This window comes from Burkholderia sp. 9779_493 (genome assembly GCF_015712215.1).
Lineage (GTDB): Bacteria > Pseudomonadota > Gammaproteobacteria > Burkholderiales > Burkholderiaceae > Burkholderia > Burkholderia cenocepacia.
Window position 1 is genome coordinate 1 of sequence record NZ_JACCQA010000015.1, and the last position, 56979, is coordinate 56979.

At 67.2% G+C, this 56979-nt stretch carries 56 protein-coding genes (1 of these 56 only partly in view); 36 read left to right on the forward strand and 20 right to left on the reverse strand.

Annotated features, from left to right (window positions below):
• The first annotated feature begins 238 nt into the window (after positions 1–238).
• From rplU to proB, 4 genes are all read left to right on the forward strand, one after another.
• Positions 239–550, forward strand: a complete 312-nt coding sequence (rplU, locus tag H0X95_RS17025) for a 50S ribosomal protein L21 (RefSeq protein WP_006025184.1) — start codon at positions 239–241, stop codon at positions 548–550.
• Positions 551–574: 24 nt separating this feature from the next.
• On the forward strand, positions 575–838 hold the full coding sequence (gene rpmA, locus H0X95_RS17030; RefSeq protein WP_059721674.1) for a 50S ribosomal protein L27: 264 nt from the start codon (positions 575–577) through the stop codon (positions 836–838).
• 186 nt (positions 839–1024) lie between these two features.
• Complete coding sequence (gene obgE, locus H0X95_RS17035; RefSeq protein WP_006489254.1) at positions 1025–2137, forward strand: GTPase ObgE; 1113 nt, start codon at positions 1025–1027, stop codon at positions 2135–2137.
• Between the two features lie 89 nt (positions 2138–2226).
• Positions 2227–3345, forward strand: coding sequence for a glutamate 5-kinase (gene proB / locus H0X95_RS17040; RefSeq protein ID WP_006476997.1), 1119 nt, complete (start codon positions 2227–2229; stop codon positions 3343–3345).
• 95 nt (positions 3346–3440) lie between these two features.
• Here the strand turns inward: proB and H0X95_RS17045 are convergent, their stop codons facing one another.
• Both H0X95_RS17045 and H0X95_RS17050 read right to left on the reverse strand, forming a co-directional pair.
• A complete protein-coding gene (locus H0X95_RS17045; RefSeq protein WP_006489238.1) occupies positions 3441–3998 on the reverse strand; it encodes a CNP1-like family protein in 558 nt (185 codons plus the stop codon).
• A 63-nt stretch (positions 3999–4061) separates the two neighbouring features.
• Complete coding sequence (locus H0X95_RS17050; protein ID WP_006496762.1) at positions 4062–4706, reverse strand: RNA pyrophosphohydrolase; 645 nt, start codon at positions 4704–4706, stop codon at positions 4062–4064.
• Positions 4707–4934: 228 nt separating this feature from the next.
• Between H0X95_RS17050 and H0X95_RS17055 the strand changes: the two genes are divergently transcribed.
• Together H0X95_RS17055 and H0X95_RS17060 are read left to right on the forward strand one after the other, a co-directional pair.
• Positions 4935–6671, forward strand: a complete 1737-nt coding sequence (locus H0X95_RS17055) for a proline--tRNA ligase (protein WP_006489236.1) — start codon at positions 4935–4937, stop codon at positions 6669–6671.
• A 21-nt stretch (positions 6672–6692) separates the two neighbouring features.
• Positions 6693–7301 carry a MarC family protein gene (locus tag H0X95_RS17060; RefSeq protein WP_006496761.1) on the forward strand — a complete coding sequence of 203 codons (609 nt, stop codon included), beginning with the start codon at positions 6693–6695 and terminating at the stop codon, positions 7299–7301.
• Positions 7302–7385: 84 nt separating this feature from the next.
• Here the strand turns inward: H0X95_RS17060 and H0X95_RS17065 are convergent, their stop codons facing one another.
• Both H0X95_RS17065 and ffh read right to left on the reverse strand, forming a co-directional pair.
• The gene (locus H0X95_RS17065) at positions 7386–7937 is read right to left on the reverse strand and encodes a hypoxanthine-guanine phosphoribosyltransferase (protein ID WP_006489240.1); all 552 of its coding nucleotides are present in this window, start codon (positions 7935–7937) and stop codon (positions 7386–7388) included.
• 94 nt (positions 7938–8031) lie between these two features.
• Positions 8032–9399 carry a signal recognition particle protein gene (ffh, locus tag H0X95_RS17070; RefSeq protein ID WP_006476982.1) on the reverse strand — a complete coding sequence of 456 codons (1368 nt, stop codon included), beginning with the start codon at positions 9397–9399 and terminating at the stop codon, positions 8032–8034.
• Between the two features lie 89 nt (positions 9400–9488).
• Between ffh and H0X95_RS17075 the strand changes: the two genes are divergently transcribed.
• From H0X95_RS17075 to H0X95_RS17105, 7 genes are all read left to right on the forward strand, one after another.
• Complete coding sequence (locus tag H0X95_RS17075) at positions 9489–10382, forward strand: cytochrome C assembly family protein (RefSeq protein WP_006489256.1); 894 nt, start codon at positions 9489–9491, stop codon at positions 10380–10382.
• Between the two features lie 13 nt (positions 10383–10395).
• The gene (locus tag H0X95_RS17080) at positions 10396–10710 is read left to right on the forward strand and encodes a PP0621 family protein (protein WP_006491491.1); all 315 of its coding nucleotides are present in this window, start codon (positions 10396–10398) and stop codon (positions 10708–10710) included.
• Entirely contained in the window at positions 10707–11297 is a 591-nt protein-coding gene (gene ampD / locus H0X95_RS17085; RefSeq protein ID WP_034201046.1) for a 1,6-anhydro-N-acetylmuramyl-L-alanine amidase AmpD, read from the forward strand. The genes H0X95_RS17080 and ampD overlap by 4 nt, the downstream gene beginning before the upstream one ends.
• A 451-nt stretch (positions 11298–11748) precedes the next feature.
• Complete coding sequence (locus H0X95_RS17090; RefSeq protein WP_196446122.1) at positions 11749–14751, forward strand: ribonucleoside-diphosphate reductase subunit alpha; 3003 nt, start codon at positions 11749–11751, stop codon at positions 14749–14751.
• Between the two features lie 365 nt (positions 14752–15116).
• Positions 15117–16328 carry a ribonucleotide-diphosphate reductase subunit beta gene (locus H0X95_RS17095; protein WP_006476978.1) on the forward strand — a complete coding sequence of 404 codons (1212 nt, stop codon included), beginning with the start codon at positions 15117–15119 and terminating at the stop codon, positions 16326–16328.
• A gap of 82 nt (positions 16329–16410) precedes the next feature.
• A complete protein-coding gene (locus tag H0X95_RS17100) occupies positions 16411–16737 on the forward strand; it encodes a hypothetical protein (protein WP_077021886.1) in 327 nt (108 codons plus the stop codon).
• Positions 16738–16765: 28 nt separating this feature from the next.
• On the forward strand, positions 16766–17416 hold the full coding sequence (locus tag H0X95_RS17105) for a histone H1-like DNA-binding protein (protein ID WP_006490719.1): 651 nt from the start codon (positions 16766–16768) through the stop codon (positions 17414–17416).
• A 230-nt stretch (positions 17417–17646) separates the two neighbouring features.
• Here H0X95_RS17105 and H0X95_RS17110 read toward each other — a convergent pair whose 3' ends face one another.
• The 10 genes from H0X95_RS17110 to H0X95_RS17155 all read right to left on the reverse strand — a co-directional run bounded on the left by H0X95_RS17110 (position 17647) and on the right by H0X95_RS17155 (position 25930).
• Positions 17647–18120 (reverse strand): glycine zipper 2TM domain-containing protein, encoded by a 474-nt coding sequence (locus H0X95_RS17110; protein WP_196446123.1) that lies wholly within the window; start codon positions 18118–18120, stop codon positions 17647–17649.
• Positions 18121–18139: 19 nt separating this feature from the next.
• Positions 18140–19078, reverse strand: a complete 939-nt coding sequence (locus H0X95_RS17115) for a carbohydrate kinase family protein (protein WP_006490717.1) — start codon at positions 19076–19078, stop codon at positions 18140–18142.
• Positions 19079–19163: 85 nt separating this feature from the next.
• Entirely contained in the window at positions 19164–19667 is a 504-nt protein-coding gene (gene tpx / locus H0X95_RS17120) for a thiol peroxidase (protein ID WP_006476975.1), read from the reverse strand.
• Positions 19668–19738: 71 nt separating this feature from the next.
• Positions 19739–21136 (reverse strand): DUF3426 domain-containing protein, encoded by a 1398-nt coding sequence (locus tag H0X95_RS17125; protein ID WP_059721671.1) that lies wholly within the window; start codon positions 21134–21136, stop codon positions 19739–19741.
• Between the two features lie 45 nt (positions 21137–21181).
• Positions 21182–22084 (reverse strand): 50S ribosomal protein L11 methyltransferase, encoded by a 903-nt coding sequence (gene prmA / locus H0X95_RS17130; protein ID WP_059721670.1) that lies wholly within the window; start codon positions 22082–22084, stop codon positions 21182–21184.
• Between the two features lie 2 nt (positions 22085–22086).
• Complete coding sequence (accC, locus tag H0X95_RS17135) at positions 22087–23454, reverse strand: acetyl-CoA carboxylase biotin carboxylase subunit (protein WP_006490723.1); 1368 nt, start codon at positions 23452–23454, stop codon at positions 22087–22089.
• A gap of 85 nt (positions 23455–23539) precedes the next feature.
• Complete coding sequence (accB, locus tag H0X95_RS17140) at positions 23540–24013, reverse strand: acetyl-CoA carboxylase biotin carboxyl carrier protein (RefSeq protein ID WP_006496751.1); 474 nt, start codon at positions 24011–24013, stop codon at positions 23540–23542.
• A gap of 66 nt (positions 24014–24079) precedes the next feature.
• The gene (gene aroQ, locus H0X95_RS17145; RefSeq protein WP_011350880.1) at positions 24080–24532 is read right to left on the reverse strand and encodes a type II 3-dehydroquinate dehydratase; all 453 of its coding nucleotides are present in this window, start codon (positions 24530–24532) and stop codon (positions 24080–24082) included.
• Between the two features lie 194 nt (positions 24533–24726).
• A complete protein-coding gene (locus H0X95_RS17150; RefSeq protein WP_006491130.1) occupies positions 24727–25278 on the reverse strand; it encodes a TlpA family protein disulfide reductase in 552 nt (183 codons plus the stop codon).
• Between the two features lie 7 nt (positions 25279–25285).
• A complete protein-coding gene (locus tag H0X95_RS17155; RefSeq protein ID WP_059721669.1) occupies positions 25286–25930 on the reverse strand; it encodes a hypothetical protein in 645 nt (214 codons plus the stop codon).
• 246 nt (positions 25931–26176) lie between these two features.
• On the opposite strand from H0X95_RS17155, the gene mpl reads away from it, so the two are divergent.
• From mpl to H0X95_RS17245, 18 genes are all read left to right on the forward strand, one after another.
• Positions 26177–27562 (forward strand): UDP-N-acetylmuramate:L-alanyl-gamma-D-glutamyl-meso-diaminopimelate ligase, encoded by a 1386-nt coding sequence (mpl, locus tag H0X95_RS17160; RefSeq protein ID WP_006489410.1) that lies wholly within the window; start codon positions 26177–26179, stop codon positions 27560–27562.
• Positions 27559–28128: a YqiA/YcfP family alpha/beta fold hydrolase gene (locus tag H0X95_RS17165; protein ID WP_006489407.1), complete on the forward strand. Its 570-nt coding sequence runs from the start codon at positions 27559–27561 to the stop codon at positions 28126–28128. The genes mpl and H0X95_RS17165 overlap by 4 nt, the downstream gene beginning before the upstream one ends.
• 79 nt (positions 28129–28207) lie before the next feature.
• Positions 28208–30292 carry an RNB domain-containing ribonuclease gene (locus H0X95_RS17170; protein WP_006496746.1) on the forward strand — a complete coding sequence of 695 codons (2085 nt, stop codon included), beginning with the start codon at positions 28208–28210 and terminating at the stop codon, positions 30290–30292.
• A complete protein-coding gene (gene aroE / locus H0X95_RS17175; RefSeq protein WP_059721668.1) occupies positions 30289–31155 on the forward strand; it encodes a shikimate dehydrogenase in 867 nt (288 codons plus the stop codon). Before H0X95_RS17170 ends, aroE begins: the two co-directional genes overlap by 4 nt.
• Before the next feature lie 14 nt (positions 31156–31169).
• Positions 31170–31907 carry a monofunctional biosynthetic peptidoglycan transglycosylase gene (gene mtgA, locus H0X95_RS17180; RefSeq protein ID WP_006484660.1) on the forward strand — a complete coding sequence of 246 codons (738 nt, stop codon included), beginning with the start codon at positions 31170–31172 and terminating at the stop codon, positions 31905–31907.
• 426 nt (positions 31908–32333) lie between these two features.
• Complete coding sequence (locus tag H0X95_RS17185) at positions 32334–33944, forward strand: S10 family peptidase (RefSeq protein WP_006496743.1); 1611 nt, start codon at positions 32334–32336, stop codon at positions 33942–33944.
• A gap of 84 nt (positions 33945–34028) precedes the next feature.
• Complete coding sequence (locus tag H0X95_RS17190; RefSeq protein ID WP_006496742.1) at positions 34029–34430, forward strand: EF-hand domain-containing protein; 402 nt, start codon at positions 34029–34031, stop codon at positions 34428–34430.
• Between the two features lie 350 nt (positions 34431–34780).
• A complete protein-coding gene (locus tag H0X95_RS17195; RefSeq protein ID WP_012492967.1) occupies positions 34781–35680 on the forward strand; it encodes an IclR family transcriptional regulator in 900 nt (299 codons plus the stop codon).
• Entirely contained in the window at positions 35677–36702 is a 1026-nt protein-coding gene (locus tag H0X95_RS17200) for a 2-dehydro-3-deoxygalactonokinase (RefSeq protein WP_059721667.1), read from the forward strand. Before H0X95_RS17195 ends, H0X95_RS17200 begins: the two co-directional genes overlap by 4 nt.
• A 22-nt stretch (positions 36703–36724) precedes the next feature.
• Positions 36725–37402 carry a 2-dehydro-3-deoxy-6-phosphogalactonate aldolase gene (locus H0X95_RS17205; protein ID WP_058901244.1) on the forward strand — a complete coding sequence of 226 codons (678 nt, stop codon included), beginning with the start codon at positions 36725–36727 and terminating at the stop codon, positions 37400–37402.
• On the forward strand, positions 37402–38181 hold the full coding sequence (locus tag H0X95_RS17210; protein WP_059721694.1) for an SDR family oxidoreductase: 780 nt from the start codon (positions 37402–37404) through the stop codon (positions 38179–38181). Before H0X95_RS17205 ends, H0X95_RS17210 begins: the two co-directional genes overlap by 1 nt.
• 111 nt (positions 38182–38292) lie before the next feature.
• A complete protein-coding gene (locus H0X95_RS17215; protein ID WP_006491025.1) occupies positions 38293–39288 on the forward strand; it encodes an arabinose ABC transporter substrate-binding protein in 996 nt (331 codons plus the stop codon).
• Between the two features lie 67 nt (positions 39289–39355).
• A complete protein-coding gene (gene araG, locus H0X95_RS17220; protein WP_196446124.1) occupies positions 39356–40867 on the forward strand; it encodes an L-arabinose ABC transporter ATP-binding protein AraG in 1512 nt (503 codons plus the stop codon).
• Positions 40868–40936: 69 nt separating this feature from the next.
• On the forward strand, positions 40937–41953 hold the full coding sequence (gene araH / locus H0X95_RS17225; protein ID WP_006491027.1) for an L-arabinose ABC transporter permease AraH: 1017 nt from the start codon (positions 40937–40939) through the stop codon (positions 41951–41953).
• A 28-nt stretch (positions 41954–41981) separates the two neighbouring features.
• Positions 41982–42788 (forward strand): SDR family NAD(P)-dependent oxidoreductase, encoded by an 807-nt coding sequence (locus H0X95_RS17230; RefSeq protein ID WP_006491029.1) that lies wholly within the window; start codon positions 41982–41984, stop codon positions 42786–42788.
• A 50-nt stretch (positions 42789–42838) separates the two neighbouring features.
• A complete protein-coding gene (locus H0X95_RS17235) occupies positions 42839–43900 on the forward strand; it encodes an aldose 1-epimerase (protein WP_020979358.1) in 1062 nt (353 codons plus the stop codon).
• Between the two features lie 39 nt (positions 43901–43939).
• Positions 43940–44767 carry an orotidine-5'-phosphate decarboxylase gene (gene pyrF / locus H0X95_RS17240; RefSeq protein ID WP_006483119.1) on the forward strand — a complete coding sequence of 276 codons (828 nt, stop codon included), beginning with the start codon at positions 43940–43942 and terminating at the stop codon, positions 44765–44767.
• Between the two features lie 240 nt (positions 44768–45007).
• Complete coding sequence (locus H0X95_RS17245) at positions 45008–46066, forward strand: hypothetical protein (protein ID WP_006496736.1); 1059 nt, start codon at positions 45008–45010, stop codon at positions 46064–46066.
• Positions 46067–46098: 32 nt separating this feature from the next.
• On the opposite strand, the gene H0X95_RS17250 is transcribed toward H0X95_RS17245, so the two are convergent.
• Genes H0X95_RS17250 through thiL form a run of 3 tightly spaced genes read right to left on the reverse strand, consistent with a single transcriptional unit; the run spans position 46099 to position 48164 of the window.
• On the reverse strand, positions 46099–46599 hold the full coding sequence (locus H0X95_RS17250) for a CinA family protein (RefSeq protein WP_006488662.1): 501 nt from the start codon (positions 46597–46599) through the stop codon (positions 46099–46101).
• Positions 46600–46630: 31 nt separating this feature from the next.
• A complete protein-coding gene (locus H0X95_RS17255) occupies positions 46631–47176 on the reverse strand; it encodes a phosphatidylglycerophosphatase A family protein (protein WP_059721666.1) in 546 nt (181 codons plus the stop codon).
• Positions 47166–48164, reverse strand: a complete 999-nt coding sequence (gene thiL, locus H0X95_RS17260; RefSeq protein WP_034201035.1) for a thiamine-phosphate kinase — start codon at positions 48162–48164, stop codon at positions 47166–47168. Before thiL ends, H0X95_RS17255 begins: the two co-directional genes overlap by 11 nt.
• Positions 48165–48298: 134 nt before the next feature.
• Between thiL and H0X95_RS17265 the strand changes: the two genes are divergently transcribed.
• The 3 genes from H0X95_RS17265 to H0X95_RS17275 all read left to right on the forward strand — a co-directional run bounded on the left by H0X95_RS17265 (position 48299) and on the right by H0X95_RS17275 (position 52029).
• Positions 48299–50641, forward strand: coding sequence for an NADP-dependent malic enzyme (locus tag H0X95_RS17265; RefSeq protein WP_442859835.1), 2343 nt, complete (start codon positions 48299–48301; stop codon positions 50639–50641).
• A gap of 376 nt (positions 50642–51017) precedes the next feature.
• Positions 51018–51449 (forward strand): ribonuclease domain-containing protein, encoded by a 432-nt coding sequence (locus tag H0X95_RS17270; RefSeq protein ID WP_006490731.1) that lies wholly within the window; start codon positions 51018–51020, stop codon positions 51447–51449.
• Between the two features lie 16 nt (positions 51450–51465).
• Entirely contained in the window at positions 51466–52029 is a 564-nt protein-coding gene (locus tag H0X95_RS17275) for a barstar family protein (RefSeq protein WP_006476945.1), read from the forward strand.
• Positions 52030–52183: 154 nt separating this feature from the next.
• On the opposite strand, the gene H0X95_RS17280 is transcribed toward H0X95_RS17275, so the two are convergent.
• The 3 genes from H0X95_RS17280 to speE form a co-directional block, all read right to left on the reverse strand.
• Positions 52184–52951, reverse strand: a complete 768-nt coding sequence (locus H0X95_RS17280; protein WP_006493615.1) for a 16S rRNA (uracil(1498)-N(3))-methyltransferase — start codon at positions 52949–52951, stop codon at positions 52184–52186.
• A gap of 17 nt (positions 52952–52968) precedes the next feature.
• Positions 52969–53385 carry a VOC family protein gene (locus H0X95_RS17285; RefSeq protein WP_006485715.1) on the reverse strand — a complete coding sequence of 139 codons (417 nt, stop codon included), beginning with the start codon at positions 53383–53385 and terminating at the stop codon, positions 52969–52971.
• Positions 53386–53473: 88 nt separating this feature from the next.
• On the reverse strand, positions 53474–54331 hold the full coding sequence (speE, locus tag H0X95_RS17290) for a polyamine aminopropyltransferase (protein ID WP_006485711.1): 858 nt from the start codon (positions 54329–54331) through the stop codon (positions 53474–53476).
• A gap of 215 nt (positions 54332–54546) precedes the next feature.
• Here speE and tkt point away from each other — a divergent pair, with 215 nt between their 5' ends.
• Together tkt and gap are read left to right on the forward strand one after the other, a co-directional pair.
• On the forward strand, positions 54547–56619 hold the full coding sequence (gene tkt / locus H0X95_RS17295; protein WP_006485709.1) for a transketolase: 2073 nt from the start codon (positions 54547–54549) through the stop codon (positions 56617–56619).
• Positions 56620–56706: 87 nt separating this feature from the next.
• Positions 56707–56979, forward strand: partial view of a type I glyceraldehyde-3-phosphate dehydrogenase gene (gene gap, locus H0X95_RS17300; protein WP_006485712.1) — the 5' end (the start) only. It continues 738 nt past the right edge of the window; only the first 273 of its 1011 coding nucleotides appear in the window; its start codon is at positions 56707–56709; its stop codon lies beyond the right edge, outside the window.

Genomic DNA, 56979 nt, shown 5'->3' on the forward strand with positions numbered 1-56979 from the left:
GGGTGGGGGAGGCGGTGGACGACGACATGATGATGGAATTGGGTGATGCGGCGGATTATAAGTCGAATCCGCGATATGCCGGTCTGTCAGACGTACCGGCAGCGCGATTTTGGCCGTCTGGCCGAGGCCCGCGCGCGGTAATCGTCGATCGGTTTTGACTTCGGTGCTAACCCCATGTATAATCACGTGTTTTCCGCGCGTGGTGTGCGGAAAAATTGGATCCAGAGTGAGGTTCTCAATGTACGCGGTCATAAAAACCGGCGGCAAGCAGTACAAGGTTGCCGTTGGCGAAAAACTCAAAGTAGAACAGATACCGGCTGACATTGACGCTGAAATCACGCTCGACCAGGTTCTCGCAGTGGGCGAAGGCGAATCGATTAAGTTCGGTACGCCGCTGGTCAGTGGGGCTTCCGTCAAGGCCACCGTTGTGTCGCACGGTCGTCATGCCAAGGTCACCATCTTCAAGATGCGTCGCCGGAAGCACTACCAAAAGCACGGCGGCCACCGCCAGAACTACACTGAGCTGCGCATCGACGCGATCAACGCGTAAGCGCCTCGGTAAAGGAGCAATCAGATGGCACACAAAAAGGCAGGCGGCTCTTCCCGGAACGGCCGCGACTCCGAGTCGAAACGTCTCGGCGTGAAAGTGTACGGCGGCCAGGCAGTCAATGCCGGCGGCATCATCGTGCGTCAGCGCGGTACGCGCATGCACGCTGGCGAGAACGTCGGCATGGGCAAGGATCACACCCTGTTCGCGCTGGTCGACGGTCACGTCAAGTTCGCGACGAAGGGCGCGGACAAGAAGCATCTGGTCATCGTCGTCCCGGCGGCTGCCTAAGTCAGGCACCCACGGGCTTCGTAGCCGAAAGGCCCCGCAGTCTTCGCGGGGCCTTTTTTATTGGGTCGCCGCCTGCAAATGCGGGCCGGCGACCCTCGCGCGACCGGCGTACGATCGGCCGAACGGCAGATTGTTCAAGCGTGCCGGCGCGCGGCACAATAGCGGAAATACTGGGCGGAGTGACGAATGAAGTTCATTGACGAAGCACGAATCGAAGTCATCGCCGGCGACGGAGGCGATGGCAGCGCGTCGATGCGCCGCGAGAAATTCGTCCCGTTCGGCGGGCCGGACGGTGGCGACGGCGGCCGCGGCGGTAGCGTTTACGCGATCGCCGACCGCAACATCAACACGCTGATCGACTACCGTTACGCGAAGAAGCACCTCGCGCGCAACGGCGAAAACGGTCGCGGCTCGGATTGCTACGGCAAGGGCGGCGACGATGTCACGCTGCGCATGCCGGTCGGCACCATCATCAGCGACATGGACACGGGCGAGCTGATCGCCGACCTGACCGAGCACGACCAGCGGGTGATGCTCGCGCAGGGCGGCGCCGGCGGCCTCGGCAACCTGCATTTCAAGTCGAGCACGAACCGCGCGCCGCGCCAGAAGACGGACGGCAAGCCGGGCGAGCGGCGCATGCTGAAGCTCGAGCTGAAGGTGCTCGCCGACGTCGGCCTGCTCGGCATGCCGAACGCGGGCAAGTCGACCTTCATCTCGTCGGTGTCGAACGCGAAGCCGAAGATCGCCGACTACCCGTTTACGACGCTCGCGCCGAATCTCGGCGTGGTGCGGGTCGGTCCGAGCAAGAGCTTCGTGATCGCCGATATCCCGGGGCTGATCGAAGGCGCGGCCGAAGGCGCGGGCCTCGGGCATCAATTCCTGCGCCATCTGCAGCGTACCGGTGTGCTGCTGCATCTGGTCGATCTCGCGCCGTTCGACGAAAGCGTCGATCCGGTCGCGGAAGCGACGGCGATCGTCGGCGAGCTGCGCAAGTACGACGAGGCGCTCTACGAGAAGCCGCGCTGGCTCGTGCTCAACAAGCTGGACATGGTGCCGGAAGACGAGCGCGAGGCGCGCGTCGCGGATTTCCTCGACCGCTTCGGCTGGGACGGCCCCGTGTTCGAGATCTCGGCGCTGACGGGCCAGGGCTGCGAAGCGCTGTGCTACGCGATCTACGACTACCTTTCCGAGCATTCGGACGCGCATCGCGCGGCGGAGGCGGAGGATCTCGCGGCCGACGTGCGTTTCCGCGATGCGCCGCCGGCGAAGGGCGGTGCGACGCCGGGCGACGACGCCTGAGCGTTCGCCAACGCGCCGGGCGTGCCGCCCGGCGTTGGCGTTCAATCGCGCCCGGCCGGGCAGGCATCAGATACAGGAGACAGTGCAGGATGCGTTCGATCATCGCGGATTCGAAGCGATTGGTGGTGAAGGTGGGCTCCAGCCTCGTGACCAACGACGGCAAGGGGCTCGATCATGCTGCAATCGGCCGCTGGGCGGCCCAGATCGCTGCGCTGCGTGCGCAGGGCAAGGAAGTCGTGCTCGTCAGTTCGGGCGCGATTGCCGAAGGTATGCAGCGGCTCGGCTGGAGCAAGCGGCCGCGGGAAATCGACGAGCTGCAGGCCGCCGCCGCGGTCGGCCAGATGGGGCTCGCGCAAGTCTACGAAAGCCGCTTCACCGAGCACGGCATCCGCACTGCGCAGATCCTGCTCACGCATGCCGATCTGGCGGACCGCGAGCGCTACCTGAATGCGCGTTCGACGCTGCTCACGCTGCTGCGGCTCGGCGTCGTGCCGATCATCAACGAAAACGACACGGTGGTCACCGACGAAATCAAGTTCGGCGACAACGACACGCTCGGCGCGCTCGTCGCGAACCTGATCGAAGGCGATGCGCTGATCATCCTCACCGACCAGTCGGGGCTGTTTACGGCCGATCCGCGCAAGGACCCGAATGCGACGCTCGTCGGCGAGGCCAATGCGGGCGCCCCCGAGCTCGAGGCGATGGCAGGCGGCGCGGGTTCGAGTCTCGGTCGCGGCGGGATGCTGACGAAGATCCTCGCGGCGAAGCGTGCGGCGCACAGCGGCGCGAATACCGTGATCGCGAGCGGCCGGGAGGCCGACGTGCTCGTGCGTCTGGCGGCCGGCGAGGCGATCGGCACGCAACTGATCGCACGGACCGCGCGGATGGCGGCACGCAAGCAATGGATGGCCGACCATCTGCAGGTCCGCGGCCACGTCGTGATCGACGCGGGCGCGGTCGAGAAGCTGACGGCCGGCGGCAAGAGCCTGCTGCCGATCGGCGTGATCGACGTGCAGGGCGCATTCGCGCGCGGCGAAGTCATCGCATGTGTCGGCCCGGACGGGCGCGAGGTGGCGCGCGGGCTCACGAACTACAGCAGTGCGGAAACGAAGCTGATTCACCGCAAGCCGAGCGGCGAGATCGAGACCGTGCTCGGCTACATGCTGGAGCCCGAACTGATTCATCGCGACAACCTCGTGCTGGTGTGATCGCCGGCCGGGTGCCGTCGTTCAAATGAAAAAGCCCGCGCAATGCGGGCTTTTTCGTGCGGCGGGACGATGCGGGCGGCCCGCATCGCGTGCCGTCAGCGCAACTGCGTCATCGCGGTGCGGTGGAACCGGATGTTTTCGAGGATCTGCCGGGTCGAGCCCTGCGGCATCTTGTTCGCGCAGAAGTAGTCCTGGTAGAGCGCGGAGTGGTAGGCGTTCAGCTCGCCGTTCTCGATGCGCCGCCAGTCGTTCTCGACCGTGCGATCCCAGCCGTTGTGGTCGGCGTTCAGGCCCGCGTACTGGCGCCATTCGTAGGTGTCGCAGCGGATGCCTTCGTAGTTCACGTTGCGGGCACCGGCCGGGCTCGTGATGACGACTGCGTAGCGCACGACGCCGTCGGTGCCGACGTCGAGCGACTTCGCATCGACGAAGAACTTGAGCGGCGTGTTCTGCGACACGTTGAACGGCAGCAGATCGCCCGTTTGCGGCAGCGGCGGCAGCGTGTCGACGGTGTTTTCCTTCCAGCTTCCCTGACGGTCGAGCAGGTACACGAACTCGCTGTCATCCTTGTTGGACGGCGCTTTCGAGTTCGCGCAGCCGGCCAGGGCGGCCAGCGCGGCGATCGATGCGAGCGCGAGAGCAATCGCTTTCAATATGCATTCCTCGTAAAAAAAGGGCGCGACACAAGGTCGCGCCCGGTCATGCAGTCCGACTCGTCATTTGCCGACGATCACGCGGGGCGGCATCTCGTCGAGCGTGCTCGCCTCCACTTCGATCTCCGAACAGACTACCGATGCGTCGACAATCGTCAGCGTCTGGGCCTGTGCGCCGATGACGCGCGGATAGCGCGACACACGCGGCCCGCGCGGCTTCTCGGCTCGCTGCGCCGGGCGGCGCAGGAAGCGCGACAGTTCCGTCAGCGCCAACTGATAGACATCCCGCTTGAACTCGATCACCGCATCGAGCGGCACCCAGTACTCGTTCCAGCGCCACGCATCGAACTCCGGGTGGTCGGTCGCGCGCAAGCAAATGTCGCAATCGCGTCCAACCATCCGCAGCAGGAACCAGATCTGCTTCTGGCCGCGGTAATGACCGCGTACTTCGCGTTTGATGAACTTGTCAGGCACCTCGTAACGCAACCAGTCGCGAGTGCGGCCGATTATCTTGACGTGTTCCGGATGCAGGCCCGTTTCCTCGTGCAGTTCCCGGTACATCGCCTGCATGGGGGTCTCGCCGTACTTGATCCCACCTTGAGGAAACTGCCAGGAATGCTCGCGGAGCCGCTTGCCCCAAAACACCTCGTTGCGCGCGTTCAAGAGGATGATGCCGACGTTCGGGCGAAAGCCTTCACGATCCAGCATACAACCACCTTCGAATCCTTTAAAATTGCTTTGATTATAAACAGATAACGGGCGCTGCGCACCGTGACGGAGCGAATCCGCGCGGGGTACGCCGGCTGAATTGTCCCTGATTAGTCTGCTACGTCGTCTGCGCCATCGTCGTCCCTCGTTGTTCGCCGCGCGCAGCTTTTTCACCTTGAAACTTTTTCGGGCGCCCCGCTTGGGGGCGCCGTTTTTGGAACCGTCCGCATGAAAGCTTCCCGTTTCTTTATCGGCACCCTGAAAGAGGCACCCGCCGACGCAGAGATCGTCAGCCACAAGCTGATGGTCCGCGCCGGCATGATCCGTCGCGTCGCCGGCGGCATCTACAACTACCTGCCGGTCGGCCTGCGTTCGATTCGCAAGGTCGAGGCGATCGTGCGCGAGGAAATGAACCGGGCGGGCGCCATCGAGCTGCTGATGCCGGCCGTGCAACCGGCCGAGCTGTGGCAGGAGTCGGGCCGCTGGGAGCAGTACGGCCCCGAGCTGCTGCGCTTCAAGGACCGCAAGGACAACGATTTCGTGATCGGGCCGACGCACGAGGAAGTCGTCACCGACATCGCGCGCAACCAGATCAAGAGCTACCGGCAGATGCCGGTGAACTTCTACCAGATCCAGACGAAGTTCCGCGACGAGATCCGCCCGCGCTTCGGCGTGATGCGCGGCCGCGAATTCATCATGAAGGACGCGTATTCGTTCGACAAGGATGCGGCCGGCCTGAACGAGTCGTACCGCAAGATGTACGACGCGTACGTGCGCATTTTCTCGCGCCTCGGCCTCGAGTTTCGCGCGGTCGCGGCCGACAGCGGCTCGATCGGCGGCAACTTCTCGCACGAGTTCCACGTGATCGCCGACACCGGCGAGGACGCGATCGCGTACTGCCCGACGTCCGAGTTCGCGGCGAACGTCGAGGCGGCCGAAGCGCTGCCGCTGATTGCCGAGCGCGCGGCGCCCGCCGAAGCGATGGAAAAGGTCGCGACGCCCGGCAAGGCGAAGTGCGAGGCCGTCGCCGAACTGCTGTCGATCCCGCTCGAGCGCACGATCAAGTCGATCGTGCTCGCGACCGACAACGAAGGCGCCGAGCCGACCATCTGGCTCGTGATGCTGCGCGGCGACCACGACCTGAACGAGATCAAGGTGTCGAAGCTGCCGGGCCTGAAGAACCACCGCTTCGCGACCGAGCAGGAAATCGTCGAGTGGTTCGGCACGCCGCCGGGCTACCTCGGCCCGGTCGGCACGAAGAAGCCGGTGAAGGTGATCGCCGACCGCACGGTCGCGAACATGAGCGACTTCGTCGTCGGTGCGAACGAGGTCGACTATCACATCGCCGGCGTGAACTGGGGCCGCGACCTGCCGGAGCCGGACGTCGCCGACGTGCGCAACGTGAAGAAGGGCGATCCGTCGCCGGACGGCAAGGGCGTGATCGACATCTGCCGCGGCATCGAAGTCGGCCACGTGTTCCAGCTCGGCACCAAGTACTCGGAAGCGATGGGCGCGACGTTCCTCGACGAGTCGGGCAAGCCGCAGCCGATGCTGATGGGCTGCTACGGCGTCGGCATCACGCGTATTCTCGGCGCGGCGATCGAACAGAACTTCGACGACCGCGGCATCATCTGGCCGGAGTCGATCGCGCCGTTCGAGGTCGTGCTGTGCCCGATGGGCTATGACCGCAGCGACCTGGTGCGCGAGACGGCCGACAAGCTGTACGCGGAACTCGTCGCGGCCGGCATCGACGTGATCCTCGACGATCGCGGCGAGCGCCCGGGCGTGATGTTCGCCGACTGGGAACTGATCGGCGTGCCGCATCGTCTGGTGATCGGCGAGCGCGGCCTGAAGGAAGGCAAGATCGAGTACCAGGGCCGCCGCGATGCCGAAGCGACGCTGCTGCCGGCCGACACGGCCGCGGCGACGGTCGCCGAGAAGATCCGCGCCGCGCTCGCGCACTAAGCGCGGCGACCGGGGGACACGATGGAATACACGTTCCTGTCGGCCACCGTGCTCCTCGTGCTGATCACGGATCCGCTCGGCAACATCCCGCTGTTCATTTCGGCGATGCGGGATGTGCCGCGCGAGCGGCGCGTGAAGCTGATCCTGCGTGAAGTGGGGATCGCGTTCGTGATCCTGCTGTTCTTCATGGTGGTCGGCGACCGCTTCCTGCGGATGATGAGCCTCACCGACCTGTCGCTGCGGCTCGGCGGCGGGATCGTGCTGTTCCTGATCGCGCTGCGGATGATCTTCCCGCATCCGGACGGCGCGCTCGGCAGCGATCCGCGCGCGGGCGGCGAGCCGTTCATCGTGCCGCTCGCGATTCCGGCGCTGGCCGGGCCGTCCGCGCTCGCGACGGTGATGCTGCTGACGTCGCAGGCGCCGGGCAAGATGTTCGAGTGGGTCGGCGCGCTGACGGTCACGATGATCGTCTGCGCGATCACGCTGGTGCTGGCCGAAAGGATTCAGGCGTGGCTCGGCGAACGGACCGTCGCGGCGTTCGAGCGGCTGATGGGCCTCGTGCTCGTCGCGATCTCGGTCGAGATGCTGCTCGCGGGCATTCGCGCGTTCGTGCACCAGTTGCAGCCGTAGCGCGGGCGGGCGGTCGACGAAAAAAAGCGGCGCGCCGGGAAACCGGCGCGCCGCTTTCTGTTTATATGGCGAGCAGGGCGGCGATCAGACGTTCGCGGTCAGCGCGCGGATCGTCGGCAGGTTGCGCCAGTAGCCCTTCGCGTCCATCCCGCAGCCGAACACGTAGCGGTCCGGCACCGAGAAGCCGCAGAAGTCCGGGTGCAGCGGTTTCGCCTTCGCGAGGGTCTTCTCGCACAGCACGGCCGACATGAAACGCTGCGCGCCCATGTCGAGGATGCGGTCGCGGATCGCGGCCATCGTCTCGCCTTCGTCGAGGATGTCGTCGAGTACGAGCACGATGCGGTCCTTCACCGATTCGCGCGGCGCGACGCGCCAGTGCATCTCCGGGCTGCCCTGCGTCGTGTTGCGGTAGCGGGTCAGGTGGATGTAGTCGAATTCGAGCGGGAAATCGAGATGCGGCAGCAGCATCCCGGTAAACACCGCGGCGCCGCCCATCACCGAGAGAACGAGCGGGAACGCGTCGCCGATCTCGGCGCGGATCGCGTCGGCCATCTTCGAGATCGACGCGTTGACGGCGTCGGCCGAGACGATCTCTTCGGAGTGGTCGAAAATGTGGAGGGCTTCTTCGCGGTTCATGTGTTCTGGCGGGCAGTCGGTATACAAATAAGAATGAAGCAGAACGGCAGGCGCGCGCTACGGCAAAAACCCGCGCGCCGGCCGACGGACGAAATCAGCGCATGCCGGGCATCATGCCCTTCAGGCCGCGCATCATCTTCTGCATGTTGCCGCCCTTCAGCTTCTTCATCATCGTACGCATCTGGTCGTACTGGTTCAGCATCCGGTTGACTTCCTGCACCGGCACGCCCGCGCCGGCTGCAATGCGGCGCTTGCGCGTCGCCTTGATGATTTCGGGTTTAGCGCGCTCGGCGGGCGTCATCGAGCTGATGATCCCTTCCATCCGGCGGATCGACTTCTCGGCCTGGCCCATGTCGGCGCCGGCCGCCGCCTGCTGGAACTGCGCGGGGAGCTTATCCATCAGCGACGACAGGCCGCCCATGTTCTTCATCTGCGAGATCTGCGCGCGGAAATCGTTCAGGTCGAAATCGCCGCCTTTCTTGACCTTGTCGGCGAGCTTCTGCGCGGCCTGGACATCGACGCCGCGCTGCGCCTCCTCGACGAGCGCGAGGATGTCGCCCATGCCGAGGATCCGGTTCGCCATCCGGTCGGGGTGGAACACCTCGAGGCCGTCGAGCTTCTCGGCGACGCCGACGAACTTGATCGGCTTGCCCGTGACGTGACGCACCGACAGCGCGGCGCCGCCGCGCGAGTCGCCGTCGAGCTTGGTCAGCACGACGCCGGTGAGCGGCAGCGTGTCGTTGAACGCCTTCGCGGTGTTGACCGCGTCCTGGCCGAGCATCGCGTCGACGACGAACAGCGTTTCGGCCGGCTTCAGCGTGCCGTGCAGCGCGGCGATTTCCTGCATCATCGCCTCGTCGATGCCGAGGCGGCCGGCCGTGTCGACGAGCAGCACGTCATGGTAGTGGCGCTTCGCCCAGTCGACGGCGGCGAGCGCGATGTCGACGGGCTTCTGGTCCGGCGTGGACGGGAAGAAGTCGGCGCCGACCTGCTCGGTCACCGTTTTCAGCTGCATGATCGCAGCCGGGCGATACACGTCGCACGACACGGTCAGCACCTTCTTCTTGTACTTCTCGCGCAGCAGCTTCGCGAGCTTGCCGACGGTCGTGGTCTTGCCCGCGCCCTGCAGGCCGGCCATCAGGATCACGGCGGGTGGCGTGACCGCGAGGTTCAGCTCGGCGGCCTTGCCTTCGTAGTCGCCGCCGATCACGGCGGTCAGTTCCTTCTGGACCACGCCGACGAGCGCCTGGCCCGGCGACAGGCTGCTGATCACTTCTTCGCCGAGCGCCTTTTCCTTGACCTTGGCGATGAATTCGCGAACGACCGGCAGCGACACGTCGGCTTCCAGCAGCGCGAGACGTACCTCGCGGAGCATCTCCTGCGTGTTCGCCTCGGTGAGCCGGGCCTCGCCGCGCAGCGTCTTGACGACGCGCGCCATCCGTTGAGTGAGATTGTCGAGCATGGGGAGCGATGGACAGTGGGGCCCGAAGGCGCGGCGGAACCGAACAAAGGGAGCCGTCGCGGGAAGGGGGCCTAGTGTAAACTTCGAACATGGATATTGTACTGTATGCCCTCACCGCATTCCTGTACGGCGGCCTCGCCGTCGCAGGCTGGCGCTCGCACCGCCAGGGCGCGACGCCGCTCGTCGCGAGCGTGCCGGCCGTGCCGGTTCCGGCGTCCGCCGCGTCCGGGATGAGCGGGGCCGGCCGCGCGCTGCTGTTCGCCGCGCTGGTCGCGCACGGCGTGCTGCTCCACATGACGATCTTTCCGAACGACGCGATGGTGTTCGGCTTCGCGTTCGCGCTGTCGGCGATGTTCTGGCTCGGCGCCGGCATCTACTGGATCGAGAGCTTCTTCTTCCCTCTCGACAGCCTGCGCCTGCTGGTGCTGCCGCTCGCGTGCGGCGCGTCGCTGCTGCCGCTCGTGTTCGGCGGCGTGCGGGTGCTTCCTTATGCCGCAGCGCCGCTGTTCAAGCTGCATTTCCTGATCGCGAACATCGCCTACGGGCTGTTCGCGATCGCCGCGCTGCACGCGATCCTGATGCTGATGGTCGAGCGCCGCCTGCAGTCGCTGAGAAGCGGTGGGCGCGACGGCTCGACGGGCTGGATCGCGAGCTGGCTCGAAACGCTGCCGCCGCTGCTCACGCTCGAGAAGCTGCTGTTCCGCCTGATCGGCGCCGGCTTCGTGCTGCTGACGCTGACACTCGCGTCGGGCATCCTGTTCAGCGAGCAGGTCGACGCGCGCATGTTGCGGCTCGACCACAAGACGGTGTTCGCGATCCTGTCGTGGCTGATGTTCGGCGGCCTGCTGGTTGCCCGCAAGACGTCGGGCTGGCGCGGCCGCGGCGCCGCGCGCTGGGTGCTCGTGTCGTTCGCCGCGCTGCTGCTCGCGTATGTCGGCAGCCGGTTCGTTTTCGAGGTGCTGCTGCACCGCTCCGTGGTTTGACCGCAGGTTTCCGATGCGACAGATTCTTCTCCTGATCCTTCTCTTCTTCGCGGGTTCGTGGCTCGCGCGCAAGCTGCGCCACGCGCAGGAACAGGCGCAGGCGCGCGCCGGCCGCGGCGCCGGTTACGACGGTGCGCCCGGTGCTGGCGCCGGCGCGGCGCGCCCGAGCGGCGACGCGCGGTCGCTGCCGGAACCGATGGTGCGCTGCGCCGAATGCGGCGTGCATGCGCCGAAGGGCGACGCCGTGGCCGCGAGCGGCGAATACTTCTGCAGCGTCGAGCATGCGCAGCGCCACGCCGCGCGCGTGAACGGCCGCGACGCGCGATGAGCGACGCGCCGGCGTTGTCGGTCGACGCGAACGGCTGGGTGCGCGAAGCGCGCCATGCGCCGTCGCCGAACTTCGAGATGCGGCCCGCGGGTGCGGTGCCGACGCTCGTGGTCGTCCACAACATCAGCCTGCCGCCCGGCGAATTCGGCGGCGACGCGATCGAGGCGCTGTTCCTGAATCGCCTCGACTGCGATGCGCACCCCTATTACCAGAGCCACCTGCGCGGCGTGCGCGTGTCCGCCCATTTCCTGATCCGCCGCGGCGGCGAGCTCGTGCAGTTCGTGTCGTGCGACGAGCGCGCGTGGCACGCGGGCGCGTCCGAGTTCTTCGGCCGCACGCGCTGCAACGACTTCTCGATCGGCATCGAGCTCGAGGGCGCGGACGACGTGCCGTTCGACGATGCGCAATACGCGGTGCTCGCCGCGCTCTCCCGCGCGCTCGCCGCGCGCTACCCGGTCGACGCATTCGCCGGGCATTCGGACGTCGCACCGGGCCGCAAGACCGACCCGGGCCCGCATTTCGATTGGCAACGCTTCGCGAGCGATGCCGGTTTTTCCGCCGAATACTTTCCTTTCCGTCAGCACTGATCGCGGGTTTTTTTGAGCGGAGAAAGTTTTTTCTCCGACCAATGCCTTGCCGTGTCTGCGCGTGAGCGATGTCAAGACCTCTATCGCAAATTATCCGTTTGGACGTCCTCCGAATGTCCACTATACTTGGTGCCAGTTGAGCAGTTCTGTACTAGATATAGTGTGTGTCGCAGGGGAAAACCCGAGCGGCACCGGCCGGCGGCCACGCTGGCGGACAGGGTTCTCAGGGCGGCGCGTCAGGCCGGGCGGTCCGGGCGTCGCGATCAGCGCAGCGAACATCGACGGGGCAGGGTATACATGACGAAGCACACGACCGGTTTGGTTGTCGCGCATCGACCGAACCGGCTTCCCCGGCGCATCGCTCGCCTCTTACCGCTCGCGCACCGCATTGCGCAGCGTTCGTTTTAATCCGCGGTTCTCTCCGCACCATCCAACACCAGGAGCTTTGCACATGCAAACCACCGACAACGCGACGTCCCAGTACGAGAGCGCCTCGAGCCGTCCGCTCGGCGGGACCGAACAGGGCGCGAAGGCGCTCGCGCCGCAGGCCACGTTCGCCGACTACAAGGTGATCCGCCGCAATGGCAGCGTGGTGTCGTTCGAACCCTCGAAGATCGCGATCGCGGTGACCAAGGCTTTCCTGGCCGTCAATGGCGGGCAGGGCGCGGCATCGGCGCGCGTACGCGAGCAGGTCGAACAACTGACGCACAACGTCGTTCGCGCGCTCGTGCGCAGCCGCCCGAACGGCGGTACGTTCCATATCGAAGACATCCAGGACCAGGTCGAACTCGCGCTGATGCGCGGCGGCGAGCACAACGTCGCGCGTGCGTACGTGCTGTATCGCGAGAAGCGTCACCTCGAGCGCCAGCATGCGGGCGAGGAAGCGGCGGCCGCGGGCGGCGAGTCGACCACCGGCATCAACGTCGTCGACAACGGCGTCACGCGCCCGCTCGACCTGAACGCGCTGCGCGCGCTGATCGTGTCGGCGTGCGACGGCCTCGGCGCTGCGGTTAACCCTGACCCGATCGTCGCGGAGACGGTGAAGAACCTGTACGACGGCGTGCCGATGAGCCAGGTCTACGACTCGGCGATCCTCGCGGCGCGCACGATGATCGAAAAGGATCCGGCATACAGCCAGGTCACGGCCCGCATCCTGCTGCACACGATCCGCCGCGAGATCCTCGGCGAGGAAGTCGTGCAGGCCGAGATGTCGACCCGCTACGCCGAATACTTCCCGCAGTTCCTGAAGCGCGGCGTCGACGCCGGCCTGCTCGACGACAAGCTGCTGCAGTTCGACCTGAAGCGCCTCGGCGAAGCCCTCGACGCGAACCGCGACCTGCAGTTCGGCTACCTCGGCCTGCAGACGCTGTACGACCGCTACTTCCTGCACGTCGACGGCACCCGCATCGAAATGCCGCAGGCATTCTTCATGCGCGTCGCGATGGGCCTGTCGCTGAACGAGATCGACCGCGAAACGCGGGCGATCGAGTTCTACAACGTGCTGTCGAGCTTCGACTTCATGAGCTCGACGCCGACGCTGTTCAACTCGGGCACGCACCGCTCGCAGCTGTCGTCGTGCTACCTGACGACGGTCGCGGACGATCTCGACGGCATCTATGAAGCGCTGAAGGAGAACGCGCTGCTGTCGAAGTTCGCGGGCGGTCTCGGCAACGACTGGACGCGCGTGCGCGCACTCGGCTCGCATATCAAGGGCACGAACGGCAAGTCGCAAGGCGTGGTCCCGTTCCTGAAGGTCGTGAACGACACGGCCGTCGCGGTGAACCAGGGCGGCAAGCGCAAGGGCGCGATCTGCGCGTACCTGGAATCGTGGCACCTCGACATCGAGGAGTTCCTGGAGCTGCGCAAGAACACCGGTGACGACCGTCGCCGTACGCACGACATGAACACGGCGAACTGGATTCCCGACCTGTTCATGAAGCGCGTGATGGAAGGCGCCGACTGGACGCTGTTCTCGCCGTCGACCTGCCCGGACCTGCACGACAAGTTCGGCGCCGACTTCGAGAAGGCTTACACGGCTTACGAAGACAAGGTCGCGCGCGGCGAGATCAAGCTGTTCAAGAAGATCCCGGCGCAGCAGCTCTGGCGCAAGATGCTCGGCATGCTGTTCGAGACGGGCCACCCGTGGATCACGTTCAAGGATCCGTGCAACGTGCGCTCGCCGCAGCAGCACGTCGGCGTCGTCCACTCGTCGAACCTGTGCACGGAAATCACGCTGAACACGAGCGACACCGAAATCGCGGTGTGCAACCTCGGCTCGGTGAACCTCGTCGCCCACCTGGTGAAGCAGGCCGACGGCAGCTACGCGCTCGACCACGACAAGCTGAAGCGCACGATCAGCGTCGCGATGCGCATGCTCGACAACGTGATCGACATCAACTACTACGCGGTGCCGAAGGCGCGTAACTCGAACCTGAAGCACCGCCCGGTCGGCATGGGCATCATGGGCTTCCAGGACTGCCTGCACCTGCTGCGCACGCCGTACGCGTCGGAAGCGGCGGTCGAGTTCGCGGACCGTTCGATGGAAGCCGTCTGCTACTACGCGTACTACGCGTCGACCGAGCTGGCCGAAGAGCGCGGCCGCTACTCGAGCTACCGCGGTTCGCTGTGGGATCGCGGCATCCTCCCGCAGGACACGCTGAAGCTGCTGACGGAAGCGCGCGGCGGCTACGTCGAGGTCGACACGTCGGAATCGCTCGACTGGACGACGCTGCGTTCGCGGATCGCCGCGCACGGCATGCGCAACTCGAACTGCGTCGCGATCGCGCCGACGGCGACGATCTCGAACATCATCGGCGTGTCGGCCTGTATCGAGCCGACCTTCCAGAACCTGTACGTGAAGTCGAACCTGTCGGGCGAATTCACGGTGGTGAACGAGTATCTCGTCCGCGACCTGAAGGAACGCGGCCTGTGGGACGAGGTGATGGTCGCCGACCTGAAGTACTTCGACGGCATGCTGTCGCGCATCGACCGCATCCCGGCCGACCTGCGCGCGATCTACGCGACCGCGTTCGAGGTCGACCCGACGTGGCTGGTCGAAGCGGCGTCGCGTCGCCAGAAGTGGATCGACCAGGCGCAGTCGCTGAACATCTACATGGGCGGCGCGTCGGGCAAGAAGCTCGACGAGGTCTACAAGCTCGCATGGCTGCGCGGCCTGAAGACGACCTACTACCTCCGCACGATGGCGGCGACGCACGTCGAGAAGTCGACGGTCGCACACGGCGCGCTGAACGCAGTGCCGACGGGCGGTGCAGGCGGCGGCTCGGGCAGCGGCGGCGCGCAAGGCGCGGCGGGCGGTTTCGGTGCGGCAGGCGGCGATGCATCGTCGGGTGCGATCAACGCGGCGCCGGCACTCGCGCCGGTCGAAGCGGACGGTCCGGTGTGCACGATGCGTCCGGGCGATCCCGGCTTCGACGAATGCGAAGCGTGCCAGTAACGCAGTGCGCCTGACCTGAGAAGCAGGCCTGCGCGGCGCACACGACGACCGATCGAGGTTGCAGTGTGCGCCGCTCTCAACTAAAAAAATGATAAGGAATCTGTAACGCGACACCTGCGTTGCAGGCAGTGACAAGCGATCGAAACAGCCCCGACGGCGTCGCGTTTCGATCAGCGTTCGATGCGTCGAGCGCACCTCGCGATACAAGCGCGACTCACATCGCGCGCTGCATGAACGACGATGCGTTGCTCAAAGTGTTGTATCGAGGTCGCAACGCGAATCGAAAAAAGGATTTTTCGTGAGCGAACCCTTTTATCGCTCAGGAAAAGATGGTACAAACCGTTCTAAATTGATGGTGAGAATTTATGCTCAACTGGGATGACGAGAAGACTGCCGTAACCCCCGCGAGCGGAGCGCAGCAAAACGCGATGCGCACCTCCGCCGGGATGGCTGTCGGAATGCAGGCTGCAACGCCTGCCGCCCATCAGGTCCGTGACATTTTCGAAGGCGATCTTGCGGTGCCGCCGCAAGCATCGGCTGTTCCCGCCGGCGGTACGGAAGCGCGGGTCAATGTCGCCGACAAGCGCATCATCAACGGCCAGACTGACGTCAATCAGCTGGTGCCGTTCAAGTACAAGTGGGCGTGGGAAAAGTATCTGGCCGGTTGCGCGAACCACTGGATGCCGCAGGAAATCAACATGTCCCGCGACATCGCACTGTGGAAGGACCCGAACGGTCTGACCGAGGACGAGCGCCGCATCGTGAAGCGCAACCTCGGCTTCTTCGTGACGGCCGACTCGCTCGCCGCGAACAACATCGTGCTCGGCACGTACCGCCACATCACGGCGCCCGAGTGCCGGCAGTTCCTGCTGCGCCAGGCGTTCGAGGAAGCGATCCACACGCACGCGTACCAATACATCGTCGAATCGCTCGGCCTCGACGAAGGCGAGATCTTCAACGCGTATCACGAGGTCACGTCGATCCGCGCGAAGGACGAATTCCTGATCCCGTTCATTCATACGCTGACGGACCCGGCCTTCAAGACCGGCACGCTCGAGGCGGATCAGAAGCTGCTGAAGTCGCTGATCGTGTTCGCCTGCATCATGGAAGGCCTGTTCTTCTATGTCGGGTTTACGCAGATCCTCGCACTCGGCCGCCAGAACAAGATGACGGGTGCTGCAGAGCAATATCAGTACATCCTGCGCGACGAGTCGATGCACTGCAACTTCGGCATCGACCTGATCAACCAGATCAAGCTCGAGAACCCGCATCTCTGGACCGCGGAATTCCGCGCCGAGATCCGCGAGCTGTTCAAGCAGGCTGTCGAACTCGAATACCGCTACGCCGAAGACACGATGCCGCGCGGCGTGCTGGGTTTGAACGCGTCGATGTTCAAGAGCTATCTGCGCTTCATCAGCAACCGCCGTTGCCAGCAGATCGGCCTCGATCCGCTGTTCCCGAACGAGGAAAACCCGTTCCCGTGGATGAGCGAGATGATCGACCTGAAGAAGGAACGCAACTTCTTCGAGACGCGTGTGATCGAGTATCAGACGGGGGGCGCGCTGTCCTGGGAATAACCCGCAGCAGCGAACCCGTTACATGATGGAGCAGCCGGTGGCCTCTCGGCCCCGGCCCAAGGTTTAGGAGCAAGAACGCCTGATGCAAAGCATGCCCGGTGCCTTAACGGCCCAACGATACGACAGGCACTTTGCGAACCCTTCAGTGGGATGGGCAAACTTCCCTCCGGAAAAAGCGGACGGCCATGTGGCGGTCCGCTTGATCAAGCGATTAGGGGTAGCGGCGCGAGGTGCGCCGGCTACCGACTTGATTTGGCGCGCGAGGCCGGGTGGCCACGCGCGCCATACCGTATTCATTAGCGTAAGCGCGCGGTATCTGCGTACGCCGATGAATAGCCCGCTTCGAAGCGCACGTCCTGAACAGCGTCCGCGGGAAGCGGGTTTTGACGAAGGGTGTAGTTTGAACTGACTCTCATCTGAACCTGAAGGAGAACAACATGGCTACTGCCAAGAAGAAACCGGCTGCTAAGAAAGTTGCTGCCAAGAAGACCGTTGCGAAGAAGGCTGCTGCTCCGGCGAAGAAGGCCGCAGTGAAGAAGGTTGCTGCGAAGAAGGTCGCGGTGAAGAAGGTTGCCGCGAAGAAGGCAGCACCGGCGAAGAAGGCCGCTGCGAAGAAGGTCGCAGCCAAGAAGGTCGCAACGAAGAAGGTTGCAGCCAAGAAGGTCGCCGCGAAGAAGGCAGCACCGGCTAAGAAGGCCGCTGCGAAGAAGGTTGCCGCCAAGAAAGTCGCAGTGAAGAAGGTTGCTGCGAAGAAGGCCGCACCGGCGAAGAAGGCTGCTGCGAAGAAGGCCGCACCGGCGAAGAAGGCTGCTGCGAAGAAAGCCGCGCCGGCGAAGAAGGCTGCAGCGAAGAAGGCCGCGCCTGCGAAGAAGGCTGCAGCGAAGAAGGCTGCGCCCGCCAAGAAGGCTGCCCCTGCGAAGAAGGCTGCCGCACCGGCGAAGAAGGCTGCTGCTCCGAAGAAGGCCGTCGTGAAGAAGGCTGCACCGGCAACGACCGCGTCGACCGCATCGGTTGCGCCGGCATCGGGCGTGAAGACCGCGCTCAACCCGGCAGCGGCATGGCCGTTCCCGACCGGCAGCCGTCCGTAATCGCGGCTGAGCAGCATCACCCGGGCACTCACGTGGTGTCCGTGGGTTGAGTAGCGCTACTCAATCAATCCCGCCATCTGGCTCAGGTGGCGGGATTTTTTTCGTCCGCATGGATCATCGATCGGCTGGCCGACGCGTGCGTGGACGAAAGCGCGCGGACGAAAAAAAACGCATGTGCGGCTTCGCACATGCGTTCGACCGCGGCTTGCGCCGCGTGCTGAGGATGCCGGTTAGTGCGTGACGCGCGTGACGCCACCGCTCGACAGCAGGCGCACGCGCTCGCCGGCGCGGAACGCTTCGCCGCTTGCCGCCTGCGTGATCGAGCGCAGATCGCCGTTGTCGAGGCGCACGGTGATTTCGACACCGTTCGCGGTGCTGAGGTTTTCGCCGACTGCGTTACCCGCGACCGCACCGACGAGGCCGCCGGCGATCGCCGTCAGGATCGAGCCTTTGCCGCCGCCGATCGCGCTGCCCGCGACCGCGCCGAGGGCGCCGCCGCCGAGCGTGCCGATCGCGCTGCCGCCGCCGTCGGACTGGATGCGCACCGCGCGGACGCTTTCGACCGTGCCCATGCGGACCGTCTGTTCGCGCTGCGCCTGGCCGACGCTATAGACATCCGCCGAGCCGGGTGCCGTGAAGCAGCCGGCGAGGGTCAGCGCGGCCGTCAGCATGGCCGCGAGCGTGAGGGTTTTTTTCGTCAACATCTTTGCTCTCCCACAATATTCATTTGAGACTGTAACCGAATGCAGTCTCGAAGCGTGCGTCGATTTCGGCGCGCGTCAGTACGTAAGTCTGGGGCCCTTGATGGGCGATCTTGAGCGAGCCCATCAGGCTCGCGAGGCGGCCGGTGGTTGCCCAGTCGAGGCCATGCTCGATGCCGTACAGCAGGCCGCCCCGGAAGGCGTCGCCGCAACCGGTCGGATCGGCGATGCGCTCGGCCGGTACGACCGGAATCTGCTCCGCGCCCTGCTTGTGGCGGATGGTCGCGCCGTGCTCGCCGCGCGTGATGACGAGGGCGTCGACCCGGCTGGCGATTTCATCTTCGGACCATCCCGTCTTGTCGCTCACCAGCTTGGCCTCGTAGTCGTTGACCGCGACATAGGTCGCAAGTTCAATGCTGCGGCGCAGCGTCGCACCGTCGAACAGCGGCAGACCTTGGCCCGGATCGAACACGAACGGCACCCCGGCCTTGGCGAGCTCTTCCACGTGCTGGACCATCCCGTCGAAGCCGTCCGGGCCGACGATCGCGAGCTTGATGTCCGGCGCGTCGCCCGCATGGTTCAGGTGCGACTGCATCATCGCGCCCGGGTGGAACGCCGCGATCTGGTTGTTGTCGAGATCGGTCGTGATCATCGCCTGCGCGGTGTACGTATCGGGCAGCACGCGAACGTGGTCGCGGCGCAGGCCGAGCTGGTCGAGCCGGTCGAGATACGGCTGTGCATCCAGCGCGCCCATCGTGCCCATGATGCGCGCATCGCCGCCGAGCAGGTGCAGCGCGTACCCGATGTTGCCCGCGCAGCCGCCGAATTCGCGGCGCATCGTCGGCACGAGGAAGCTCAGGTTGATGAGGTGCACCTGGTCGGGCAGGATGTGCTCGCGGAACCGCCCTTCGAAGGTCATGATGGAGTCGTAGGCGATCGAGCCGCAAATCAGCGTAGCCAAGGTGTGCGTTCCTGTAGAAATGAGGGGCCCTGCGCGACAACGCCGCGCGAAGGGCGCGGCGCGGCAGGGGAAAGCGGAAGAAAGCTTACTTCAGTGCGGCGAGCGCTGCATCGTAGTTCGGCTCGTCCTTGATTTCGCCGACGAGTTCCGCGTGGATCACCTTGTCCTGCGCGTCGAGCACGACCACTGCGCGTGCGGTCAGGCCGTTCAGCGGGCCGCTCGTCACGTCGACGCCGTACGCGTTCGCGAACGCGCGGCCGGTGCGGAACGTCGATGCCGTCACGACGTTCGCGAGGCCTTCGGTCGTGCAGAAGCGCGTGGCGGCGAACGGCAGGTCGGCGGACACGACGATCACCACGGTGTTGTCGAGCGACGACGCGGCTTCGTTGAACTTGCGGGTCGACGTCGCGCAGGTCGGCGTGTCGAGGCTCGGCACGATGTTCAGCACCTTGCGCTTGCCGGCGAAGCTGGCGAGCGACAGGTCGGCGAGGTCCTTGCCGACCAGCTTGAAATCGGCGGCTTGCGCGCCGACGGCCGGGAACGTGCCGGCGAGATCGATCGGGTTGCCACCCAGCGTAACTTTGCTCATGTTCGTGCTCCGAAATAGCGCGCCGCTCGGGCGCGCGGGTTGAGACGGGCGCGCAAGCGCGCCGCGGCGCGTCACGGATAGAAGATCTGGACGCGGAAATTCGAGGCGGGCGTGCCGTTCGTTTCGAGGCGGACGACCATCGTCTGCGTCGTGCCGGGCGGCAGCCCGGCGTCGATCGGCGTGCCCGGGCGCACGTAGTCGCGCGGCGCGAGCACGCGGCGCACGGTGACGTGATTGGTATCGTCGAGCAGCGTGAGTTCGAGCGACGGGTACGCGAGCGCGACGCGGTAGCGGTTCGTCAGCGGCACCTTCAGTTCGAGCTCGCGCGGGCCGTCGAGCTGGCGCAGGTCGGTCGCGTCGAGCCGCAGGCCGTCGATCGCGCGCGGCGGCGTGACCGTGCAGCCGAGCGGCGCGCAGGCCTGCCGGAACCAGCCTTGCGTGACGGGCCAGTAGATCATCAGCGTTTCGCGCTGCCACCACGCCAGTTGCACGGCGAGCAGCCCGAGCAGCGCGGCCGCGACGAGGCCGCCGACAAAGCCGCCGAGCATCCCGCGTCGCTGCGGCGCGCGGGTCTCGCGCGTGACGGCGAAGTGTGGACGATCGTCATCGGCCAGTGCGGCGGGGAACGGGACGGCCGGTTGGACGGCCGGTTGGGCGGCCGGCCGGGCTGCCGGTTCATCGGCCGCTGCCGCGGTCGGGCTGGTGTCGTGCCGGGCGAAGGTATCGGGTTCCGATGCGGTTTCGGCTTCGCTGACGGCCGGTGCGGGCGTGAACGCAAAACGCGGTTCGCGCGGCGCGTGTTCGTCGTCCGGCGCGGCGAAACGCGCGTGACCGACAGGTTCGGCGGGTTCAGCCGCGGTGTCCGCTTCCGACGGAGGACGAGCGACGAAGCGGGGCTCGCGCGGATCGCGCTCGACGGGCGCGTGCTCGGCCGCTTCGGGTTCATGCGGTTCGTGCCGCGTGTGCGGCGAATGCGGTTCGGCCGGTTGCTCGACGGCAGTCGACGAATCCAGCTCGGCCGGCGAGGACGCGAACGGTGCGGGCGTACCCGACAGATGAACGACGCCGGCTTCCGTGGACGGGAGCGCGACCGGTATCAGCGGCTCGGTGCGCACGGTCTCGACGCTGTGCTGCAGCGACGGATCGACGCCGGCGTCGAGCCACGGCGCCCACATGTCCCAGCCTTCCGGCTTGTAGTCGGTGCCGGTCGGCAGGCCGGAAGGCGGTGCGTCGGCGGCGAACAGCCGGGCCGGCACGGCCTGCGGCTGCGCCTCACTGTCGCCCGGCGCGGCAGCCGGTTCGGTCAACGCCGGCTCGGGCTGCTGCGCGTACTCGGGAACGAGCGATTCGGAGGCGTTGAAGACTTCGTGGCAATGCCCGCAGCGCACGAGCCCCTGATGCAGCGCGAGCTGTTCCTGCTGCAGCCGGAAGACGGTTTCGCAATGAGGGCAGCGCGTCGCAAGAAGCATGTCGAGCCGGGCGGCCTGCTGGCCAGAGTGAAGGACAGCGCTATTCTAATGGCTTTCGCGGCGGGTTCCGGCAAGGCATACCCAGCCTTCGTGTTCGCGCCAGACCGAGATGTCGACGTAGCGCGCATAAACGGCCGCGACTTCGTCCGCCTGGCGCGCGAGCACGCCCGACAGCGCGATGCGCCCGCCCGGCTTGACCTTCGATGCGAGCATCGATGCCATCAGCTTCAGCGGGTTCGACAGGATGTTCGCGACGACGATGTCGAATTCGCCGTCCGGGCATGCATCGGGCAGCCCGTACGTGACCTCCGCACGGTTGCGTTCGCTGTTCTGGCGCGCCGATTCGACCGCCTGCGGATCGATGTCGATGCCGATCACGGGGGTCGCCCCGCATTTCTTCGCGAGGATCGCGAGAATGCCCGAGCCGCAGCCGTAGTCGAGCACCGACTGGCCGGGCTTCACCGACTGCTCGAGCCACTCCATGCACAGACGGGTGGTGGGGTGGCTGCCGGTGCCGAATGCGAGGCCGGGATCGAGTTCGAGGACGAGCGCATCGGGGTCGGGCGCATCGTGCCACGACGGCACGACCCAGATCCGTTCGCCGATCGGGATCGGCTCGAACTGCGACTGCGTGAGCCGCACCCAGTCCTGCTCCTCGACTTCGCGCACGACGAACTGCGGCGTTTCGGCGAGGCCGATCTCGTTCGCGGCCGCCGCGAGCAGCACGGCTGGCTCATGGTCGGCCGACAGCAGCGCGACCACGCGCGAGTGCTGCCACGCGGTGCGATCCGGCACGAGGCCCGGCTCGCCGAAGAGCGGCTGTTCGTCGGGCGTGTCGGCGTCGGCGTCTTCGACGGACACCGACAGCGCGCCGAGATCGAGCAGCGCGTCGGACAGGGCCTCCGCATGCTCGCGGGCCAGTTCGACGACGAGTTCGCGATAACTCATGCTTACGCTTCTTCCGGTGCGACCTGCTGCTTCTGCGCGAGCCGGTTTTCGAGGTAATGGATGCTGGTGCCGCCTTCGACGAACTTCGAGTCGATCATCAGCTCGCGGTGCAGCGGGATGTTGGTCTGGATGCCTTCGACGACCATTTCCGACAGCGCGATGCGCATCCGGCGGATCGCCTGTTCGCGCGTCGCGCCGTAGGTGATCAGCTTGCCGATCATCGAATCATAGTTCGGCGGCACGAAATAGCCATTGTAGGCGTGCGAATCGACGCGCACGCCCGGGCCGCCCGGCGTATGCCACGACGTGATCCGGCCCGGCGACGGCGTGAACTTGAACGGATCTTCGGCGTTGATCCGGCATTCGATCGCGTGTCCGCGGAACTGGATGTCGCGCTGGCGCAGCGTGAGCTTCTCGCCGGCCGCGATGCGGATCTGTTCCTGCACGATGTCGACGCCCGTGATCAGCTCCGATACCGGGTGCTCGACCTGCACGCGCGTGTTCATCTCGATGAAGTAGAACTCGCCGTTTTCGTACAGGAATTCGAACGTGCCCGCACCGAGGTAGCCCATCTTCTTGCACGCGTCCGCGCAGCGGTCGCCGATACGGTCGATCAGGCGGCGCGGAATGCCCGGCGCCGGCGCTTCCTCGATCACCTTCTGGTGGCGGCGCTGCATCGAGCAGTCGCGCTCGCCGAGCCAGATCGCGTTCTTGTACGCGTCCGACAGCACCTGGATCTCGATGTGGCGCGGGTTCTCGAGGAACTTCTCCATGTACACCTGCGGGTTGCCGAACGCACGGCCGGCTTCCTCGCGGGTCATGTTCACCGCGTTGACGAGCGCGGCTTCGGTGTGCACGACGCGCATCCCGCGCCCGCCGCCGCCGCCGGCCGCCTTGATGATGACCGGATAGCCGATCGTGCGCGCAATCTTGACGATCTCCTTCGGATCGTCCGGCAACGCGCCTTCCGAACCCGGCACGCACGGCACGCCGGTCTTGATCATCGTCTGCTTCGCGGTGACCTTGTCACCCATCATGCGGATCGTTTCCGGGCGCGGGCCGATGAACGTGAAGCCCGACTGCTCGACGCGCTCCGCGAAATCGGCGTTCTCCGACAGGAAGCCGTAGCCGGGGTGGATCGCCTCGGCATCGGTGACTTCCGCGGCGCTGATCAGCGCCGGCATGTTCAGGTAGCTCAGGTTCGACGGGGCCGGGCCGATACAGACGGCTTCGTCCGCGAGGCGCACGTACTTGGCTTCCTTGTCGGCTTCCGAGTAGACGACCACCGTCTTGACGCCGAGTTCGCGGCACGCGCGCTGGATGCGCAGCGCGATTTCACCGCGGTTGGCAATGAGGATTTTTTCAAACATAGCGAGTATTCGTCTCTTCGAGGGGCGCGCGAACGGCGCCTGGCGAGCATCGGCGGCGCGCGGCCGGCAGGGCCGCGCGGCGGGCTTAGCCGATCACGAAAAGCGGCTGGCCGTATTCGACGGCCTGGCCGTTCTCGACGAGGATTTCCTTGATCACGCCGGCCTTGTCCGACTCGATCTCGTTGAGCAGCTTCATCGCTTCGATGATGCAGATCGTCTGGCCTTCCTTGACCGTGTCGCCGGCCTGCACGAACGGGTCGGCGCCCGGCGACGGCGCGCGATAGAACGTGCCGACCATCGGCGACGTCACGACGTGGCCCTGCGGAGCGGCCGGTGCGGCGGCGGCGCCGGCGGCCGGCGCGGCAGCGCCTTCGGTCGGCAGCGCGACCGACGGAGCGGGCGCGCTGACTTGCGGGGCATACCCAGCCGTCGGCTGCACGTAGACCGGCGGCGCGTTCTTGACGATACGCACCTTGCCTTCGCCTTCCGTCACTTCCAGCTCGGAGATGCCGGATTCGGAAACGAGGTCGATCAGAGTTTTCAGCTTACGAAGATCCATCGGGAATTCCCCTTTCAATACGTGAAAGCGCCGGTTAGGGGCCGGCGCTGAATCTAGATCGCGAAATCAGCCGCGCGACGTGCCTTGCAGCTTGTCCAGCGCGTACTCGAGCGCGTACAGATAACCTTTCCAGCCGAGCCCGCAGATCACGCCTTCGGCCTGGTCGGAAAAGTAGGAGTGGTGCCTGAACGCTTCGCGGCGATGCACGTTCGACAGGTGAACCTCGACGAACGGGATGCCAACGCCGGCGATCGCGTCCCGGATCGCAACGCTCGTGTGCGTATACGCGGCCGGATTGATCAGGATGAAATCGGTCTGTTCCTCCCGCGCGGCCTGGATGCGGTCGACCAGCGCGCCTTCATGGTTGCTCTGGAACGACGACAGTTCGGCGCCGGCTTCCCGGGCGCGCGCGGCAAGCGCCTGATCGATCTGCGCGAGCGTGACGCGGCCGTACACCTCCGGTTCCCGGGTGCCGAGAAGGTTCAGGTTAGGGCCGTGCAACACCAGCAATCGTGTCATGGTCGCTTCTATTTCTGCGGAATTGCGCGAACTTTAGCGCTATTTAGAGAAATTTGTCTAGTTTTGCCGAACGGCCAGACGCGTCGGACCTGCAAGAATTACCGGTGCGAACGCAAAGTATCGGCGAATTCCTGCGAAATTGCGGCGATCGACCTGCAAATCGCCGGCAACGCGCGGGCCGCTGTCCGGGCCGATTACAGCGCGTCGAGCGTCTTTTTCAGCTCGGCCGGCTGGATTTGTCCTAATTTTGTCTCGCGGATCTTGCCGGTTTCGTCGATGACGACGGTAAACGGCAGCGCGCCGGCGGTATTCCCGAAATTACGGGCCAGATCGGCGCCCGCGTAGCCGCTGACGAACACCGGATAGTCGACCTTCACCTTCTGCAGGAAGTTCTTCACGTTCTGCTCGGAATCGACGCCGATCCCGACGAAACGGATGCCTTTCTGCTTGTACTGGTGCGACAGCGCGACCAGTTCGGGCATCTCCTCGACGCACGGGCCGCACCACGATGCCCAGAAATTGACGACGACCTTCTGGCCCTTGAAGGCGGTCAGCGTCGCCGGCTTGCCGTCGACGCCGGTGAGCGACGACGCCCACAGCTGCTCGACCGGATTGCCGTGGGCGGTCGGCGCGGCGACGGCGACACCGTCGTCGGCCGTGCCGCGGAACCAGTGACCGGCGGCGACTCCGCCGGCGACGGCGGCGGCCGCGACCACCGCGAGCGCCAACATGCGTTTCATCATCATCGTTGAATCATTCCGGTTCGGAAGGGGCCTTGCCTGCCGCGACGAGCGCGCGCAGCGCGGCGGCGTCCGCGCGGGCGACGCGGCCGCGCGCGTCGGCCTTCACCGCGCCGCGCAGGTCGTCGCTCGCATACAGCGCGAGATGGATGCCGATCGCATCCACGTCGCGCCGCGGGCGCCACAGGAAACTGAGCGTCTCGACGTCGCCGCGGCCCGCGAAATGCCGCGTCTCGGATACGTCGTACTGGACGTTCTGGTTCAGCAGGTAGATCGCGACGTCCTTCGGGTTGTCGGTGAATGCCTGCAAATGGATATCCGAATGCGCGTTCGCGGTGCCGTTCAGCACGGCGCCCGTCACATAAGGATGGAACTCGGCGAGCCGGCGCATCCAGTCGAGCGCGATCTCGCGCAGGCGGCGCAGTTCGTCCGGCTGCGTGTCGCTCTGGAACAGCGCGAGGTACTCGCGCAATTCTTCCTCGATCTGGTCGTTATCCGGCAGCCATTCGCCGGCAACGCGCGAATCGCCCAGCAACTGGCGCGCGGCCTTGCGTTTCGCGCCGGCGTAGTCCAGGCCGTCCTCCGCGATCAGGCGGGCGGCGGACTGGGCGATTTCCTCGCGGACGCGCCGCGGATCGACAAGAGGTTTGCGAGACATGATCCGGCAATCATACTCGATCGTCGCGGCGCCCGAGCACGGGTGCGGCGGCCCGCCGCCCGAGGGCGCCGGCGCCGTTCGCGCGCATCGTTCGGGTCGCCGGGCATCGCAGGCCGTCAGTTACAATAGTGTCCTTTGTGTCGCGGCAAGGTCGTGGGCCGGGCGCCGGCCGCACGGCCCGTCCGGCGCGACGCACACGCATCCTTTCCGAATCGACGGCGCCCGGCGGCGCGAAAGCATTCATCTATGCACATCCATATTCTTGGCATCTGCGGCACCTTCATGGGCGGTCTCGCCGTACTCGCACGCGAGGCGGGCCACACGGTGACGGGTTGCGACGCGGGCGTCTATCCGCCGATGAGCACGCAGCTCGAGGCGCAGGGCATCACGCTGATCGAGGGCTACGGCGCCGAGCAGATCGACCTGAAACCGGACCTGTTCGTGATCGGCAACGTCGTCACGCGCGGCAACCCGCTGATGGAGGCGATCCTCGATCGCGGCCTGCCGTACGTGTCGGGCCCGCAGTGGCTCGGCGAGCACGTGCTGGCCGGCAAATGGGTGCTCGCGGTCGCGGGCACGCACGGCAAGACGACCACGTCGTCGATGCTCGCGTGGCTGCTGGAGGACGCCGGGCTCAACCCGGGCTTCCTGATCGGCGGCGTGCCGTTGAACTTCGGCGTGTCCGCGCGGCTCACCGATTCGAGCTTCTTCGTGATCGAGGCCGACGAGTACGACACGGCATTCTTCGACAAGCGCTCGAAGTTCGTCCACTACCGGCCGCGTACCGCGGTACTGAACAACCTCGAATTCGATCACGCCGACATCTTCCCCGATCTCGCCGCGATCGAGACGCAATTCCATCATCTGGTACGCACCGTGCCCGGGGTCGGCCGGATCGTCACGAACGGCCGCTCGGATGCGCTCGAGCGCGTGCTGGCGCGCGGCTGCTGGAGCGAGGTCGAGCGTTTCGGCGTCGACGGCGGCTGGCAAGCGCTGCCGGCCGAGGACGGCGTGCCGGTCGACGAGCGCTTCGCGGTGTATTCGCACGCCGAGCGCGTCGGCGAAGTCGCGTGGCAGGTGCAGGGCGACCACAACCGGATGAACGCGCTCGCGGCGATCGCCGCCGCGCGCCACGTCGGCGTGCCGCCCGCGCAGGCGGCCGTTTCGCTCGCATCGTTCCGCAACGTGAAGCGCCGCATGGAAGTGCGCGGCAGCGTCGACGGCGTGACCGTCTATGACGATTTCGCGCACCATCCGACCGCGATCGACACCACGATCGCCGGCCTTCGTGCGCGCATCGGCCGCCAGAATGCCCGCATCCTCGCCGTGCTCGAGCCGCGCTCGAACACGATGAAGCTCGGCGTGATGAAGTCGCAATTGCCGGCGAGCCTCGCCGATGCCGATCTCGTGTTCGGCTACGGCGCGCCGACCGGGCGCGACGCGCTCGGCTGGAATCTCGCCGAAGCGCTTGCGCCGCTCGGCGACCGCGCGCGCGCATTCGACGATCTGCATCTGCTGGTGAAGGCGGTGGTCGAGGCCGCGCGTCCGGGCGACCACGTGCTCGTCATGAGCAACGGCGGCTTCGGCGGCGTGCACCAGAAGCTGCTCGATGCGCTCGGGAGCCGCACGTGATCCTGTATCTGCACGGCTTCCGGTCGTCGCCGGAATCGCAGAAGTCGCGGCTGCTCGCCGCGCGCATGGCCGAACTCGGCCGCACCGGCGAGTGGCGGTGCCCGTCGCTGTCGGTGTCGCCGCTCGAGGCGATCGCCGTCGCGGAAGCCGAGGTCGCGGGTGCCCGCGACGTCACCGTGATCGGCAGCTCGCTCGGCGGTTATTACGCGACATGGCTCGCCGAAAAGCACGGCTGGAAGGCCGTGCTGCTGAATCCGGCGATCGTGCCGCAGCGCGATCTCGAGCAGCATCTGGGCGAACAGCCGCTGTGGCACGGCGGCGGCACGATCGTCGTCGAGCGCCGGCATCTGCACGAACTCGACGCGCTGCGCGTGCCGGCGATCACGCGCGCCGACCGCTACTATTTGTTCGCGGCGACCGGCGACGAAGTGCTCGATTACCGCGAGATGCTGGCCCATTACCCGGGCGCGAAAACCCGCGTGATCGACGGCAGCGATCACGGGATCAGCGAATTTGCCGACTATGTCGACGACGTTCTCGCGTTTTGCGACGGAAAGACGTCTTAACCGGCCGCGTGCCGATCGAATCCCCATCATCATGCGGCGCCGCCGACGCGGCGCCCGGCAGTCTGAACGAGAGTACTGAGTGAACGTTTTCTTCGAGGAATCGGGCAGTTTCAAGGCGGGCAGCGTGCTGTCGCGCCAGGGCGACGCATTTCAGGTCGAGTTGCCCGGCGGGCGGCGTGCGAAGGTGCGCGCGAAAGACGTGCTGATCGAATTTGACAAGCCGGCCGCGGGCGAACTGATGCAGGAGGCCGACACGGCCGCGCAGCAGATCGATCTGGACTTCCTGTGGGAATGCGCGCCGGCCGACGAGTTCGCGTACACGGCGCTGGCCGCCGAGTACTTCGGCGCGACGTACGGCCCGGTCGAGCGCGCGGCGCTGGTGCTGCGGCTGCACGGCTCGCCCGTCTACTTCCGTCGCAAGGGGCGCGGCCAGTACCAGCGCGCGCCGGAAGAGCAGCTCAAGATGGCGCTCGCGTCGCTCGAGCGCAAGCGCCAGCAGGCGCTGGTGCAGGCGCAGTATGAAGAGGAGCTGAAGGCCGGCAAGCTGCCGGAAGCGTTCGCGGGCAAGGTGCTCGGGCTGCTCACGCGGCCGGACAAGAATTCGATCGAATACAAGGCGATGGAAGCGGCGGCCGGCGCGCGCGGCGTGTCGCCGGCGCGGCTGATGCTCGACTGCGGCGGCATCGAGTCGCCGCGTGCGCTGCACGAAGCGCGCTTTCTCGCGGAATTCTTCCCGCACGGCACGGGCTTTCCGCCCGTCACGGTCGGCCCGCTGCCGGACGATCTGCCGCGCGCGGACGTCGAGGCGTTCTCGATCGACGACATCACGACCACCGAAATCGACGACGCGTTCTCGGTCGAGCACCTGGCCGACGGCCGCGTGCGGATCGGCGTGCACATCGCGGCGCCGGCGCTCGGCATCGTGCGCGGCGACGCGGTCGACGCGATCGCGCGCGCGCGCCTGTCGACCGTCTACATGCCGGGCGACAAGATCACGATGCTGCCGGACGATGTCGTCGACGTGTTCACGCTGAAAGAGGGCGATTACCGCCCGGCGCTGTCGCTGTACATCATCGTCAACCGCGACACGCAGGACATCGTCGCAAGCGAGACGCGCGCCGAGCTCGTGTTCGTGAAGAGCAACCTGCGCCACAACACGCTCGACGAGCTCGTCAACGAAGAGACGCTCGCGGCCGGCACCGGCGACTACCCGCACAAGGACGACATCGCCGTGCTGTGGCCGCTCGCGCAGGCGCTGTTCGAGAAGCGCCAGGTCGCGCGCGCGGGCTACGGCCTGAAGCGCGAGGTGCAGCGCAACACCGACTACAACTTCTACGTCGAAGGCGAGCACGTGACGATCACGCCGCGCCGCCGCGGCTCGCCGCTCGACCTGATCGTGTCGGAGCTCGCGATCCTCGCGAACTCGACCTGGGGCGCGTTCCTGCACGACCACACGGTGCCGGGCATCTACCGCTCGCAGCGCGGCTTCGGCGCACCGGGCCCGAAGCGCACGCGGATGCAGACGACGGCCGCGCCGCACGAAGGCCTCGGCGTCGCGCAGTACGCGTGGAGCACGTCGCCGCTGCGCCGCTACGTCGACCTCGTGAACCAGTGGCAACTGCTCGCGTGCGTGCAGCACGGCGTCACCGCGAAGCTCGCCGCGCCGTTCAAGCCGAAGGACGCCGATCTCTACGCGGTCGTGCAGGGCTTCGACGATACGTATACGGCCTACGCCGACTACCAGCGCCGGATGGAGTACTTCTGGTGCCTGCGCTGGCTCGCGCAGGAACAGAAGAAGCAGGTGGTCGCGAGCGTCGTGAAGGGCGATCTCGTGCGCCTCGAGGAAATCCCGCTGCTGCTGCACGTGCCGGGGCTCGGCGTGCATGCGCGCGGCACGCGCGTGCTGCTCGACGTGATGTCGCTCGACGAGCTGACGATCGAGGCGTCGGTGCGCCTCTTGAACGTGCTCGACGCGCCGACCGTGACGAGCGGCGACGCGGCCGACGAAGAGGACGACGCCGAAGGCGGCGACGACACGCTGGTCGACGCGGAAGACGCGTCGGCGGAAACCGAGGCCGAAGCGCTGGCCGAGGCAGACGGCGCGGCGGCCGACGGCGGCGAAGCCGCGAGCGGCAACGACGGCGAAGAGGGGCGCGCATCATGAGCGCAGCTGCGTCGACGAGCGGCGCCGACCGCTATGTCGTGTTCGGCAACCCGGTGGCGCACAGCAAGTCGCCGTTCATCCACGCGCAATTCGCCGCGCAGACCGGCGAGCCGATCGAATACACGCACCGGCTCGCACCGATCGACGGGTTCGAGGCAGCCGTGCGCGCGTTCGTCGCCGAAGGCGGGCGCGGCGCGAACGTGACGGTGCCGTTCAAGCTGGACGCGCATGGGCTCGCCGACACGCTGTCGGCGCGCGCGGCGGCGGCAGGCGCGGTGAACACGCTGCGCGTCGACGCCGACGGCCGCCTCCACGGCGACAACACCGACGGCGTCGGCCTCGTGCGCGACATCGAGGCGAATCTCGGCGTGTCGCTCGCCGGCGCGCGCATCCTGCTGCTTGGCGCGGGCGGCGCCGCGCGCGGCGTCGTGCTGCCGCTGCTCGATCGCGCGCCGCTGTCGATCGGAATCGTGAACCGCACCGCGAGCAAGGCCGAAGCGCTCGTCGGCCAGTTCATGCAGGCCGCGCACGACGCGGGCTGCACGCTCGCGGGCGGTGGCCCCGGCGTCGTGCGGGCCGAGCCGTACGACGTGGTGATCAATGCGACGGCCGGCAGCCTCGACGCCGCGCTGCCGGAATGCGACCCCGCGGCGTTCGGTGCCGGCACGCTCGCGTACGACATGATGTACGGCGCGCAGCCGACCGTGTTCATGCAGCACGCGGCGTCGCTCGGCGCGCGCACGGCCGACGGCCTCGGGATGCTGGTCGAGCAGGCGGCCGAATCGTTCTTCATCTGGCGCGGCGTGCGGCCGGACGGCGCACCGGTGCTGGCCGCGCTGCGCCAGGCGCTCGCGGCGAGCTGAACGGAGCGCGGCACGTGGTGGCGGTGAGCGGCACGCAGCGCACGCGGACGGTGAGCCTCGCTCGCTGGGCCGTCTACGCGGGATCGGTGTTCGCGGGCGCGTGGCTCGCGACGCAATTGTTCTATCTCGCGCAGATCGCGCTGTGGTCGTTCGTGAATCCGGGCTCGACCGCCTTCATGCGCACCGACGCGTGGTGGCTGTCGCGCGACACGCCGCCCGCGCAGATCCGGCACCAATGGGTGCCGTACGACCAGATCTCGCGCAACCTGAAGCGGGCGCTGATCGCATCCGAAGATTCGACCTTCGCGACCAACAACGGCTACGACGTCGACGCGATCCTGCAGGCGTGGGAGAAGAACAAGGCGCGCGGCAGGATCGTCGCGGGCGGCTCGACGATCACGCAGCAGCTCGCACGCAACCTGTTCCTGTCGCGCGAGAAGAGCTACATCCGCAAGGGCCAGGAGCTGATCATCACGTGGATGCTCGAAACGGTGCTCGACAAGGAGCGCATCTTCGAGATCTACCTGAATTCGGTCGAATGGGGGCGCGGCGTGTACGGCGCCGAAGCGGCCGCGCGCTATTACTACAAGATTCCCGCGAGCCGGCTCGGCGCGTGGCAGTCCGCGCGTCTCGCGGTGATGCTGCCGAAGCCGCGCTGGTTCGATGCGCATCGCGGCTCGGCCTATCAGGCGCAGCGCGCGGCGGTCATCGCGCGCCGGATGGGCGCGGCCGAACTGCCGCAATCGGAGTGAGCGGCGCGCCCGCGCTGCTGCGTTGTCCATTCCGTCGTCGACGCGCGATTGGTGCGCTGCAGCGCATCCGTGTCGCCGCCATTTCGGGCCACATCCTTTAGACGAATCCGTCTATTTCGCTTTACTGAGCAATACCGATAAGTGCGCGATTTTGTTGACCGACATCGCACGAAATCCGTGCTTTTTTAGCCGCCGCGGGTAAACGCGAAAGTCGCTGAAAGCGCCGTGAAATGCAACGTTTCGCGAATCGAAGCATTCCTGAAAGGTGTGCGCTGCACCGCTTGCACGCCAAATATTTCAAAATTTTTCAAAGCTGACGGGCTCGCGTATATTGGCCAGCGCCTCGGCTTATCGGCCGCAATCGAGGCGGGGGGTGGCTTATCCGGCCGCTCGACACAAAAAACATCCGAGAGAAGGAACGCAACGATGCCAGCGAGCAAAGCGAAGCTGTTGTTGGGGGTGGTGTGTTCTTCGCTGATTCTGACGGCCTGCAACGACGACGTGACGTCGTCGTCTGCCGCGAGCGTCGCGAATTCAGCCGATCCCGCCGGTCAGGTCGACCGCGCGTACAACGATCCGAACAGTTATTCGTCGAGTGCAAACGCGTCGCTCGACGCGTCCGCCGCGGTCGAGAAGGCCGCCGTCACGCACCATCAGATCACGCTGAACGGCAAGACGATCCGGTACACGGCCACCGCCGGCCACCTCGTCGCCCGCAATCCGCAGACGGGCGCGCCCGAAGCATCGTTCTTCTACGTCGCCTACACGGCCGACAACCAGCCCGCGGCGAAGCGGCCCGTCACGTTCCTGTACAACGGCGGCCCCGGCTCGGCGTCGGTGTGGCTGCACCTCGGCTCGTTCGGCCCGCGCCGGATCCAGACCGGCGACCCGAACGCGAACACGTCGACGTTCCCGTTCGTCGACAACCAGGAAACCCTGCTCGACACGACCGACCTCGTGTTCGTCGATGCGATCGGCACCGGCTTCTCGGAAGCGGTCGCGCCGAACACGAACCAGACGTTCTGGGGCGTCGACCAGGACGCCGGCGCGTTCCGCGATTTCGTGACGCGCTACCTGAGCGTGAACCAGCGCAGCGCTTCGCCGAAGTACCTGTTCGGCGAGTCGTACGGCACGCCGCGCACCGACGTGCTCGCGAACCTGCTCGAGACGGCCGGCGTGAAGCTCGACGGCATCGTGCTGCAGTCGTCGATCCTGAACTACAACACGAACTGCGACATGGCGAGCGACTATGTCGGCAACTCGAACAGGGGCGCGAGCCCTGTGAGCTGCGCGGGCTTCGTGCCGTCGTACGGCACGGTCGGCGCGTACTATCAGCTCGACAATCCGAACCCGTCGAACCTGCCGCAGTATGCGGACCAGATGCGCCTGCTGACGGCCGGCAGCTACGCGCCGGCCGTGAACGCGTACCTCGCGAGCCACACGCCGCCGCCGCCGAATCTCGTCACGACGATGGCGAATTCGACCGGCGTGAAGCAGGCGTTGTGGAATGCCGACTTCAACGTGGTCCCGACCTTCTTCGACAACAGCTTCCAGCTGTCGCTGATTCCGGGCACGCTGATCGGCCGCTACGATGCACGCGTGAACGTGCCCGTGTCGAGCCCGCTCGCGGCCGACGGCGATCCGTCCAGCTCGTTCATCACGAAGCCGTTCACCGACACGATCGGCAGCTACCTGCCGAACGAGCTGAAGTACACCGCGCAGTCGGCCTACTCGGTGAGCAGCAATGCGATCAACACGTGGGACTGGACGCACGACGGCCTCGCGATGCCCGACACGATTCCCGATCTGGCCGCGGCGCTGACGCTGAATCCGCAGTTGAAGGTGCTGTCGCTGAACGGGTATCACGACATCGCGACGCCGTTCTACCAGACCGAGCTCGACCTCGCGCGGCTCGGCACGCAACCGAACCTGACGATCAAGGACTATCAGGGCGGGCACATGGTCTATCTCGACGATACGTCGCGTCCGCAGGAGAAAGCCGATCTCGTGACCTTCTACGGCGCGGCCGCGCACTGATGCGATGCGTGAGGCCGGCGACAGGCGCCCCAGGTGGCGCTGCTCGCCGGCCGTCGACGACCTCATTCCAGACTGGAGCCTGACATGAAGAATCGTTTCATCGTCGTTGCCGCGGCGCTCGCATGCGCCGGCGCCGCAACATCCCTCTCCGCGTTCGCGCAGGCGAGCGACGCCGCCGCACCGGCGCGCGCGCGCCAGGCGCAGCTCGGCGACCCGTACGTGCCGCCGGCCGCGCGCCACGCGACCGCCGGCACGCAGACGACCGGCGCCGCGCTGCACGCGCAGGTGGTGCGCAAGCTCGCGCGGCAGTTCAGCGCGGCCGACACGCAGAACACGGGGTCGATCACCGAGGCGCAGGCGCGCGCGGCCGGCCTCGGCTATGTCGCGAACCATTTCCGGCAGATGGATGCCGCCGGTAGCGGCCGCGTGTCGTTCGCGGACGTACAGCGCTACATGCAGGCGCGCAGCAGCACGAGCCAGCAGTAAGCGCGGCACGCGGAGAACAAACGGGGGCGGAACCTGCGGAACGGCGGGTTCCGCCCCCGTGCGCATGGCGCGGCCGGAATGTCGGGCTCGCCTTGGATTTAGCCGGAATTCTCATTATCTGGGCAACGCATTCAAATATTGGAGACGAATGCGCGCGCTCCTACAATCCGAAGCACATCGACAGCTTCGGACCCACGCATCGCGCGGCGCCCGTCGCACACGGAGACACCTTCCATGAAGTTCGCCGGGCGCTTTACTCGGTGCATCGACCGCCGCCACGCCGCCGCATCGGACGCAGTTCCGGCGCCGCGCGGGCGGCTTCACCGATTCCGTTGAAGAAGCCCCGCCCCATGACCAAGATGCCAGACTCCCTTGCCCTCGACGCCCGGCGCGCGATGCCGGACGATGCGTCGCTGACCGACAGCATCGGCGCGACCAGCACGCCGCTCGACCTCGCCGCGCAGCAGGCCGGCACGCAGACGCTGCTGCGCGGCCTCGCAATTCTCGAGGCGATCGCCAACGGCGCGCGCGACATGCGCGCGATCGGCGCCGCGCTCGGCACGACGCGCAGCACGACGCACCGGCTCGTCAGCAGCCTCGTGCAGGCGCGCTATCTGCGCCAGGTGCAGGGCGGCTACCTGCTCGGCCCGAAGCTGATCGAGCTCGGCACGATCGCGCTCGAGCAGATGCCGCTCACCGCGGTGGCGCGGCCGCATCTCGAGGCGCTCGCGGAAGCGACGCTCGACACGATCCATCTCGGCGTGCGCGACGGCGACGACGTGTTGTACATCGACAAGATTCCCGGCACGCGCGGCCTCGAGATGCGCTCGCGCGTCGGCCACCGGATGCCGCTCGCGTCGACGGGTATCGGCAAGGCGATGATGCTCGACCTCGATCCGGACCTGTGGCGCTCGCTGTTCGAGGCCGCGCGGCGCGCGCTGGCCGGCGTCAACTTCAAGCCCGACAACCGGCCCGAGACGAGCGCGTTCCTGCAGCGCATGGCCCATTACGCGGCCGGCGGCTATACGTTCGATCTCGAGGAAAACGAGGCGTCGATCCGCTGCGTGGCCGCGCCGATCCGCGACGCGTCGGGCGCGATCGTCGCGGCGGTGTCGGTCGCGAGCACGATTCCGTACATGCCGCACGACCGCATGGACGAACTGATTCCGCTCGTGCAGCGCGAAGCGCGAGCCATTTCCGCGGAACTGGGCTGGAGCCCGCCGCAGGGTACCCGCAGGATCAAACGATGACGACTTCGACCCGGCCCGTTCCGGATGCCAGTTCCGCCTCCCCGTCGCTGATCGCGCTCGACTGGGGCACCACGTCGCTGCGCGCGTATCTGTACGACGCGCACGGCGTGCCGATCGACACGCGCAGCCGGGCGGCCGGCGTGATGCACGTGCCGGGCGGCGGCGCGCGCGCGTTCGACGCGGTGTTCGAGGAAGCGTGCGGCGACTGGCTCGACCGTACGCCCGGCCTGCCGGTGCTCGCCGCCGGGATGGTCGGCAGCGCGCAGGGCTGGCGCGAAGCGCCGTACGTCGCGGTGCCGGCCGGCGCCGACGCGCTCGTCGCGGGGCTCATCACCGTGACGACGTCGCGCGGCGCGACGGTCTCGATCGTGCCGGGCGTGATCGCGACGGGCGAATTGCCCGACGTGATGCGCGGCGAAGAAACGCAGATCGTCGGCGCGCTCGCGAGCGATCCCACGCTTGGCGCCGATCGTTCAGGGGTACTGATCGGCTTGCCGGGCACGCATGCGAAATGGGCGTGGGTGAAGGACGGGCTGATCGAACGCTTCCAGACCTTCATGACCGGCGAGCTGTTCGCGGCGCTGCGCGATCACACGATCCTCGGCCGCACGATGCGCCCGGGTGCGTCGCCCGACCGCGACGCGTTCGTGCGCGGCGTATCGGTCGCACGCGGCGCGCAGCACACGGGGCTGCTCGCGACGATTTTCAGCACGCGCACGCTGGGGCTGACCGACCGGCTCGCGCCCGATGCGCAGGGCGACTACCTGTCGGGCCTGCTGATCGGTCACGAGCTCAATGCGCTCGACGCGATGCTCGCGGAGCGCGGCATCGCGCTCGCCGATCAGCCGCTGCTGCTGATCGGCGACGACGGCTTGTGTTCGCGTTACGTCGACGCGCTCCAGGTATTCGGCCATGCGCATGCGCGCGTGGCCGCGCATGCGACCGAGCTGGGCCTGTGGCGGATCGCGTCGCGTGCCGGGCTCGTGCGCGCGGACGGCGAGCCCGTCTGCGCGGATCAATGAACTGCTTGCGGAGGAACTTTCGATGTCGTCCGACCTGACACTGCCCGCGCCATACACGCCCCACGCCGCGCTGATGCGCGCGTTCGATGCGTGCCCGCTGATCGCGATCATGCGCGGCATCACGCCCGCCGAAGCGGCCGACCACGGCCGCGCGCTCTACGAAGCCGGCTTCCGGATCGTCGAGGTGCCGCTGAACTCGCCGGAGCCGTTCGACAGCATCGCGGAGCTGCGCCGCGCGTTGCCCGACGACATGATCGTCGGCGCGGGCACGGTACTGCGCGCCGAGTACGTGGACCGCGTGCAGGATGCGGGCGGCGCGCTGATCGTGATGCCGCACAGCGACGCGGCCGTGATCCGCCGCGCGCGCGAGCGCGGGCTGGCGAGCGCGCCGGGCGTCGCGACGCCGACCGAAGCGTTCGCGGCGCTGACGAACGGCGCCGACGTGCTGAAGATGTTCCCGGCCGAACAGCTCGGCGTGAGCGTCGTGAAGGCCTGGCGCGCGGTGATCGACCGCGCGGTGCCGCTGATTCCGGTCGGCGGGATCGCGCCGGACAACATGCGGCCGTTCCTCGACGCCGGCGCGAACGGCTTCGGGCTCGGCTCGGCGCTGTATCGCCCGGGCCAGTCGGCCGACACGACCGCGGCGAACGCGCGCGCGTTCCAGGTCGGCTTGCGCGCGGCGCGCGGCGGAGCCGCATGATGGGCCGCCTCGCGGGCAAGGTCGCGATGGTGACGGGCGCGGGCCGCGGCATCGGCGCCGCGATCGCGCGCGCGTTCGTGCGCGAAGGCGCGGCCGTCGCGCTCGTCGATCTCGACTTCCCGCAGGCGCAGCACACGGCCACCGCGATCGCGCACGAATGCGACGGCGCGCGCGTGCTGCCGCTGCAGGCGGACGTCGCGCGGCAGCAGGCGGTGCGCGATGCGCTCGCGCGGACGGAAGCGACGTTCGGCCCGCTCGACGTGCTCGTGAACAACGCGGGCATCAACGTGTTCGCCGATCCGTTGACGATGACCGACGACGACTGGCGGCGCTGCTTCGCGGTCGATCTCGACGGCGTGTGGCACGGCTGCCGCGCGGCGCTGGAGGGCATGGTCGAGCGCGGTCGCGGCAGCATCGTGAACATCGCATCGACGCATGCGTTCAGGATCATCCCGGGCTGCTTCCCGTATCCGGTCGCGAAACACGGCGTGCTCGGCCTGACGCGTGCGCTCGGCATCGAATACGCGGCGCGCAACGTGCGCGTGAACGCGATCGCGCCGGGCTACATCGAGACGCAACTGACGCGCGACTGGTGGGACGCGCAGCCCGATCCGGCCGCCGCGCGCGCGGAGACGCTCGCGCTGCAGCCGATGAAGCGGATCGGCCGCCCGGAGGAGGTCGCGATGACGGCCGTGTTCCTGGCGTCCGACGAGGCGCCGTTCATCAACGCCGCGTGCATCACCGTCGACGGCGGGCGCGCGGCGCTGTATCACGACTGACGCAACTGACGTAACGATTCGAAAGACCGCACGTGCGACGGCCGCGCGCACGCTGCGTCGAAACCAACAAGCGGCTGCATCCTGTTCGATGAAAACAAGGAGACACTGGAGATGAAACGCAGAACGTTCGTAACGCTGGCCGCTGCGGCCGCGGTGGTGATGGGCAGCCCGGTCGCGCACGCGGCCGACCCGGTCAAGATCGGCTTCCTGGTGAAGCAGCCTGAGGAGCCGTGGTTCCAGGACGAATGGAAATTCGCCGAGATCGCCGCGAAGCAGAAGGGCTTCACGCTCGTGAAGATCGGCGCGCCGTCCGGCGAGAAGGTGATGAGCGCGATCGACAACCTGTCCGCGCAGAAGGCGCAGGGCTTCATCATCTGCACGCCCGACGTGAAGCTCGGGCCGGGCATCGTCGCGAAGGCGAAGTCGCACAACCTGAAGATGATGACGGTCGACGACCGCCTCGTCGACGGCGCGGGCAAGCCGATCGAGTCGGTGCCGCACATGGGGATTTCCGCGTACAACATCGGCAAGCAGGTCGGCGACGGCATCGCGGCCGAGATCAAGAAGCGCGGCTGGGACATGAAGGACGTCGGCGCGATCGACATCACCTACGAGCAGTTGCCGACCGCGCACGACCGCACGAGCGGCGCGACCGACGCGCTGGTCGCCGCCGGCTTCCCGAAGGCGAACGTGATCGCGGCACCGCAGGCGAAGACCGACACCGAGAACGCGTTCAACGCGGCGAACATCGCACTCACCAAGAACCCGCAGTTCAAGCACTGGGTCGCGTACGGCCTGAACGACGAGGCCGTGCTCGGCGCGGTGCGCGCGGCCGAAGGGCGCGGCTTCAAGGCCGACAACATGATCGGCATCGGCATCGGCGGTTCCGATTCGGCGTTGAACGAGTTCAAGAAGCCGCAGCCGACCGGCTTCTACGGCACCGTGATCATCAGCCCGAAGCGCCACGGCGAGGAAACCTCGGACCTGATGTACGCGTGGATCACGCAGGGCAAGGCACCGCCGCCGCTGACGCTGACGACGGGCATGCTCGCGACGCGCGACAACGTGGCGAAGGTGCGCGAGGAGATGGGGCTCGCGTCGAAGTAAGCGGCCCGCCGGCTGCCGCGGCGATGCGGCGGCCGGCGGTCGATCGATTCTGAAGTGGAGAGACGACGTGTCAGCGGCACTGCGTTTTGACAATATCGGCAAGGTGTTTCCTGGCGTGCGCGCACTCGATGGCATTTCGTTCGACGTGCATGCGGGCGAGGTGCATGGCCTGATGGGCGAGAACGGCGCGGGCAAGTCGACGCTGCTGAAGATTCTCGGCGGCGAATATCAGCCCGATGCGGGCAGCGTGCTGGTCGACGGCCAGCCCGTGCAGTTCGCGAATGCGGCCGCGTCGATCGCGGCCGGCATCGCGGTGATTCACCAGGAATTGCAGTACGTGCCCGACCTGACGGTCGCGGAAAACCTGCTGCTCGGCCGCCTGCCGAACGCGTTCGGCTGGGTGAGGAAACGCGAGGCGAAGCGTTACGTGCGCGAGCGGCTCGCCGAGATGGGCGTCGATCTCGATCCCGATGCGCGGCTCGGGCGGCTGTCGATCGCGCAGCGGCAGATGGTCGAGATCTGCAAGGCGCTGATGCGCAACGCGCGCGTGATCGCGCTCGACGAACCGACGAGCTCGCTGTCGCATCGCGAGACGGAAGTGCTGTTCAAGCTGGTCGACGACCTGCGTGCGCAGGGCCGCGCGCTGATCTACATCTCGCACCGGATGGACGAGATCTACCGGTTGTGCGATGCGTGCACGATCTTTCGCGACGGCCGCAAGATCGCGTCGCACGAAGCGCTGGCCGACGTGCCGCGCGAGCGGCTCGTCGCCGAGATGGTCGGGCGCGAGATCGCGGACATCTACCATTACGCGCCGCGCGCGCTCGGCGACGTGCGGTTTTCCGCCGAATGCATCGACGGGCCGGCATTGCGCGAACCGGCGAGCTTCTCGGTGCGCGCGGGCGAGATCGTCGGCTTCTTCGGGCTCGTCGGCGCGGGTCGCAGCGAGCTGATGCGGCTCGTGTACGGCGCGGACCGCCGGCGCGCGGGCGTGCTGACGCTCGACGGCGCGCGCATCGACGTGAAGCGCACGGGCGACGCGATCCGCCACGGCATCGTGCTGTGCCCCGAGGACCGCAAGGAAGAAGGGATCATCGCGATCGCGTCGGTCGCGGAGAACATCAACATCAGCTGCCGCCGCCATTCGCTGCGCGCGGGTCTGTTCATCAACGGCAAGGCCGAGAGCGAAACGGCCGACCGCTTCATCCAGCGGCTGAAGATCAAGACGCCGAACCGGCGCCAGAAGATCCGCTTCCTGTCGGGCGGCAACCAGCAGAAGGCGATCCTGTCGCGCTGGCTTGCGGAGCCCGACCTGAAGGTCGTGATCCTCGACGAGCCGACGCGCGGCATCGACGTCGGCGCGAAGCACGAGATCTACGACGTGATCTACCGGCTCGCGGAGCGCGGCTGCGCGATCGTGATGGTGTCGTCGGAACTGCCGGAAGTGCTCGGCGTGTCCGACCGCATCGTCGTGATGCGCGAAGGCCGGATCGCCGGCGAGCTGCCGCGCGCGCAGGCGAACGAGCACGCGGTGCTGAACCTCGCGCTGCCGCAGACGAGCGCGGCCGAGGCGGCCTGACGCGGCATACGACATTCGAATCGAACACGCGCGGCGCGGGCCGCGCGATGCAGGAGCAGGAGACACATCATGCAAGTCAACGAAAACCTGGCCAGCGCCGCCGTGAAGCCGTCGGCCGACGCGCTGGTTCCGCAGCAGAGCGACCGCCAGAAGTGGTGGCAGCATCTGACCGAATACAGCCTGATCGCGATCTTCGCGGTGATGTTCATCACGATGTCGCTGACCGTCGATCACTTCTTCTCGATCGACAACATGCTCGGCCTCGCGCTGTCGATCTCGCAGATCGGCATGGTCGCGTGCACGATGATGTTCTGTCTCGCGTCGCGCGACTTCGACCTGTCGATCGGCTCGACCGTCGCGTTCTCGGGCGTGCTGTGCGCGATGGTGCTGAACGCGACCGACAACACGTTCGTCGCGATCGTCGCGGCGGTCGCGGCCGGCGCCGCGATCGGCTTCGTGAACGGCGCGGTGATCGCGTACCTGCGCATCAACGCGCTGATCACGACGCTCGCGACGATGGAGATCGTGCGCGGGCTCGGCTTCATCGTGTCGAAGGGGCAGGCGGTCGGCGTGTCGTCGGATACCTTCATCGCGCTCGGCGGGATGTCGATGTTCGGCGTGTCGCTGCCGATCTGGGTCACGCTGCTGTGCTTCATCGGCTTCGGCGTGCTGCTGAACCAGACCGTGTACGGCCGCAACACGCTCGCGATCGGCGGCAATCCGGAAGCGTCGCGGCTCGCGGGGATCAACGTCGAACGCACGCGCGTGTACATCTTCCTGATCCAGGGCGCGGTCACAGCCCTCGCGGGCGTGATTCTCGCGTCGCGCATCACGTCGGGCCAGCCGAACGCCGCGCAGGGCTTCGAGCTGAACGTGATCTCCGCGTGCGTGCTCGGCGGCGTGTCGCTGATGGGCGGCCGCGCGACGATCTCGGGCGTCGTGATCGGCGTGCTGATCATGGGCACCGTCGAGAACGTGATGAACCTGCTGAACATCGACGCGTTCTACCAGTACCTCGTGCGTGGCGCGATCCTGCTCGCGGCCGTGCTGCTCGACCAGCTGAAGAACCGCGGCGTACGCGACTGACCGACCTGTTTCCACGGAGACGATCCGCATGACCATCGATACTTCCGCGCCGGACTCGCACGCCGCGAGCGACGCGCGCTTCGCGCGCTACCCGAGCCTCGAGGATCGCGCGGTGCTGATCACGGGCGGCGCGACCGGCATCGGCGCGTCGTTCGTCGAGCACTTCGCCGAACAGGGCGCGCGCGTCGCGTTCGTCGATCTCGACGCGGCGGCCGGCGCCGCGCTGGCCGAACGCCTCGCGCACGTGCGCCATGCGCCGCTGTTCCTGCCGTGCGACCTGACCGACATCGATGCGCTGCGCGGGGCGATCGACGCGATCCGCGCGCGCATCGGCGCGATCGCGGTGCTCGTGAACAACGCGGCGAACGACACGCGCCACGCGATCGGCGACGTGACGCCCGCGTCGTTCGACGCGGGCATCGCGGTGAACCTGCGTCACCAGTTCTTCGCCGCGCAGGCGGTGATCGACGACATGAAGCGGCAGGGCGGCGGCGCGATCATCAATCTCGGCTCGATCAGCTGGATGCTGAAGAACGGCGGCTATCCCGTCTACGTGATGGCGAAGGCGGCCGTGCAGGGCCTGACGCGCGGCCTCGCGCGCGATCTCGGCCCGTTCGGCATTCGCGTGAATTCGCTGGTGCCGGGCTGGGTGATGACCGACAAGCAGCGCCGGCTGTGGCTCGACGACGCGGGCCGCGCGGCGATCAAGGCCGGCCAGTGCATCGACGCCGAACTATTGCCGGCCGACCTCGCCCGGATGGCGCTGTTTCTCGCGGCCGACGACAGCCGGATGATCACCGCGCAGGACGTGATCGTCGATGGCGGCTGGGCCTGACCGTTCGCACCGACCTGCATCGTTTCTTCGACGAAGGAAAGGAGCTCACCATGACCGCCACGTCCTCGCGCGCATCGTCGTCCACCAGCCAGTCGCGCCGCGCGCGCCTGGCCGCCGCCGCCCAGCCGGTCAGCCCCGGCCCGCAGACGGCCGTGTTCGCGCAGGGCGTCGGCGCCGCGCATGCGGCGGCCGTCACGCTGTCGAACGCGTCGCTGCGGCTCGACGTGCTGCCGCACCTCGGCGGCGGCATCGCGCGCTTCGACTGGCGCGGCGAGAACGGCGCGCTGGTGCCGGTGTTCCGCCGTTGCGAGCACCCGGAGACGGCGACCGACCCGAACGAGCTCGCATGCTATCCGCTGCTGCCGTATTCGAACCGGATCGGCGACGGGCGCTTCGAATGCGACGGGCGCAAGGTCGCGGTGCCGCGCAACCGTCGCGACGAGCCGCTGCCGATCCACGGCGACGGCTGGCTCGCGCCGTGGCAGGTCGACGATGCGACCGACACGTCGCTGCAACTGTCGCTCGACCGGACGGCCGGCGCGCCGTATGCATTCCGCGCGATCCAGTCGTTCGAGCTCGACGACGCGACGCTGTCGATCGCGCTGACGATCGAGAACGCGGGACGCGCGCGGCTGCCGTTCGGGCTCGGCGTGCATCCGTTCCTGGTGCGCGATGTGGCGACCGAGCTGGCCGCGGCGGCGGGCGGCCTGTGGCTGTCGGGCGCCGATTTCCTGCCGGTGCGGCACGTCAGCGTGCCGCCGGCCTGGCAGTTCGGCGTCGCGTATCCGCTGCCGGCCACGCTCGTCAATCACGCGTTCACCGGCTGGGGCGGCCACGCGACGGTGAGCTGGCCGCGCCGGCGGCTGTCGCTGACCGTCGCGGCCGACGCCGACGCATACGTGCTCTACACGCCGCCGGGCGAGGATTTCTTCTGCTTCGAGCCGGTCGATCATCCGATCAATGCGGTGAACCTGCCGGGCGGCGCGGCCGCGCACGGGATGACGCTGCTCGCGCCCGGCGAGCGGCTCACGCGGCGTTTCGCGTTCACCGTCGAGCGCGCCGATGCGCGCAGCAATGCCGCGACACACGAGGGGCGCCGGCGACGCGGGTAAAATACGCGGTCTACCAACGGTTTGCCGCGAGTACCCGCCATGTCTTCCCCGCTTACTTTCATCGAATCGCTGCGCGCCGCGTGGCAACGCACGAATTCGCTGCTGTGCGTCGGCCTCGACCCCGAGCCGTCGCGCTTTCCCGTGCAGTTCGACGGCCAGCCCGACGCGATCTTCGAATTCTGCCGGCAGATCGTCGATGCGACCGCGCCGTACGCGAGCGCGTTCAAGCCGCAGATCGCCTACTTCGCCGCGCATCGCGCGGAAGACCAGCTCGAACGTCTGATCGCGCACATCCATCTGCAGCATCCGGGCCTGCCCGTGATCCTCGACGCGAAGCGCGGCGACATCGGCAGCACGGCCGAGCAGTATGCACGCGAGGCGTTCGAGCGCTATCGCGCGGACGCCGTCACCGTGAATCCGTACATGGGCTACGACTCGGTCGAGCCGTACTTCGAGCATGAAGGCAAGGGCGTGATCGTGCTGTGCCGCACGTCGAACCCGGGCGGCTCGGACCTGCAGTTCCTCGACACGAACGGCCGGCCGCTGTACCAGGTGGTCGCCGACCTCGCGGCGAACAAATGGAACGCGAAGAACGGCCAGCTCGGCCTCGTGGTCGGCGCGACGTTCCCGAAGGAGATCGAGATCGTGCGCGGGATCGTCGGCGACATGCCGCTCCTGATTCCCGGCATCGGCGCGCAGGGCGGCGACGTGCAGGCGACCGTCAACGCAGGCCGCACGGCGGACGGCACCGGGATGATGATCAACTCGTCGCGCGCGATCCTGTACGCGAGCAAGGGCGAGGATTTCGCCGAAGCCGCGGCGCTCGCCGCGCAGAAGACGCGCGACACGATCAACGCGCATCGCTGATCGTTCGCACCGGTGGTCCGGGCCGGCGCCAGCGCCCGCCCGGGCAGCCGGCGCCGGCGTGCTCCCACGCGCGAGCCCGCCGCTTCCCTCCCGTTTTTCCGCTCCTCTGCCGGCCCGGCGCGCGCTGGCGCACGCGGACAACTTCCCGTCGCTTCCGCACCGCATCCCCGCGCACCAATCGCGCGATGCTGCGGCTTGTCATCGATCCGTCACGAAAACGTCAAGAAAGGGAGCGACGCCATGCCCAAGCTGTCCCGCCGTCTTCTGAGCGCGTTCGCCGCGTCGCTGTGCATGACGTTCGCCCATGCGGCGGATCTGTCGCACTGGCCGGCCGACAGCGCGAAGGCGCTGAACGCGATGATCGCTGCGCACGCGAACCGCGGCGACTACGCGGTGTTCGACGCCGACAACACGACCTACCGCTACGACCTCGAGGAATCGCTGCTGCCGTACCTCGAAAATCGCGGCGTGCTGACGCGCGACGCGCTCGACCCGTCGCTGAAGCTGATCCCGTTCAAGGATTCCGCCGACTACAAGGAGTCGCTGACGAGCTACTACTACCGGCTGTGCGAGATCGACGATCTGGTCTGCTATCCGTGGATCGCGCAGGCGTTCGCCGGCCAGTCGCTCGCCGACCTGAAGCGCCACGTCGATGCGATGCTCGCCGACGGCAAGCCGATCCCGATCCGCTATTGGCAGGGTGACAAGGTGGTCGACGGCACGGTCAATCCGCCGCGCTTCTTCCGCGGGATGCAGGAGCTGTACAACGCGCTGCGCGAGAACGGCATCGAGGTCTACGTGATGACGGCCGCGCACGAGGAGCTCGCGCGGCTCGTGCTGGCCGACCCGAAGTACGGCTACAACGTGAAGCCGCAGAACGTGATCGGCGTGACGACGCTGCTGCGCAATCCGGCGACCGGCGCGCTGACGACGTCGCGGCTGCAGATCAAGGCCGGCAAGTACGACGAGGCCGCGAACCGCGCGCTGGTGATCACGCCGTTCCTGATGAACCCGATGACGTGGTACGAAGGCAAGCTCGGTTCGATCGTCGGCTGGATCGACCAGTGGAAGAAGCCGGTGCTCGTCGCGGGCGACACGCCGACGTCCGACGGCTACATGCTGCTGAACGCGACCGACGTCGCGCGCGGCGGCGTGCGCGTGTGGGTCAACAAGAAGGACAAGCAGATGGCGCAGATCCGCGCGTGGTCGGACGAATCGGCCGCGAAGCAGAAGTCGCTCGGCCTGCCGGTGACGGCGGACAAGAACTGGATCGTCGTGAAGCCCGACGCGATTCAATAACCGAACAGGGGCGCGGCACGCGCCCGGGCCGGTCAGCCTTCGCGCTCGTCGAGCAGCTTCAGCAGCCCGCGCAGTGCATGCGCGGCTGCCTGCGTGCGGATCTGTTCGCGATCGCCCTTGAACACGAGCGTCTCGACATCGGTATGCAGCCGGTTGCTCCAGCCGAACGACACGGTGCCGACCGGCTTCTTCTCGCTGCCGCCGGCCGGGCCCGCGATGCCGGTGACGGACAGCGCGACCTGCGCGCGGCTGTTGCGCAGCGCGCCTTCGGCCATCGCGCGCGCGACGGGCTCGCTGACCGCGCCGTGCTTGTCGATCAGGTCGGCGGGCACGCCGATCATCTCGATCTTGGCCTGGTTCGAATAGGTGACGAAGCCGCGCTCGAACCACTGGCTGCTGCCGGAAATGTCGGTGATCGCCGTGGCGATCATCCCGCCGGTGCAGGATTCGGCGGTGGCGAGCGTGAGGTGCTCGTCACGTAGCTTGTTGCCTGCGCGGATCGCAAGCTGATGGACGACGGAATCGGTTGGCATGCGCGTCGGGAAACGGGAGTCGGGAAATCGGTCAGCCGCCGACGGAGCGCCACAGCGCGATCACGAGCAACGTCATGAACGCGGCGACCAGGTCGTCGACCATGATGCCGAGCCCGCCTTTCAGGCGGCGGTCGAAGTAGCGGATCGGCGGCGGCTTGAGCATGTCGAAGAAGCGGAACGCGACGAACGCCCACAGCTGACCGACGAAGGTCGCGGGCGTGACGAACAGCATCACGAGCCAGATCGCGACGATCTCGTCCCAGACGACGGCGCCCGGATCGGCCACGCCGGCCTTTCTCGCGGTGAAACCGGTGACCCACGCGCCGGCCACGAAGCCGACGGCGATCAGCGCCCACCATTCGGGCACCGTCAGGTAGCGGTTGAGCACGACGAACGTGAGCCAGCCGAACAGCGAGCCGAACGTGCCGGGCATGATCGGCGCGAGGCCGCTGCCGAAGCCGAGCGACACGAGATGCGCGGGGTGCGACAGCATGAAGCGGGCCGTCACGCGGGTCGGCGCGGGTGGCGCGGCGCCGGGCTCGGCCGCGGCGCGCGCGGGCGTCGGATCAGTCTGCATGGAAGTGGTCGAAGCCGTGCAACGTGAGAGCGAGGGGCGCGCCGGCGGCGTCGCGCCACGCGATGGCGGGGTGCGCCGACGGCGCGGACAACGCGCGTATTGTACCGATTCGCGTGACCGGCACGCCGACCGCGGCGCCCGCCGCTTCGACCGCCGCGCGGGCTGCCACCGGCGCGGTGAAGCACAGTTCGTAGTCGTCGCCGCCCGCCAGCGTGCAGCGGCGCTGCACGTCGGCCGGCAGCGTCGCGAGTGCGGCCGAGCGTGGCACCGCGTCGGCGTCGATCTCGGCGCGTACGTTCGAGCGCGTCAGGATGTGCTGGAGATCGCCGGCCAAGCCGTCCGACAGGTCGAGCGCCGCGTGCGCGACGCCCGCGAGCGCGAGGCCGAGCGCGACGCGCGGTTCGGGCCGCTCGAGCGCGCGCCGGAACGCGGCGGCTTCGTCCGCGCCGGCCGTCCACTCGCCGCGGGCGACGCCGAGGCCCGCGCGCGCGTCGCCGAGCGTGCCGGATACCCACACGTCGTCGCCGTCGCGCGCGGCATCGCGCCGCAGCGCCGCGTCCGGCGCGACTTCGCCGAACACGGTCACGCACAGGTTCAGCGGCCCGCTCGTCGTGTCGCCGCCGATCAGCTCGCAGCCGTATCGCTCGGCCAGCGCGAACAGCCCGTTGCTGAAGGCCTCGAGCCACGCCGCATCGGCGCGCGGCAGCGCGCATGCGAGCGTGAACGCGCGCGGCTCAGCGCCCATCGCGGCGAGATCCGACAGGTTGACCGCGAGCGTCTTGTGACCGAGCGCGTCGGGCGCGACGTCGGGGAAGAAATGTCGGCCTTCCACCAGCATGTCCGTCGAAATGGCCAGCAATTTCCCGGATCGGGGCGCAATCAGTGCGCAATCGTCGCCGATGCCGAGCGTCGACGCGCGCGCGCCCTGCGCGGCGCGGCGCGTGAAGAAGCGTTCGATCAGCGAAAACTCGGAGAGGGCGGCTGGCACGGCGGGCGATCCGAAACGGTGAAAGGAACGGCATTGTACGAGGCGAGTGGCGGCGCTCCTGCACTATCCAGTACATTTTTGTCGCGGCTGTTGCACCCGAATCGCCGGTCTGGCGGCCGATGATTGGCGCTACAATGCCGTCGAACAGTTATTCTAATCCGCCCGTCACGAGACACATGTCCACCCAAGCCTCCTCCAAAGCCAAGCTGCGCGAAGCCGCGCTCGACTATCACGAATTTCCGACCCCCGGCAAAATCGCGATCGCCCCGACCAAGCAGATGATCAACCAGCGCGACCTCGCGCTCGCGTATTCGCCGGGCGTGGCGTACGCGTGCGAGGAGATCGTCGAGAATCCGCTCAACGCGGCGCGTTTCACCGCGCGCAGCAACCTGGTCGGCGTCGTGACGAACGGCACGGCGGTGCTCGGTCTCGGCAACATCGGCCCGCTCGCGTCGAAGCCGGTGATGGAAGGCAAGGCCGTGCTGTTCAAGAAGTTCGCGGGCATCGACGTGTTCGACATCGAGCTGAACGAGTCGGACCCGCACAAACTCGTCGACGTGATCGCCGCGCTGGAGCCGACCTTCGGCGGGATCAACCTCGAAGACATCAAGGCGCCGGACTGCTTCATCGTCGAGCGCGAAGCGCGCAAGCGGATGAAGATCCCGGTGTTCCACGACGACCAGCACGGCACCGCGATCGTCGTGGCCGCGGCCGTCACGAACGGCCTGAAGGTCGTCGGCAAGGACATCAAGAAGGTCAAGCTGGTGGCGTCCGGTGCGGGCGCTGCCGCGCTCGCGTGTCTCGACCTGCTGGTCGACATCGGGCTGCCGCTCGAGAACATCACGGTGACCGACCTGGCCGGCGTGGTCTACAAGGGTCGCGCCGAGCTGATGGATCCGGACAAGGAGCGTTTCGCGCGCGAGACCGACGCGCGCACGCTGGCCGAGGTGATCGACGGCGCGGACATCTTCCTCGGGCTGTCGGCCGCCGGCGTGCTGAAGCAGGAGATGGTGAAGGGCATGGCCGAGCGCCCGCTGATCCTCGCGCTCGCGAACCCGACGCCGGAAATCCTGCCGGAGCTCGCGCTCGAAGTGCGCCCGGACGCCGTGCTGGCCACCGGCCGCACCGATTACCCGAACCAGGTCAACAACGTCCTGTGCTTCCCGTTCATCTTCCGCGGCGCGCTCGACGTCGGCGCGACGACGATCACGCGTGAAATGGAGATCGCGGCCGTCAACGCGATCGCCGAGCTCGCGCAGCACGAGCAGAGCGACATCGTCGCGACCGCATACGGTATCCAGGATCTGTCGTTCGGGCCCGAATACCTGATTCCGAAGCCGTTCGATCCGCGCCTGATCGTGAAGATCGCGCCGGCCGTCGCGCAGGCCGCGATGGACGGCGGCGTCGCGACCCGCCCGATCGAGGACATGGAGGCGTACCGCGTCCACCTGCAGCAGTTCGTGTATCACAGCGGCACGACGATGAAGCCGATCTTCCAGATCGCGCGCGCCGCGCCGGAAGAGAAGAAGCGCGTGGTGTTCGCGGAAGGCGAAGAAGAGCGCGTGTTGCGTGCCGTTCAGATCATCGTCGACGAAAAGCTCGCGAAGCCGATCCTGATCGGCCGCCCGTCGGTGATCGAGCACCGTATCCAGCGCTACGGCCTGCGCCTCACGCCCGGCACCGATTTCACGGTCGTCAACACCGAGCACGACGAGCGTTACCGCGACTTCTGGCAGACGTACCACAAGATGATGGCGCGCAAGGGCATCAGCGAGCAGCTCGCGCGCGTCGAAATGCGCCGCCGCACGACGCTGATCGGCTCGATGCTGGTGAAGAAGGGCGAAGCGGACGGGATGATCTGCGGCACGATCAGCACCACGCACCGCCACCTGCACTTCATCGACCAGGTGATCGGCAAGCGTCCGGGCTGCAGCGTGTACGCGGCGATGAACGGCCTCGTGCTGCCGGGCCGCCAGATTTTCCTCGTGGATACGCACGTGAACGTCGATCCGACCCCGGAAGAACTGGCCGAGATCACGATCATGGCCGCGGAAGAAGTGCGCCGGTTCGGCATCGAGCCGAAGGTCGCGCTGTTGTCGCACTCGAATTTCGGCTCGAGCAACGCACCGTCGGCGAAGAAGATGCGCGATACGCTCGCGATCCTGCAGGAAACCGCACCGGAACTGAAGGTCGACGGCGAGATGCACGGCGACGTCGCGCTCGATGCGGCGCTGCGCAAGGAGATCCTGCCGGAATCGACGCTGGAAGGCGACGCGAACCTGCTGATCCTGCCGAACATCGACGCCGCCAACATCGCGTACAACCTGCTGAAGACGGCCGCCGGCAACAACATCGCGATCGGGCCGATCCTGCTGGGCGCCGCGCAGCCGGTGCACGTGCTGACCGAATCGGCGACCGTTCGTCGCATCGTCAACATGGCGGCGCTGCTGGTCGCCGACGTGAACGCCGCGCGCTGAGCCAGAACGAACGCGCCACCCGGTCGAACCGGCGTGGCGCGCCCGGGAAAATTGTAAACAAAAGCAAAAAGAGGCGTGCCCGCAACGGGCACGCCGCCGGGCAGGGCGCACACACGCTTCCCGCAAAGCAACAGCAGCATCTCTCCACTCCAGGCAGCGAGCGAGGCAAGGAGGCAGTTCTTGCCCACCGAGAGGTGCCGCACGCATTCTATCTTATGTAAGATAAATGTAGTGCGATTTCGGTAAAAAATGCGGAATTCGCGGCATCGCGAGGCTTTCGATTCCCAAACGGACATTGATTCGCGCGGCCAATAACGCTACGCTAACGCCTTTGTTGGTCGTCAACTACTTGATTTAACAGCGGGAACCCTGGTTCATGGCACGCAAGTGGCTCCGCAACGGCGCGCTCGCGTCCGTCTTCGCGATGTTCGCGATGGGTATCGTCGGCACGCCGACGGGCAGTCTGGTTTCCGCCGCTTACGCACGGGAGGCCGTTCCGGCCGACGTGGCTGCCAGCGGGCTCGATACGATCCCGACTGCCAGTCTTCCGCGCGAGGCCGTGACCACGCTAAGCCTGATCGCCGCCGGCGGCCCCTATCCGTACGAGAAAGACGGCGTCGTATTCGGCAATCGCGAGCGGATCCTGCCGAAGGCGAAGCGCGGCTACTACCATGAGTACACGGTGCCGACGCCGCGTGCGCGCAATCGCGGCGCGCGCCGGATCGTCTGTGGCGGTCCGTTGCGCCGGATCGACAACTGTTATTACACGGGCGACCACTACAACAGTTTTAAACGTATTGTTGAATGACTTCGGGACGAATGGCATGAGCGACTCCATCTACGCGCACGATACGGCGGCGGCGGAACTGTTCGCGGCCGGCGACGGCAATCTGTTTCAGCGTGTGATTCAGCTGCACGCGGCGGCGCAGGCCGGCGGCACGCCGGAGCAACAGGAAGCCGAGCCCGGGCTTTCATCGAACGAGGAGCCTATGAGCCTTTTCACGACCGTGCGACCCAATCTCGTGCAGTCGATCCGCGCGTTCCGCGTGCAGGATCTCGCCGACGAAGCCGGTCGGCTCGGCCAGCATTTCCTGTATGCGTATTGCGGCGCCGCGCAGTCGAAGCAGGAAGTGATGGAAACGATCGCGACCTCGTTCCTGTTTCCGAAGCATTTCGGGAAGAACTACGACGCGCTGTACGACTGCCTGACCGACCTCGTTGCGAAGGCCGGCGCGCAGCCCGGCTTCGTGATCGTCCTCGAAGGGCTGCCGATCGCGCAGAAATTCGACAAGGAAGGGCGCGAAACGCTGCTCGACGTGTTTCGCGAGGCGGCCGAATTCTGGGCCGAGCGCAAGGTCGCGTTCCGCGTGTTCTACTCGTTCGCGTAAGCGCATCGGTCCGCGTGGCCGATTCGCCGAACGACCCGTCAAAAGCCCGCTTCGAGCGGGCTTTTTTGCGTCTGCGATTCGCGTCCGGCTGCAGGGCGTGGCGCGCGAAGCACGGTGTGGGGCGAGCCGTTGAACGCGGCGCGCCGACGCGTTTTTACCACCCGCCCCAGCGCGCCGCCAACGCCGCGAGCACGGCCGCGCCGGCCGTCTCGGTACGCAGCACGCGCGGCCCGAGCGACAGCGCGGTGAACCCGCGTGCGCGAGCTGCATTTTCCTCGTCGGGCGACAGCCCGCCTTCGGGTCCGATCAGCAGCGTGACGGCGGCCGCGGGCGGCGCGTCGGGCAGCGACGCGAACGGGATGCTCGCGCGCGGCGACAGCAGCAGCCGCAGTTCGCCGTCGGCCGGCGCGGCCGGCAGCGCGTCGAGCCATGCACTGAAGCCGATGACCGGCGCGACGTCGGGCACGCGGTTGCGGCCGCATTGCTCGCACGACGCGCGCACGACGCCGCGCCAGTGCGCGACGCGCTTGTCCGCGCGTTCGCCGGACAGCTTCACGACGCCACGCGCGGTCGACAGCGGCACGACCGCTGCGACGCCGAGCTCGACGGCCTTCTCGATCACCCAGTCCATCTTGTCGCCGCCGGCGATCCCCTGCGCGAGCGTCACGCGATAGGGCGGCTCGGCCTCGGCGGGCTCGAACGAATCGACCTGCACGAGCGCGCTGCGCTTGTCGACCTCGACGAGCCGCGCGCGGTACTGGCCGCCCGTGCCGTCGAACAGCGCGAGCACGTCGCCGGGCTGCAGGCGCAGCACCTGCACGTGGCGCGCGACGTCGGCCGGCAACGCGAGCGTGGCGTCGGCGCGCAGCGCGGCGTCGACGAAAAAGCGCGGCACGGCCGCGGTGGTGGTGGCTTCGGTCATGCGTGTGGCGGTTTCGGTCATGCGTCGAGACGGCACCCGAGCGCCCAGCGGTAGCCGTCGAGATCCTCGATCTGCGCGAACCGGTCGCCCCAGAACTGATCCTGCGGCGCGCTCAGCGATTTTGCGCCCGCGTCGAGCGCGCGCTGCCAGGTGGCGTCGACGTCGTCGACATACAGATAGAACGATTGCGGCGCGGTGGCGTTCGCGTGCTTCGGCGTGAGCGCGGGCGAGCCGAACGCGCCTTCGGGCGCGAACATCACGATCAGCTGGCCGCGATAGGCCATCTCGACGTGCATGATCGCGCCGTCCTCGTCGTGCACGTCGCGCACCGTGAAGCCGAATGCGGCCTGGAAGAACTCGATGGCCGCGCGCGCGTTGCGCACGGCCAGGTAGGGCGTCAACCAAGGCACGTTGGCCGGACGTGGATCGGTCATGAAAATCTCCTGTTGCACAGTGTCGGCGCTTCTCGCGCCTGCGCCGGTCTCATGCTGGAACAACGGAACGTTGCGGCCGTCCGGATGTTCAGCGGCGAACGCCCAGTGTATCGCGCAGCGCGCGCGGCAGGGCAAAGAGGGACGCATGCAGTCGCGCATCGTAGTAGCGCAGGCCGTGGACGCGGCGGGCCGCGAGCCGTTCGTCGACATCGTGCGCGAACAGCGCGGCCGCATCGAGCGTGTCGCTCGCGATCGCCATCAGCCACTGCGAGCCGTACAGCGGCACGTGCGCGGACAGCGGATCGACGACCGCGAAGCTCGCGCGCAGGTCGTCGAGCAGCGCCGCGATGCGCGCGGCGTGGAACACCGGCGAGCCGAGATGCATCGAGATCGCGCCGCAGCGCGTGAGGATCCGCTTGAGCCGCGCGTAGAACGCGCGCGTATAGAGGCCGGCCGCCGGCGAATCGGGCGGCGTGAGGTCGAACACGACGAGATCGAAATGTTCGATCGTCGCCTCGACGAAATGCGCGGCGTCGCCGATCACGACCTCGACGCGCGGGTCGTCGAGCGCACCCTGGTGCACGTCGTCGAGATAGCGGCGCGCCATCCCGACCACCTCGTCGTCGAGTTCGGCGATCACGATCCGTTCGATGCACGCGTGCTTGAGCAACTGACGCGCGGCGCCGCCGTCGCCGCCGCCGAGCACGAGCGCCTTCTTCGGCGACGGATGCGCGAGCGCGGCCGGGTGCGTCATGCACTCGTGATACACGTACTCGTCGCCGACCGACGTCATCGGCCGGCCGTCCAGCGTGAACAGCCGGCCGAGCTGCGGGGTTTCCCAGACTTCGATCTGCTGGTGCGGGGACGCGACGTGCGCGAGCCGCCGCGCATTCGGGAAGCCGTAGGTGGCGTCGGGCGTAGGGTGAAAGAGAAGGGTCGTGCTCACGGGCGGGCCGCTGGGGCGGGCAGTTCCGACGCCTGAATTATAGGAGGCGGGCGGTTTGGTGGAAAACCGTGCCGGAACACGATGCGCCGACAAGGGAAATGTCAGCCCATCTGTTAAAATGACGAGCTTTGCAGCCCCGTCCGTTGGCTCCGTCCGCTTCGCGTCCGTCAGGCGCCGCACCGCGCGCCGGGAACGATTGACGCTCGAGCTTCCGGATGCCGCCGTGCCCCCGTTTCCTCGACTCGTTCTCCGGACTCGACATGACGACTTCGTCTCCCGCCTCCACCACCCTGATGGCCAACGCGATCCGTGCGCTCGCGATGGACGCCGTCCAGCAAGCGAACTCCGGCCACCCCGGCATGCCGATGGGCATGGCCGAAATCGGCGTCGCGCTGTGGTCGCGCCATCTGAAGCACAACCCGACGAACCCGCACTGGGCCGACCGCGACCGTTTCGTGCTGTCGAACGGCCATGGCTCGATGCTGCTGTACTCGCTGCTGCACCTGACCGGCTACGACCTGCCGATCGAGGAGCTGAAGAATTTCCGCCAGCTGCACTCGAAGACGCCGGGCCACCCGGAATACGGGATCACGCCGGGCGTCGAGACGACCACCGGCCCGCTCGGCCAGGGTCTCGCGAACGCGGTCGGCATGGCGCTCGGCGAAGCGCTGATGGCCGACGAGTTCAACCGTGACGGCGCGAAGATCGTCGATCACCACACGTACGTGTTCCTCGGCGACGGCTGTCTGATGGAAGGTATCTCGCACGAGGCCTGCTCGCTCGCGGGCACGCTGAAGCTGAACAAGCTGATCGCGCTGTACGACGACAACGGCATCTCGATCGACGGCGACGTCGTCAACTGGTTCCACGACGACACGCCGAAGCGCTTCGAAGCGTACGGCTGGAACGTGATCCCGAACGTGAACGGCCACGACGTCGATGCGGTCGACGCGGCCATCGCGAAGGCGAAGCTGTCGGACAAGCCGACGCTGATCTGCTGCAAGACGGTGATCGGCAAGGGCGCGGCCACGAAGGCCGGCGGCCACGACGTGCACGGCGCGGCGCTCGGCGCGGAAGAAATCGCGAAGACGCGCGAAGCGCTCGGCTGGAAGTGGGAGCCGTTCGTGATTCCGCAGGAAGTCTATGCGGCCTGGGACGCGAAGGAAGCCGGCAAGCGCGCCGAGTCCGAATGGGACGCGACGTTCGCCGCTTATCGCGCGAAGTTCCCGGCGGAAGCCGCCGAATTCGAGCGCCGGATGGCGAACAAGCTGCCGGCCGACTGGGCCGAGAAGGCGGCAGCGATCATCGCCGGCGCGAACGAGCGCGCCGAGACGGTCGCGACCCGCAAGGCGTCGCAGCAGGCGATCGAAGGGCTGGCCGCCGCGCTGCCCGAACTGCTCGGCGGCTCGGCCGACCTGACCGGCTCGAACCTGACCAACTGGAAGGCGTCGAAGGCGGTGCGCGCGAATCCGGAAGGCGCGGGCGTGCTGCTCGGCAACCACATCAACTACGGCGTGCGCGAATTCGGCATGAGCGCCGCGATCAACGGCCTCGCTCTGCATGGCGGCCACAAGCCGTTCGGCGGCACGTTCCTGACGTTCTCCGACTACAGCCGCAACGCGCTGCGCGTGGCCGCGCTGATGAAGGTGCCGTCGATCTTCGTGTTCACGCACGATTCGATCGGCCTCGGCGAAGACGGCCCGACGCACCAGTCGATCGAGCACGTGTCGAGCCTGCGCCTGATTCCGAACCACGACGTCTGGCGTCCGGCCGACACGGTCGAGACGGCCGTCGCCTGGACTCACGCGGTCGCCGCGGATCGTCCGTCGAGCCTGATCTTCAGCCGCCAGAACCTCGCGTTCAACCCGCGTACCGATGCGCAGATCGCCAACATCGAGAAGGGCGGCTACGTGCTGAAGGACTGGGACGAAGAAATCGTCGCGCGCAAGATCATCCTGATCGCGACGGGCTCGGAAGTCGAACTCGCGATGAAGGCCGTCGAGCCGCTCGCGCAGCAGGGCATCGCGGCCCGCGTCGTGTCGATGCCGTCGACCAACGTGTTCGACCGCCAGGACGCCGAGTACCGCGAACGCGTGCTGCCGCACGGCGTGCGCCGCGTCGCGATCGAAGCGGGCGTGACGAGCTTCTGGCACAAGTACGTCGGCCTTGAAGGCGGCGTCGTCGGGATCGACACGTTCGGCGAATCGGCGCCGGCCGGCGTGCTGTTCAAGTACTTCGGCTTCACCGTCGAGCACGTCGTCGAGACCGCGAAGGCCGTGCTGGCCTAAAAGCATACGCGACGCGCGCCACCCCTCGCGCGCGTCGCACCGTGAAGCTGCACGAAACGAATTTTTTCAGCCATCAGGAGATAGACCATGACGATTCGCGTCGCAATCAACGGCTACGGCCGTATCGGCCGCAACACGCTGCGCGCGTTCTATGAAAACGGCAAGAAGCACGATCTCGAGATCGTCGCGATCAACGACCTGGGCGATGCGAAGACCAACGCGCACCTGACCCAGTACGACACCGCGCACGGCAAGTTCCCGGGCGAAGTGTCGGTCGACGGCGACTACCTCGTCGTGAACGGCGACAAGATCCGCGTGCTCGCGAACCGCAACCCGGCCGAACTGCCGTGGGGCGAGCTG

Coding starts and splice junctions, on each gene's coding strand:
- rplU (WP_006025184.1), top strand. CDS start 239: ATGTACGCGGTCATAAAAACCGGCGGCAAGCAGTACAAGGTTGCCGTT.
- rpmA (WP_059721674.1), top strand. CDS start 575: ATGGCACACAAAAAGGCAGGCGGCTCTTCCCGGAACGGCCGCGACTCC.
- obgE (WP_006489254.1), top strand. CDS start 1,025: ATGAAGTTCATTGACGAAGCACGAATCGAAGTCATCGCCGGCGACGGA.
- proB (WP_006476997.1), top strand. CDS start 2,227: ATGCGTTCGATCATCGCGGATTCGAAGCGATTGGTGGTGAAGGTGGGC.
- H0X95_RS17050 (WP_006496762.1), bottom strand. CDS start 4,706: ATGCTGGATCGTGAAGGCTTTCGCCCGAACGTCGGCATCATCCTCTTG.
- H0X95_RS17055 (WP_006489236.1), top strand. CDS start 4,935: ATGAAAGCTTCCCGTTTCTTTATCGGCACCCTGAAAGAGGCACCCGCC.
- H0X95_RS17060 (WP_006496761.1), top strand. CDS start 6,693: ATGGAATACACGTTCCTGTCGGCCACCGTGCTCCTCGTGCTGATCACG.
- H0X95_RS17065 (WP_006489240.1), bottom strand. CDS start 7,937: ATGAACCGCGAAGAAGCCCTCCACATTTTCGACCACTCCGAAGAGATC.
- ffh (WP_006476982.1), bottom strand. CDS start 9,399: ATGCTCGACAATCTCACTCAACGGATGGCGCGCGTCGTCAAGACGCTG.
- H0X95_RS17075 (WP_006489256.1), top strand. CDS start 9,489: ATGGATATTGTACTGTATGCCCTCACCGCATTCCTGTACGGCGGCCTC.
- H0X95_RS17080 (WP_006491491.1), top strand. CDS start 10,396: ATGCGACAGATTCTTCTCCTGATCCTTCTCTTCTTCGCGGGTTCGTGG.
- ampD (WP_034201046.1), top strand. CDS start 10,707: ATGAGCGACGCGCCGGCGTTGTCGGTCGACGCGAACGGCTGGGTGCGC.
- H0X95_RS17090 (WP_196446122.1), top strand. CDS start 11,749: ATGCAAACCACCGACAACGCGACGTCCCAGTACGAGAGCGCCTCGAGC.
- H0X95_RS17095 (WP_006476978.1), top strand. CDS start 15,117: ATGCTCAACTGGGATGACGAGAAGACTGCCGTAACCCCCGCGAGCGGA.
- H0X95_RS17100 (WP_077021886.1), top strand. CDS start 16,411: ATGCAAAGCATGCCCGGTGCCTTAACGGCCCAACGATACGACAGGCAC.
- H0X95_RS17105 (WP_006490719.1), top strand. CDS start 16,766: ATGGCTACTGCCAAGAAGAAACCGGCTGCTAAGAAAGTTGCTGCCAAG.
- H0X95_RS17110 (WP_196446123.1), bottom strand. CDS start 18,120: ATGTTGACGAAAAAAACCCTCACGCTCGCGGCCATGCTGACGGCCGCG.
- tpx (WP_006476975.1), bottom strand. CDS start 19,667: ATGAGCAAAGTTACGCTGGGTGGCAACCCGATCGATCTCGCCGGCACG.
- H0X95_RS17125 (WP_059721671.1), bottom strand. CDS start 21,136: ATGCTTCTTGCGACGCGCTGCCCTCATTGCGAAACCGTCTTCCGGCTG.
- prmA (WP_059721670.1), bottom strand. CDS start 22,084: ATGAGTTATCGCGAACTCGTCGTCGAACTGGCCCGCGAGCATGCGGAG.
- accC (WP_006490723.1), bottom strand. CDS start 23,454: ATGTTTGAAAAAATCCTCATTGCCAACCGCGGTGAAATCGCGCTGCGC.
- accB (WP_006496751.1), bottom strand. CDS start 24,013: ATGGATCTTCGTAAGCTGAAAACTCTGATCGACCTCGTTTCCGAATCC.
- aroQ (WP_011350880.1), bottom strand. CDS start 24,532: ATGACACGATTGCTGGTGTTGCACGGCCCTAACCTGAACCTTCTCGGC.
- H0X95_RS17150 (WP_006491130.1), bottom strand. CDS start 25,278: ATGATGATGAAACGCATGTTGGCGCTCGCGGTGGTCGCGGCCGCCGCC.
- H0X95_RS17155 (WP_059721669.1), bottom strand. CDS start 25,930: ATGTCTCGCAAACCTCTTGTCGATCCGCGGCGCGTCCGCGAGGAAATC.
- mpl (WP_006489410.1), top strand. CDS start 26,177: ATGCACATCCATATTCTTGGCATCTGCGGCACCTTCATGGGCGGTCTC.
- aroE (WP_059721668.1), top strand. CDS start 30,289: ATGAGCGCAGCTGCGTCGACGAGCGGCGCCGACCGCTATGTCGTGTTC.
- H0X95_RS17185 (WP_006496743.1), top strand. CDS start 32,334: ATGCCAGCGAGCAAAGCGAAGCTGTTGTTGGGGGTGGTGTGTTCTTCG.
- H0X95_RS17190 (WP_006496742.1), top strand. CDS start 34,029: ATGAAGAATCGTTTCATCGTCGTTGCCGCGGCGCTCGCATGCGCCGGC.
- H0X95_RS17195 (WP_012492967.1), top strand. CDS start 34,781: ATGACCAAGATGCCAGACTCCCTTGCCCTCGACGCCCGGCGCGCGATG.
- H0X95_RS17200 (WP_059721667.1), top strand. CDS start 35,677: ATGACGACTTCGACCCGGCCCGTTCCGGATGCCAGTTCCGCCTCCCCG.
- H0X95_RS17205 (WP_058901244.1), top strand. CDS start 36,725: ATGTCGTCCGACCTGACACTGCCCGCGCCATACACGCCCCACGCCGCG.
- H0X95_RS17210 (WP_059721694.1), top strand. CDS start 37,402: ATGGGCCGCCTCGCGGGCAAGGTCGCGATGGTGACGGGCGCGGGCCGC.
- H0X95_RS17215 (WP_006491025.1), top strand. CDS start 38,293: ATGAAACGCAGAACGTTCGTAACGCTGGCCGCTGCGGCCGCGGTGGTG.
- araH (WP_006491027.1), top strand. CDS start 40,937: ATGCAAGTCAACGAAAACCTGGCCAGCGCCGCCGTGAAGCCGTCGGCC.
- H0X95_RS17230 (WP_006491029.1), top strand. CDS start 41,982: ATGACCATCGATACTTCCGCGCCGGACTCGCACGCCGCGAGCGACGCG.
- H0X95_RS17235 (WP_020979358.1), top strand. CDS start 42,839: ATGACCGCCACGTCCTCGCGCGCATCGTCGTCCACCAGCCAGTCGCGC.
- pyrF (WP_006483119.1), top strand. CDS start 43,940: ATGTCTTCCCCGCTTACTTTCATCGAATCGCTGCGCGCCGCGTGGCAA.
- H0X95_RS17245 (WP_006496736.1), top strand. CDS start 45,008: ATGCCCAAGCTGTCCCGCCGTCTTCTGAGCGCGTTCGCCGCGTCGCTG.
- H0X95_RS17250 (WP_006488662.1), bottom strand. CDS start 46,599: ATGCCAACCGATTCCGTCGTCCATCAGCTTGCGATCCGCGCAGGCAAC.
- H0X95_RS17255 (WP_059721666.1), bottom strand. CDS start 47,176: ATGCAGACTGATCCGACGCCCGCGCGCGCCGCGGCCGAGCCCGGCGCC.
- H0X95_RS17265 (WP_442859835.1), top strand. CDS start 48,299: ATGCCGTCGAACAGTTATTCTAATCCGCCCGTCACGAGACACATGTCC.
- H0X95_RS17270 (WP_006490731.1), top strand. CDS start 51,018: ATGGCACGCAAGTGGCTCCGCAACGGCGCGCTCGCGTCCGTCTTCGCG.
- H0X95_RS17275 (WP_006476945.1), top strand. CDS start 51,466: ATGAGCGACTCCATCTACGCGCACGATACGGCGGCGGCGGAACTGTTC.
- H0X95_RS17280 (WP_006493615.1), bottom strand. CDS start 52,951: ATGACCGAAGCCACCACCACCGCGGCCGTGCCGCGCTTTTTCGTCGAC.
- H0X95_RS17285 (WP_006485715.1), bottom strand. CDS start 53,385: ATGACCGATCCACGTCCGGCCAACGTGCCTTGGTTGACGCCCTACCTG.
- tkt (WP_006485709.1), top strand. CDS start 54,547: ATGCCGCCGTGCCCCCGTTTCCTCGACTCGTTCTCCGGACTCGACATG.